The 55,681-nt window shown below is 67.8% G+C and carries 54 protein-coding genes (2 of these 54 running past the window's edge); 36 read left to right on the top strand and 18 right to left on the bottom strand.

The features are described 5' to 3' along the window. From OIE13_RS35605 to OIE13_RS35630, 6 genes are all read left to right on the top strand, one after another. On the top strand, positions 1-924 hold the final stretch of the coding sequence (locus OIE13_RS35605; RefSeq protein WP_326829341.1) for a type IV secretion system protein. Its footprint begins 1,467 nt before the window's first position; the window shows 924 of its 2,391 coding nt (coding positions 1,468-2,391); the start codon falls outside the window, past its left edge; the stop codon is at positions 922-924. 2 nt (positions 925-926) lie between these two features. After that, a complete protein-coding gene (locus OIE13_RS35610) occupies positions 927-1,595 on the top strand; it encodes a hypothetical protein (protein WP_326829342.1) in 669 nt (222 codons plus the stop codon). Positions 1,596-1,608: 13 nt separating this feature from the next. Further along, entirely contained in the window at positions 1,609-2,706 is a 1,098-nt protein-coding gene (locus tag OIE13_RS35615; RefSeq protein WP_326644708.1) for a C40 family peptidase, read from the top strand. Positions 2,707-2,720: 14 nt separating this feature from the next. Beyond that, positions 2,721-3,134 carry a (deoxy)nucleoside triphosphate pyrophosphohydrolase gene (locus OIE13_RS35620; RefSeq protein ID WP_326644706.1) on the top strand — a complete coding sequence of 138 codons (414 nt, stop codon included), beginning with the start codon at positions 2,721-2,723 and terminating at the stop codon, positions 3,132-3,134. Between the two features lie 77 nt (positions 3,135-3,211). Further along, positions 3,212-5,671, top strand: a complete 2,460-nt coding sequence (locus tag OIE13_RS35625; RefSeq protein WP_326829343.1) for a hypothetical protein — start codon at positions 3,212-3,214, stop codon at positions 5,669-5,671. Between the two features lie 117 nt (positions 5,672-5,788). Next, positions 5,789-7,384 (top strand): hypothetical protein, encoded by a 1,596-nt coding sequence (locus tag OIE13_RS35630; protein ID WP_326829344.1) that lies wholly within the window; start codon positions 5,789-5,791, stop codon positions 7,382-7,384. Between the two features lie 289 nt (positions 7,385-7,673). Here OIE13_RS35630 and OIE13_RS35635 read toward each other — a convergent pair whose 3' ends face one another. From OIE13_RS35635 to OIE13_RS35650, 4 genes are all read right to left on the bottom strand, one after another. Further along, positions 7,674-8,435, bottom strand: coding sequence for a succinate dehydrogenase/fumarate reductase iron-sulfur subunit (locus OIE13_RS35635; RefSeq protein WP_326644700.1), 762 nt, complete (start codon positions 8,433-8,435; stop codon positions 7,674-7,676). A gap of 2 nt (positions 8,436-8,437) precedes the next feature. Beyond that, positions 8,438-10,330, bottom strand: coding sequence for a fumarate reductase/succinate dehydrogenase flavoprotein subunit (locus tag OIE13_RS35640; protein WP_326644698.1), 1,893 nt, complete (start codon positions 10,328-10,330; stop codon positions 8,438-8,440). Between the two features lie 9 nt (positions 10,331-10,339). Further along, positions 10,340-11,125 carry a hypothetical protein gene (locus OIE13_RS35645; RefSeq protein WP_326644696.1) on the bottom strand — a complete coding sequence of 262 codons (786 nt, stop codon included), beginning with the start codon at positions 11,123-11,125 and terminating at the stop codon, positions 10,340-10,342. A 338-nt stretch (positions 11,126-11,463) separates the two neighbouring features. Beyond that, entirely contained in the window at positions 11,464-12,396 is a 933-nt protein-coding gene (locus tag OIE13_RS35650; RefSeq protein ID WP_326644694.1) for a LysR family transcriptional regulator, read from the bottom strand. Positions 12,397-12,594: 198 nt separating this feature from the next. Here OIE13_RS35650 and OIE13_RS35655 point away from each other — a divergent pair, with 198 nt between their 5' ends. From OIE13_RS35655 to OIE13_RS35665, 3 genes are all read left to right on the top strand, one after another. Then, positions 12,595-13,365, top strand: coding sequence for a succinate dehydrogenase cytochrome b subunit (locus OIE13_RS35655; protein ID WP_326644692.1), 771 nt, complete (start codon positions 12,595-12,597; stop codon positions 13,363-13,365). Positions 13,366-13,421: 56 nt separating this feature from the next. Beyond that, complete coding sequence (locus tag OIE13_RS35660; protein WP_326644690.1) at positions 13,422-15,350, top strand: fumarate reductase/succinate dehydrogenase flavoprotein subunit; 1,929 nt, start codon at positions 13,422-13,424, stop codon at positions 15,348-15,350. Positions 15,351-15,443: 93 nt separating this feature from the next. Further along, positions 15,444-16,181, top strand: coding sequence for a succinate dehydrogenase/fumarate reductase iron-sulfur subunit (locus OIE13_RS35665; RefSeq protein ID WP_326646899.1), 738 nt, complete (start codon positions 15,444-15,446; stop codon positions 16,179-16,181). 266 nt (positions 16,182-16,447) lie between these two features. Here OIE13_RS35665 and OIE13_RS35670 read toward each other — a convergent pair whose 3' ends face one another. Then, the gene (locus OIE13_RS35670; RefSeq protein ID WP_326829345.1) at positions 16,448-17,026 is read right to left on the bottom strand and encodes a Clp protease N-terminal domain-containing protein; all 579 of its coding nucleotides are present in this window, start codon (positions 17,024-17,026) and stop codon (positions 16,448-16,450) included. A 2-nt stretch (positions 17,027-17,028) separates the two neighbouring features. Next, on the bottom strand, positions 17,029-17,262 hold the full coding sequence (locus OIE13_RS35675; RefSeq protein ID WP_326644686.1) for an RNA polymerase subunit sigma-70: 234 nt from the start codon (positions 17,260-17,262) through the stop codon (positions 17,029-17,031). 115 nt (positions 17,263-17,377) lie between these two features. Here OIE13_RS35675 and OIE13_RS35680 point away from each other — a divergent pair, with 115 nt between their 5' ends. Further along, on the top strand, positions 17,378-19,069 hold the full coding sequence (locus OIE13_RS35680) for an ABC transporter ATP-binding protein (RefSeq protein WP_326644684.1): 1,692 nt from the start codon (positions 17,378-17,380) through the stop codon (positions 19,067-19,069). Next, positions 19,066-20,811 carry an ABC transporter ATP-binding protein gene (locus OIE13_RS35685; protein WP_326644682.1) on the top strand — a complete coding sequence of 582 codons (1,746 nt, stop codon included), beginning with the start codon at positions 19,066-19,068 and terminating at the stop codon, positions 20,809-20,811. Before OIE13_RS35680 ends, OIE13_RS35685 begins: the two co-directional genes overlap by 4 nt. A gap of 79 nt (positions 20,812-20,890) precedes the next feature. Here the strand turns inward: OIE13_RS35685 and OIE13_RS35690 are convergent, their stop codons facing one another. Continuing rightward, a complete protein-coding gene (locus OIE13_RS35690; RefSeq protein ID WP_326644680.1) occupies positions 20,891-21,328 on the bottom strand; it encodes an ATP-binding protein in 438 nt (145 codons plus the stop codon). 201 nt (positions 21,329-21,529) lie between these two features. Between OIE13_RS35690 and OIE13_RS35695 the strand changes: the two genes are divergently transcribed. The 4 genes from OIE13_RS35695 to OIE13_RS35710 all read left to right on the top strand — a co-directional run bounded on the left by OIE13_RS35695 (position 21,530) and on the right by OIE13_RS35710 (position 24,493). Continuing rightward, positions 21,530-22,396 (top strand): helix-turn-helix domain-containing protein, encoded by an 867-nt coding sequence (locus OIE13_RS35695; RefSeq protein ID WP_326644678.1) that lies wholly within the window; start codon positions 21,530-21,532, stop codon positions 22,394-22,396. Positions 22,397-22,401: 5 nt separating this feature from the next. Continuing rightward, positions 22,402-22,851, top strand: coding sequence for a DUF397 domain-containing protein (locus tag OIE13_RS35700; RefSeq protein ID WP_326646898.1), 450 nt, complete (start codon positions 22,402-22,404; stop codon positions 22,849-22,851). Between the two features lie 298 nt (positions 22,852-23,149). Then, positions 23,150-23,422 carry a transposase family protein gene (locus OIE13_RS35705; RefSeq protein WP_326644676.1) on the top strand — a complete coding sequence of 91 codons (273 nt, stop codon included), beginning with the start codon at positions 23,150-23,152 and terminating at the stop codon, positions 23,420-23,422. Positions 23,423-23,446: 24 nt separating this feature from the next. After that, positions 23,447-24,493 (top strand): ISAs1 family transposase, encoded by a 1,047-nt coding sequence (locus OIE13_RS35710; RefSeq protein ID WP_326644674.1) that lies wholly within the window; start codon positions 23,447-23,449, stop codon positions 24,491-24,493. Here the strand turns inward: OIE13_RS35710 and OIE13_RS35715 are convergent. Further along, complete coding sequence (locus tag OIE13_RS35715; RefSeq protein WP_326829346.1) at positions 24,488-24,799, bottom strand: phosphotransferase family protein; 312 nt, start codon at positions 24,797-24,799, stop codon at positions 24,488-24,490. The genes OIE13_RS35710 and OIE13_RS35715 overlap by 6 nt on opposite strands. 323 nt (positions 24,800-25,122) lie before the next feature. On the opposite strand from OIE13_RS35715, the gene OIE13_RS35720 reads away from it, so the two are divergent. The 10 genes from OIE13_RS35720 to OIE13_RS35765 all read left to right on the top strand — a co-directional run bounded on the left by OIE13_RS35720 (position 25,123) and on the right by OIE13_RS35765 (position 32,493). Next, the gene (locus OIE13_RS35720; protein ID WP_326644670.1) at positions 25,123-25,578 is read left to right on the top strand and encodes an ATP-binding protein; all 456 of its coding nucleotides are present in this window, start codon (positions 25,123-25,125) and stop codon (positions 25,576-25,578) included. A 213-nt stretch (positions 25,579-25,791) separates the two neighbouring features. After that, positions 25,792-26,475 carry a 7-carboxy-7-deazaguanine synthase QueE gene (locus tag OIE13_RS35725; protein WP_326646896.1) on the top strand — a complete coding sequence of 228 codons (684 nt, stop codon included), beginning with the start codon at positions 25,792-25,794 and terminating at the stop codon, positions 26,473-26,475. 198 nt (positions 26,476-26,673) lie between these two features. Next, positions 26,674-27,084 (top strand): 6-pyruvoyl trahydropterin synthase family protein, encoded by a 411-nt coding sequence (locus tag OIE13_RS35730; protein WP_326644668.1) that lies wholly within the window; start codon positions 26,674-26,676, stop codon positions 27,082-27,084. Between the two features lie 20 nt (positions 27,085-27,104). After that, positions 27,105-27,293, top strand: coding sequence for a hypothetical protein (locus OIE13_RS35735; protein WP_326644665.1), 189 nt, complete (start codon positions 27,105-27,107; stop codon positions 27,291-27,293). Between the two features lie 147 nt (positions 27,294-27,440). After that, positions 27,441-28,040, top strand: coding sequence for a GTP cyclohydrolase I (folE, locus tag OIE13_RS35740; RefSeq protein WP_326644664.1), 600 nt, complete (start codon positions 27,441-27,443; stop codon positions 28,038-28,040). Then, complete coding sequence (locus tag OIE13_RS35745; RefSeq protein ID WP_326644662.1) at positions 28,040-28,852, top strand: hypothetical protein; 813 nt, start codon at positions 28,040-28,042, stop codon at positions 28,850-28,852. Before folE ends, OIE13_RS35745 begins: the two co-directional genes overlap by 1 nt. After that, entirely contained in the window at positions 28,849-29,916 is a 1,068-nt protein-coding gene (locus OIE13_RS35750; protein WP_326829347.1) for a hypothetical protein, read from the top strand. Before OIE13_RS35745 ends, OIE13_RS35750 begins: the two co-directional genes overlap by 4 nt. Before the next feature lie 22 nt (positions 29,917-29,938). Beyond that, positions 29,939-30,634 (top strand): dTMP kinase, encoded by a 696-nt coding sequence (locus OIE13_RS35755; protein WP_326644656.1) that lies wholly within the window; start codon positions 29,939-29,941, stop codon positions 30,632-30,634. Between the two features lie 26 nt (positions 30,635-30,660). Next, entirely contained in the window at positions 30,661-31,584 is a 924-nt protein-coding gene (locus OIE13_RS35760; protein ID WP_326644655.1) for a DUF2797 domain-containing protein, read from the top strand. Positions 31,585-31,653: 69 nt separating this feature from the next. Then, entirely contained in the window at positions 31,654-32,493 is an 840-nt protein-coding gene (locus OIE13_RS35765; RefSeq protein ID WP_326644653.1) for a class I SAM-dependent methyltransferase, read from the top strand. A 78-nt stretch (positions 32,494-32,571) separates the two neighbouring features. Here OIE13_RS35765 and OIE13_RS35770 read toward each other — a convergent pair whose 3' ends face one another. Next, entirely contained in the window at positions 32,572-33,078 is a 507-nt protein-coding gene (locus OIE13_RS35770; protein ID WP_326644651.1) for an NUDIX hydrolase, read from the bottom strand. 190 nt (positions 33,079-33,268) lie between these two features. On the opposite strand from OIE13_RS35770, the gene OIE13_RS35775 reads away from it, so the two are divergent. Next, positions 33,269-34,474, top strand: coding sequence for a hypothetical protein (locus tag OIE13_RS35775; protein WP_326644649.1), 1,206 nt, complete (start codon positions 33,269-33,271; stop codon positions 34,472-34,474). A 252-nt stretch (positions 34,475-34,726) separates the two neighbouring features. On the opposite strand, the gene OIE13_RS35780 is transcribed toward OIE13_RS35775, so the two are convergent. From OIE13_RS35780 to OIE13_RS35790, 3 genes are read right to left on the bottom strand one after another with little or no spacing between them, the layout of a single operon-like run. Further along, positions 34,727-35,194, bottom strand: a complete 468-nt coding sequence (locus OIE13_RS35780) for a PPC domain-containing DNA-binding protein (RefSeq protein ID WP_326644647.1) — start codon at positions 35,192-35,194, stop codon at positions 34,727-34,729. A 24-nt stretch (positions 35,195-35,218) separates the two neighbouring features. Next, positions 35,219-36,220: an asparaginase gene (locus OIE13_RS35785; protein WP_326644645.1), complete on the bottom strand. Its 1,002-nt coding sequence runs from the start codon at positions 36,218-36,220 to the stop codon at positions 35,219-35,221. A 57-nt stretch (positions 36,221-36,277) separates the two neighbouring features. Next, entirely contained in the window at positions 36,278-37,783 is a 1,506-nt protein-coding gene (locus OIE13_RS35790; RefSeq protein WP_326644643.1) for a hypothetical protein, read from the bottom strand. Positions 37,784-37,979: 196 nt separating this feature from the next. Here OIE13_RS35790 and OIE13_RS35795 point away from each other — a divergent pair, with 196 nt between their 5' ends. From OIE13_RS35795 to OIE13_RS35805, 3 genes are all read left to right on the top strand, one after another. Then, positions 37,980-38,888, top strand: coding sequence for a helix-turn-helix domain-containing protein (locus OIE13_RS35795; RefSeq protein WP_326644641.1), 909 nt, complete (start codon positions 37,980-37,982; stop codon positions 38,886-38,888). After that, entirely contained in the window at positions 38,885-39,121 is a 237-nt protein-coding gene (locus tag OIE13_RS35800; protein WP_326644639.1) for a DUF397 domain-containing protein, read from the top strand. The genes OIE13_RS35795 and OIE13_RS35800 overlap by 4 nt, the downstream gene beginning before the upstream one ends. A 293-nt stretch (positions 39,122-39,414) precedes the next feature. Continuing rightward, on the top strand, positions 39,415-39,909 hold the full coding sequence (locus OIE13_RS35805; RefSeq protein ID WP_326829348.1) for a hypothetical protein: 495 nt from the start codon (positions 39,415-39,417) through the stop codon (positions 39,907-39,909). Here the strand turns inward: OIE13_RS35805 and tnpC are convergent. Continuing rightward, positions 39,899-41,386 carry an IS66 family transposase gene (gene tnpC / locus OIE13_RS35810; RefSeq protein ID WP_326829349.1) on the bottom strand — a complete coding sequence of 496 codons (1,488 nt, stop codon included), beginning with the start codon at positions 41,384-41,386 and terminating at the stop codon, positions 39,899-39,901. The two genes, OIE13_RS35805 and tnpC, sit on opposite strands and share 11 nt — an antisense overlap. A 222-nt stretch (positions 41,387-41,608) precedes the next feature. Between tnpC and OIE13_RS35815 the strand changes: the two genes are divergently transcribed. Continuing rightward, positions 41,609-42,427: a zinc ribbon domain-containing protein gene (locus tag OIE13_RS35815; RefSeq protein WP_326829350.1), complete on the top strand. Its 819-nt coding sequence runs from the start codon at positions 41,609-41,611 to the stop codon at positions 42,425-42,427. Between the two features lie 717 nt (positions 42,428-43,144). Here the strand turns inward: OIE13_RS35815 and OIE13_RS35820 are convergent. Continuing rightward, a complete protein-coding gene (locus tag OIE13_RS35820; protein WP_326644636.1) occupies positions 43,145-43,408 on the bottom strand; it encodes a hypothetical protein in 264 nt (87 codons plus the stop codon). Between the two features lie 44 nt (positions 43,409-43,452). Here OIE13_RS35820 and OIE13_RS35825 point away from each other — a divergent pair, with 44 nt between their 5' ends. Then, on the top strand, positions 43,453-44,577 hold the full coding sequence (locus OIE13_RS35825) for a helix-turn-helix domain-containing protein (protein ID WP_326644634.1): 1,125 nt from the start codon (positions 43,453-43,455) through the stop codon (positions 44,575-44,577). Beyond that, a complete protein-coding gene (locus OIE13_RS35830; protein WP_326644633.1) occupies positions 44,574-45,107 on the top strand; it encodes a hypothetical protein in 534 nt (177 codons plus the stop codon). Before OIE13_RS35825 ends, OIE13_RS35830 begins: the two co-directional genes overlap by 4 nt. A gap of 108 nt (positions 45,108-45,215) precedes the next feature. On the opposite strand, the gene OIE13_RS35835 is transcribed toward OIE13_RS35830, so the two are convergent. From OIE13_RS35835 to OIE13_RS35845, 3 genes are all read right to left on the bottom strand, one after another. Then, positions 45,216-46,070, bottom strand: coding sequence for a L,D-transpeptidase family protein (locus OIE13_RS35835; RefSeq protein WP_326644631.1), 855 nt, complete (start codon positions 46,068-46,070; stop codon positions 45,216-45,218). A 133-nt stretch (positions 46,071-46,203) separates the two neighbouring features. Further along, complete coding sequence (locus tag OIE13_RS35840) at positions 46,204-47,307, bottom strand: FAD-dependent oxidoreductase (protein ID WP_326644629.1); 1,104 nt, start codon at positions 47,305-47,307, stop codon at positions 46,204-46,206. A 524-nt stretch (positions 47,308-47,831) separates the two neighbouring features. Next, positions 47,832-49,892, bottom strand: a complete 2,061-nt coding sequence (locus tag OIE13_RS35845; protein ID WP_326644626.1) for a S9 family peptidase — start codon at positions 49,890-49,892, stop codon at positions 47,832-47,834. 97 nt (positions 49,893-49,989) lie between these two features. Between OIE13_RS35845 and mshB the strand changes: the two genes are divergently transcribed. From mshB to OIE13_RS35865, 4 genes are all read left to right on the top strand, one after another. Continuing rightward, the gene (gene mshB / locus OIE13_RS35850) at positions 49,990-50,895 is read left to right on the top strand and encodes an N-acetyl-1-D-myo-inositol-2-amino-2-deoxy-alpha-D-glucopyranoside deacetylase (RefSeq protein ID WP_326644625.1); all 906 of its coding nucleotides are present in this window, start codon (positions 49,990-49,992) and stop codon (positions 50,893-50,895) included. A 62-nt stretch (positions 50,896-50,957) separates the two neighbouring features. Beyond that, positions 50,958-51,479: a DUF6113 family protein gene (locus OIE13_RS35855; protein WP_326829351.1), complete on the top strand. Its 522-nt coding sequence runs from the start codon at positions 50,958-50,960 to the stop codon at positions 51,477-51,479. A 44-nt stretch (positions 51,480-51,523) separates the two neighbouring features. Next, positions 51,524-51,949, top strand: coding sequence for a hypothetical protein (locus OIE13_RS35860; protein WP_326644622.1), 426 nt, complete (start codon positions 51,524-51,526; stop codon positions 51,947-51,949). Positions 51,950-52,017: 68 nt separating this feature from the next. Next, a complete protein-coding gene (locus OIE13_RS35865) occupies positions 52,018-53,283 on the top strand; it encodes an MBL fold metallo-hydrolase (protein WP_326829352.1) in 1,266 nt (421 codons plus the stop codon). Between the two features lie 159 nt (positions 53,284-53,442). Here OIE13_RS35865 and OIE13_RS35870 read toward each other — a convergent pair whose 3' ends face one another. After that, positions 53,443-55,681, bottom strand: partial view of a penicillin acylase family protein gene (locus OIE13_RS35870; protein ID WP_326646894.1) — the 3' portion only. 296 nt of this gene lie beyond the right edge of the window; 2,239 of the gene's 2,535 nt are visible here — the last part of the coding sequence; its start codon lies off the right edge, out of view; it ends in the stop codon at positions 53,443-53,445.

The following is a 55,681-nucleotide window of genomic DNA, read 5'->3' on the forward strand; positions in this document are numbered from 1 at the left end:
TTCGCCTCCATGGACGGGCACACGCTCACCACCCGGATGCTCGGCGACGCGGCCACCGCGCCGACCCTGCAGCGGGCCGCGTCCGCGCTGCCGCCGGTCGCGGCGGCCAGGGTGGGCCGCTGGGGCATGCGCAAGGCGGAGCCGATGCTCCAGGCTGCCGCGATGGCCGGCGGAGCCTCCGTCGGCGCTGCCGCCGCCGCGGTCGCCCAGGGCAGGGGCCGCGGTGAGGACGGTGGCGCCACGCCGGCCACCCCATCGGGCACTCGGGTCCCGGTCGGCGCGCAACCGGCGCCGCTCGACACCGACGCCCAGGCGGCGGGGCGGCGCAAGGGCGCCGGCCGCGTCACCGCGGCCCGCTCGGGCGCGGCGCCACCGCTCAACCTCTCCGGCGCCGGCACGGGAGGCGGCGCGCCCCCCACCAGGTCCGGAGGTTCCTCCGGACGCGGCTCCGGTGGCTGGTTCGGCGGCCCTTCCGGCGGCTGGGCGCCGCAGGGCGGCCCGGTCTCAGGCTCGGGCGGCAGGTCCTCCTCAGGAAACGGGTCGTCCTCGGCGGGCAGGTCGTCCGGCCCCTCGGCGGTCAGGCCCTCCGCGCCGTCCTCGGGTTCCTCGGGTGGCGGCCGGTCGGGTGGGAGCATCTTCGGCGGCTCCTCGCGAGGCGGCTCCGGCTCCGGCTCGGGGGCGCGTAACGGCGGCTCCTCCCGTGGCTCTTCGGGGTCCAAGGGCTCCGGGTCGGGCGGTTCGAGGTCGGGCGAGAGCATCTTCGGCGGCTCACGGAACTCCTCCGGTGGTTCGCGGAACCGGGACGCCTCGGGCAGGTCGTCCGAGGCGCCCCCACTCTGGATCACCAGGCGCGCGGAGCGCGGCGGGGACGCCGGTGAGCCGCCACCGTTCTGGCTCCGCCCGTCCAACCCGGACAGGGACTGACGTTGATCGAGGGAGGCAACCGGCGGGGAGCCGTCTTCGCGGTGCTGGTCGTGGTGCTCGCCGTGGTCGGCATCTACCTGACCATGTGGCCGGAGAGCGATGACGAGGTGGGGGACCAGACAGAGCCGGCGAGCGTCACCCGTACCGTGGCGTCAGGACAGGAGCCGGCCGTGGAGCCGGCGCGCCCGGCGGCGACGGCCAGCAACGCGCCCTTCGACGTCTACGCCTACCTGCCGATGACCAAGCAGGAGCTGGCGGCCGCCGCCGACTACGCGCAGCGCTTCACCGCCGAGTACGGCACGTTCAGCTACGACGAGGACCCGGCGGTCTACGGCGACCGCCTCAGGGGTTACACCACGGCGGAGTTCTCCGGGGCGCTGCTGCGTACGGTCACCTCGCCGGGCACCGTCGAGGCGAACAGGGCCGACGAGATCGTCTCGGTCGGCGCGGCGAGGGTGAAGGGGATCCGGCAGATCGACAGCGCCTCGGTGGTGTTCGTGGTCGTCGGCACCCAGAACGTCACGGCCAAGAGCGGGGTGAACGAGCGGACCGCGGAGTACGCCGTCACGCTCATCCAGGTCGGCGCCGAATGGCGGGTCCACGACCTCCAGCCGGCGGATTCCGGCCAGGAGGGAGACGACCAGCCTTCCGAGACCGGTGCGACCGGATGAACGGCGGAACCCCATGAGGGACAACAGACACCTCCGCCTCGCGCTGGTCCTCGGAGTCGCCGCGCTCTGCATGATCACGCTGGTCATGGCGCCGATGATGATGATCAGCGGGTTTCCCTCATTCCCCTCCATCACCGGGCAGGCGCAACCCGACTGCGGGGAGAACGCTCAGACGGTGGGTGACGAGTCGGAGACCGCGACGTCCGACATCCCCGAGGAGTATCTGAAGCTCTATCGCGAGCACGGGCAGAAGGTCGGCGTGCAGTGGAACGTGCTCGCCGGGGTCGGCAAGCGCGAGACCGACCACGGCCGCTCCACCCTCCCCGGCGTGCGCGGCGGCGTCAACTACGCCGGCGCCGCCGGGCCGATGCAGTTCCTCATCAGCACCTGGGGCGGCAAGGCCAAGATCAAGATTCCGTCCACGTTCAACGGCTATGCCTCCGACGGCGACGGAGACGGCTGGGCCGACGTGTACAACCCGGCTGACGCCATCCTAGGTGCGGCGAAGATGCTGAAGCGGAACGGCGCGCCGGAGGACGTACGGCGTTCGCTGTTCGTCTACAACCGTGCCTGGTGGTACGTCGACCAGGTCATGGAGATCGCCAAGAAGTACGCCAAGGACGGCGAGGTCACCACCCCGCCCGAGGCGGACGACAGCTGCGACGAACCCATGCTGGAGGCGGCGCCGACAGGCACGGTGGCCGGGATCCTCCAGTACGCGCTGGCCCAGCGCGGTAAGCCCTACATCTGGGGCGGCACGGGGCCCGCCGGCTACGACTGCTCGGGGATCATCTACATGGCCTACCGGAGCGTCGGCCTGAGCATCCCGCGGACCACGTTCGTCCAGTGGCCGTTCGGCGTGAAGATCTCCGCGGGGCAGGAGCAGGCGGGTGATCTCGTCTTCTTCAACGCCGGTCCCGGCACCGGCCCGAACCGTCCGGGGCATGTGGGCATGGTGGTGTCACCGGGCAAGATGATCGAGGCGAGATGCCGGCTGTGCGGGCCGATCAAGGTCACCACCTACCGGGAACGCACCAACATCATGGGATACACCCGCCCGCTGCAACACCCCCAGGTACTCGCGCAACTCAAGTTGAGGGAGCAAGGCTGACAGAATCGGATGCCATGGAAAAGGTCGTTGTGGGCGCCGCGATCATTGACGGCCAGGGCAGGCTGCTCGCCGCCCAGCGCGCCGACCCTCCCGAGCTGGCCGGTGGCTGGGAACTGCCGGGAGGCAAGGTCGATCCCGGTGAGGACGAGCACACGGCGCTGGTCAGGGAGTGCCAGGAGGAGCTTGGCGTACTGATCGAGGTGGGCGAGCGGGTCGGCGGCGACTGGGCGCTCGCCGGCGGCTACGTGCTGCGGATCTGGCTCGCGGTGATCGCCGAGGGCAGGCCGGAGGCCAGGGAGCACCTGGAGCTGCGCTGGCTGAAGGTGGACGAGTTCTACGACGTGGCGTGGCTTCCCGCGGACCTTCCAATCGTGCGGGCGGTACAAGGTCGCCTCAACGATGGGCAAGGTCGGTTCAATAAGGATTGATCGACTCCGCACCGTGACATAACTGCTACTGGACGTGGCGATGTTGCGTGTCCGTACCCGGGGAACGGAGATATGCGGTGACCGTATGGTGGCGTGGTACTCGGATCGTTTCGGCAGTCGGGGCGGGGGTGCTCATCCTCGGCGGGGCCTCAGGGGTGTACGCCGCCCAGATGGCCGAGCCGGCCGAGCTGCCCCTCGATCTGGCCGCCGCCGACCCCGGTACGTGGTCGCGGTGGAGCCACGCCGACGAGGCGATCCGTTTCCGCATCCGCCTGCGAGGGCCGGGCGCCGGCGCGCGGCTGGCGGTTGTGACGACCCCCGCCGATGCCCTCAGGAGCATCGAGTGCCCGGCGGCGACCAGGCCCGCGACACCGCTCCCCAAGGGGACGGCGGTCTGCGCGGTCGGTGACCTGCCCGCCGAAGGCGGGCTCGTCGACGTGCTGCTCGCCGTGCCGGAGCGCCCGCGGGACGTCACACTGACCGCCATGGCCCGGATGCGCGGACCCGGTGGCGAGACGGTGCAGCAGGGGCAGGGCACGCTCAGGGGCTCGGATGTGGTGACGCGGCAGGTGCGGGGCGCGGTCGAGAGCCCGGACGTGGTGACGCGGCAGTTCCGGGGCGCGGTCGGAAGCCCGGATGTGGTGACGCGGCAGGTCCTGGGCGCCGTCGAGAGCCCGGAGACGCCGGAGCTCGCCCGCGCAGAGAGGGAGGTCGGACCGGCTCTACCCGGCTCCGCCCTGTCCGGGCCCGTCTCCGGTGTGAACACCGGGACGTCACACGGCGCCTCCGGTGCTCCGGGTGCTCCGGGAGTGCCGGGAGTGCCGGGAGTGTCCGGCCCTTCCAGGATCTACCTGGCTGATGCTCCGCTGTCCCTGCCCGCGGATCCGCACCCGGGAGTGGAGACGCTCGGTGCCGCCGACCTGGTTCTCGACGCCCCCCGGACGATCGGGGAGAGGGGCTGGGTTCCGAAGGTCGCCCCCGGCGCCTCGAAGGTGGAGAAGGTCGAGCAGCGCACGCTGGCGTTCCTTTTTGATGTGCTGGAAAGGTCGTCCGTCCCGGAGGCGCCGAGGTCGGTCGTGGCAGGCACGGGTACGGGCGCCGGTACGGGTGGCGGCTCCGGTGCGAGCGCGGGTGCGGGCGTGGACGGGAGCGCGGCCGTGCCCTCGGCCCCGGTGGCTCCCGCTGTCCCGGTTCGGCCGGGAACGAGGCTTCCCGCCGACGCTGCCGCCTCGGGCGTTGTGCCGGGAACGCGGCCTTCCGCCGACGCTGCCGCCTCGGGCGTTGTGCCGGGAACGCGGCCTTCCGCCGACGCTGCCGTCCCGGGCGTTGTGCCGGGAACGCGGCCTTCCGCCGACGCTGCCGTCCCGGGCGTTGTGCCGGGAACGCGGTCTCCCGCCGGTGCTGCCGCCTCGGGCGTTGTGCCGGGAACGCGGCCTTCCGCCGACGCTGCCGTCCCGGACGTCGTGCCGGAGACGAGTGGCGGTGTGTCCGGCCATGACCCGGCCGCCGCCGTACCGAAGCCGGCGAGAATACCTGGGGAGCATGTTCTTCAGGGGCAGAACGGCAGGAACCGTCCGGTCATGGGTTCTCACACGGGACGCGGGGCAGCCGGACGGAAGGTGTCCGGGAAGCAGCGGGCGGCCTGCCGGTCCGGCGCGCGCCGCCAGGGAGCGGGCAGGTCGACGCTCGGGCCCATGGGACCCGGCTATCCGGGAGGCGGCCAGCAGGTGATCGGCAAGTCCGGAGCACGCCGCCCGATGGTGGTGCCCATGGGGCCGGGCTATCCGGGAGCCGCTCAGTGGCCGGCCGGACAACTCGTCCAGCCCGGGCAGGGCGTGCCCGGTCGGCTCGTTCAGCCTGGTCAGGGTGTGCCCGGTCGGCTCGCCCAGCCCGGTCAGCTCGGCGCGCGGCCACGGGGAATGGGGCAGCCGATGCTTCCGGGCTATCCGGGAGCAGGCCCGCAGGGAATGCCCGGTGGGCCTGGCGGGCCGCAGCGGGGAGCGGGCCGCCCGGCGGGCGGGCCTGTCGGTCCCGGCTACCCGGGGACCGGTTTCCCGGGGGCGGGACAACAGGTGCCTGTGGGGCAGCTGCCGGGCGGTCAGGCGCCCATGGTGCCGCCGCAGGTGCCGCCGCCCATGGGGCAGGTGCCGGGCGGTCAGGTGCCGCAGGTGCCGCCGCCCATGGGGCAGGTGCCGGGCGGTCAGGTGCCGCAGGTGCCGCCGACCTCCATGGGGATGGCGGGGGCGGGTCAGCTGCCCGGTCTCGGGAACGGCCTCCAGTTCCAGTTGCCGTCGGCGGGATCCTTCCCCGCCGCCGCGCAGGTTCCCGTGCCGCAGGACCCACGCCCGCAGGGGGCACCCCTCCCGCAGGATCTCGACGGTCCGAACACTCAGGTCCAGCCGGTCGCCGAGTCAAGCCCGCTGCTGACAGAGGTACGAGGCCTACCGGCGGTGGGAGCAGGGGTGGGGGCACTACTCGGTCTCCTCTGGCTGCAGAGGAGAATCCAGCGCCGCCGTCGTTCGCGACACGTTTTGTAAAAGGCGGTTTACTGTTACTTTTGCCCAACTAGTATTTCTTTGACGTGTTCATGGTTGACTGCGCGGAGGGCATCGGTGACGCGAGCACGGCTCGGGGCAGCTGTCTCCGCCGTTGTGATGTCTTTGGGGATCAGCGGTGCCTTCCTGCTCGCCGTGGCGCCGCTGACCGGTTCCTCCGCGGCCGGCGCGACGGTCAGGACGATGGTCGTCGACCCGTCGTCGATCCCAGGATGTGACGTCGATCCGGCGGGGCCCTGCGAGGAACCCACGCCGGTCGTCACGGTCACGGTCACCGAGGATCCCGGGGGCGGCACCTCGGAGACCCCGGTTCCGCAGCAGACCGTGACCACCACGGTGACCGTCCCACCGACGACGAAGCCTCCGAAGACCACGGCTCCGCCGCCCCCGCCGGAGACGACCGCTCCGCCGGCCCAGGAGAGCACGGCCCCGATCGCTCCGCCGGAGACCGAGGCCACCCCTCCGGCCTCCGAGGAGTCGGAGGTCCAGTTCCCGGTGAGCACCCCGTCGGCCACGCTTCCCTCCGCCGGGCCCTCACCGGGAGAGACCGGCACCATCGACGAGGGCGCCTCCAACTCCTCCGTGGCCGAGATCCGCAACGCGGGCTCCGAGTTCGACGGGGCCACGCTGAGCCGCCAACTCGGTATCCCGGCGCTGATCCTGGTGCTGCTGGTGCTGTTCGCCGTCCTGATCTTCGAGGGCAGGTTGCGCCGCCTGGCCCACGCCGCGGCCATCCGCCGGGCCGGTCCCCGGGGGATGGCCCCCCGCGTCGACTCGATGGACCCGCTGGCCTACCACGGGGGTCCCGGCTACGCCGCCGGACCCGGTTTCGTCCCCGGCCCCTACCAGAGCGGTACGGCCTACGCGCCGATCATCAGCCTCGTGCCCATGCAGATGTACTCTCCGGTCTACCCCGAGGGCTACGTCCCCGGGCAGTACCCCTACGGCTACGAGCAGACGACGGCGTACATGCCCGCGCCCGGCTACGAGCAGCAGGTCACCGGCCACGGTGACCCGTACGGCCAGCAGGCCCCCCAGGGACAGGCGCCCTACGGCCCGGTGGACCAGGGCGGCCCGGCGGCGTTCCACGACACTCCGCCCTTCGGCCAGGGACCGCAGGGTGACCGGAGCCGGTCGGACCACCCCCAGGGCGACTTCCAGCCCTTCGGGCCCGAGTCGCAGGGTGCTCCGGGGCAAAACGCTCCGGGGCAGGGCGGCCCCGGTCAGGACGCCCCCGAGCAGGGTGGGTCGGGCGATCGTACGCAGCCGGGCTGGCAGGAGAACCCCGGAGCCCTCGGCCCCGAGCCTCGTGAAGGACGTTTCCCGCAGGGGAATGCCGAGTTTTCCGGGGCGCCGTTCCCGAAGGAGCCCGGCCGAGGCGGTTCGGGAGCTCACGGGGGTCCCTTCGGCGGGGTTCCCGGCGGTCCCGACGGCCTCGGTGGCGATCCGGCGACTCTGATCGGTCCCGGTGGTTCCGGGGCTTACGGTGGTTCGGGTGGTCCTGGGGCTCACGGTGGTTCCGGGGCTTACGGTGGTCCCGGTGGTCCCGGTGGTCCCGGCGCTTACGGTGGCCCCGGTAGCCGGCCGGATGCGGGCGAGCAGCCTCCCACGGAGCCGGCCTCGACGGCGGTCTACCCGCTCCCCGGTCAGGAGGTCGGCAAGAAGAAGCGCGGTCTCTTCCGCCGCTCCAGCTGACTGCCGCTCCAGTTGACCTCCGCTCCAGTTGACCTCCGCTCCAGTTGACCTCCGCTCCAGTTGACCTCCGCTCCAGCTGACCTCCGCTCCACCGACCTCTACCGGCCCGATGGCCGGTGGAGACGCTCCCGAGCCTCTGAAAGGATCCTCGCGATCATGTCGCCGGGCTGGGAGGCCGGTGAAGGCCGCGGGTTTGAGACTGTGAGGATGAAGGGGGCCGCCCGGCGCCCGGGGAAACACGACGGCGCCGCCCGGGGAGAGCCCGTGGGCGGCGCCGCTGTGAAGGGGGTCAGCTCTTCGAGCTGGAACGCTTGAAGATCTTGTTGCCCAGCCAGACCAGCGGATCGTACTTCCGGTCGATGACACGCTCCTTCATGGGAATCAGCGCGTTGTCAGTGATCTTGATGTGCTCGGGGCAGACCTCGGTGCAGCACTTGGTGATGTTGCAGTAGCCCAGACCGTGCTCCTCCTGGGCGGAGTCCTTGCGGTCGGCCACATCGTACGGATGCATGTCCAGCTCGGCGATCCGCATCAGAAAGCGCGGACCGGCGAAGTCGGGCTTGTTCTCCTCGTGGTCACGGATGACGTGACAGACGTTGTTGCACATGAAGCACTCGATGCACTTGCGGAACTCCTGGGACCGCTCGACGTCGATCTGCTGCATGCGGTATTCGCCCGGCTCCACGTCGGCCGGAGGAGTGAAGGACGGGATCTCCCTGGCCTTCTGGTAGTTGTACGACACGTCGGTGACCAGGTCCTTGATCACCGGGAACGTCCGCATGGGCGTCACGGTGATCGTCTCCTCCTCGGTGAAGGTGGACATCCGGGTCATGCAGCCGAGCTTCGGCCTACCGTTGATCTCCATGGAGCACGAGCCGCACTTGCCGGCCTTGCAGTTCCAGCGGACGGCGAGGTCGGGGGCCTGGGTCGCCTGGAGCCTGTGGATGATGTCGAGGACGACCTCGCCCTCGTTCACCTCGACGGTGAAGTCCTCAAGCTTGCCCTCGCCGCCCTCGCCCCGCCAGACGCGGAACTTCGCCTTGTAACTCATGGTTACTCCTTGGCCAGCGCGTCAAAGGCGGCCAGCTCTTCCTCGGTGATGTACTTCTTCAGCTCGTCGCGGTCGAACAGCGTGATGAGGTCGTCCCGCATCGCGGTCTGGACCTGCTCCTCGACCGTGATGCCGGAGCCGTCCGGGGTGAGGCCGCAACTCAGGATCCTGGTCCGCCACTCGGCGGACATGCCCGGGAAGTCGTCACGCGTGTGGCCGCCTCGGCTCTCCTCCCGCAGCAGAGCGGCCTTCGCCACGCACTCCGAGACCAGGAGCATGTTGCGCAGGTCGAGGGCGAGGTGCCAGCCCGGGTTGTAGATCCGGCTGCCGGCCGCGCCGACGTTCTGGACGCGCTCCTTGAGCTTCTTCACCGCCTCCAGTGCCTCGGAGACCTCCTCGGACTTGCGGATGATGCCGACCAGCTCGTTCATCGTCCGCTGCAGCTCGTGGTGGACCTCGTAAGGGTTCTCACCCGAGCGCTCCAGCGGGGCCAGCGCCTCCGCGCCCGCCTCGGCCACGGACTCCTCGGAGATCTTCGGCCGGGCCACCAGGCCGTTCACGTACGAGGCCGCTCCCAGGCCCGCGCGGCGGCCGAACACCAGCAGGTCCGACAGCGAGTTGCCGCCCAGCCGGTTGGAGCCGTGCATGCCGCCGGAGACCTCACCGGCGGCGAACAGGCCGGGCACGGCCGCCGCGCCGGTGTCGGCGTCGACCTCGACGCCACCCATGATGTAGTGGCAGGTCGGGCCGACCTGCATGGCCTCCTTGGTGATGTCGACGTCGGCCAGCTCCTTGAACTGGTGGTGCATCGACGGCAGCCGCTTGATGATCTCGGCGGCCGGGAGGCGGGTGGAGACGTCGAGGTAGACGCCGCCCTGGGGCGATCCACGGCCTGCCTTCACCTCGGAGTTGATGGCCCGCGCCACCTCGTCGCGGGGGAGCAGCTCCGGAGGGCGGCGGTTGTTTGCCTGGTCGGCGTACCAGCGGTCGCCCTCCTCCTCCGAGGTGGCGTACTTGTCCTTGAACACGTCCGGTATGTAGTCGAACATGAAGCGCTTGCCCTCGGAGTTCGTCAGCACCCCGCCGTCGCCGCGGACGGACTCGGTGACGAGGATGCCCCGGACCGAGGGCGGCCAGACCATCCCGGTGGGATGGAACTGGATGAACTCCATGTTGATCAGCTTCGCCCCGGCCAGCAGGGCCAGCGCGTGGCCGTCGCCGGTGTACTCCCAGGAGTTGGACGTGACCACGTACGACTTGCCGATGCCGCCGGTGGCCAGCACGATCGCGGGCGCGTCGAACAGGATGAGCCTGCCGTTCTCCCGCCAGTAGCCGAAGGCGCCGGAGATGGCGTCCCCGTCCTTGAGCAGGCGGGTCACCGTGCATTCCTGGAAGACCTTGATGTACGCCTCGGCGTCGCCGTGGAGCTTCTCGTCCTCCTGCTGGAGCGCGACCACCCGCTGCTGCAGGGTGCGGATCAACTCCAGGCCCGTGCGGTCGCCGACATGGGCCAGCCGCGGGTACTCGTGCCCGCCGAAGTTACGCTGGCTGATCTTGCCGTCCTTGGTGCGGTCGAACAGCGCGCCCCATGCCTCCAGCTCCCAGACCCGGTCGGGTGCCTCCTTGGCGTGCAGTTCGGCCATCCTCCAGTTGTTGAGGAACTTGCCGCCGCGCATGGTGTCGCGGAAGTGCACCATCCAGTTGTCGTCGCTGTTGACGTTGCCCATGGCCGCGGCGGCGCCGCCCTCGGCCATGACCGTGTGCGCCTTGCCGAACAGGGACTTGCAGACGATGGCCGTCCGCTTCCCCTGCTGGCGGGCCTCGATGGCCGCCCGCAGCCCCGCTCCGCCGGCGCCGATGACGACGACGTCGTATTCGTGACGCTCGATTTCCACAGGTGATCCTTATGCGAACGGGAAGGGAATGAGGTTCTTGGCGACCAGGCGAACGTAGATGTCGGCGCCCATGACGCTGAACATGGAGATCAGTGCGAGCTCCTGGTGCTTGGCGTTGAGCTTTGACACGATGCCCCACGCCCGGTAGCGGACCGGGTGCTTGGAGAAGTGGTTCAGGCGCCCGGCCGTGATGTGCCGGCAGGAGTGGCACGACAGCGTGTACAGGTTGATGAGGATCGCGTTCACGATCAGGATCCACGTGCCCAGGCCGGTCGGCTTGGCGATCAGCGCCTTCACCGCGTCGTACGCCAGGATGATGCCGATGACGATCGCCGCGTAGAAGAAGTAGCGGTGAATGTTCTGAAGAATCAGCGGGAAGCGAGACTCGCCAGTGTACTTCTTGTGCGGCTCGGACACTCCGCACGCCGGGGGCGAGAGCCAGAACCCCCGGTAGTAGGCCTTGCGGTAGTAGTAGCAGGTGAAGCGGAACCCCGCGGGAAGACCGAGGATCAGCAGTCCCGGCGGCAGGGCGTACCAGTCGCCGAACGGGGCGAGGCCGAACAGCCGTGCCTCCTCAGGGCAGCTCGTCGCGAGACAGGGCGACGCGAACGGCGCGTGATATGGGGACACGAAGTAGCTCGCGTCGAAGATCGCCCACGTGGCGTAGACGAGGAATGCCGTGAAGATGATGAATGTGACCAGTGGATAGCGCCACCACGGGTCGGTTCGCAGGGTGCGCTCCTTGATCTGCGCACGTTGCCTTCTGGCCGGGTTCTCGGCCGTTGTCTGGGTCATCGAGACCTCTCCACCTCCCGCGAACCCCGCTCGCCTTGGGGTCCGGGTCGTTTCAGTTGTGCCGCGCGCCGGGCCATGGTCGCGCCGGCTCACACGTGCGCGCGCATGTTGGTGGGGGATACGTTACGACGGAGCCCGGGGGTTGTGTGAGAGAGGTCACTCACAATTTCACTGACCAGGTGTGATTCCTGTCACGTTGACTGAAGAGGCGCCCTGCCTGCGCCGTCTCAGGAGGTGGACGATCACGGGGACGTCTCAGGAGGTGGACGATCACGGGGACGTCTTGGAGTGGACGATCACGGGGACGTCTTGGAGTGGACGATCATGGGGGTCGGGAATCAATCCTGGGTGATCAGGTCCACTCCTTGAGGGAGGCTGCCCTCGCGGGCGGCCTCGGCGAGGAAGAGGAGCAGGGTCGCGCGGAAGGCCTGGGCCGCGCGGGTGGGCTCGACGTCCTTGCGGTGCGCGATGGCGATGGTACGGCGCAGCCCGGGAGGCGCCAGGGGCGTTCCGGCCAGTCCCGGACGGCCGTCCAGGACCATCGAGGGGACCAGCGCGACCCCCAGCCCGGCTTCCACAAAACGCAGCACGGCGTCCATCTCGCCGCCCTCCACCGCGAACCTGGGCTCGAACCCGGCCTGCCGGCAGGCGCTGAGCGTGGCCTCCCGCAGGTCGTATCCGCGTCTGAACATCACCATCGGCTGCCGGCGCAGCTCTTCGATGCGCACGTACGGCTTGCGGGCGCGAGTGGTCGAGGGGGAGGCGACGACGAGGTTCTCCCGCAGGATCTCCTCGGTGAGGAGGGCGGGGTCGTCGCTGTGCAGCGGCAGGATGATCAGTGCCAGGTCGAGCTGGCCTCGGGCGAGGGTGCGGACCAGGTCGCGGGAGCCACCCTCCTCCACGAACAGTTCGATGCCGGGGTAGGTGTGGTGGAACCTGGCCAGCGCGTCGGCGAGCAGCCCCGCGCAGAGCGAGGGCGTGGCGCCCAGCCGGACCCGTCCACGGCGCAGCCCGGCCAGCTCGCCGACCTCGCTCCTGGCGGTCTCGGCGTCGGCCAGCATGCGGCGGGCCAATGGCAGCAGCGCCTCGCCCGCGGGGGTGAGCGTGACGTTCCCCCGGGCACGGCTGAACAGCGGTGCGCCCAGCTCGGCCTCCAGGCTCTTGATCTGCTTGCTCAGCGAGGGCTGGGCTACGCGCATCCGCTCAGCGGCCTGGGTGAAGTGCCGAGCCTCGGCGACCGCCACGAAATAGGCGAGTTGCTGGAGCTGCACGGTTCCCTAGCGTACGGACTCCTCGACCGCGGATTCGGGGCGGGTGGTGGTGGGGGGGACAATGTGAGATTGCTCGCATCGCGCCGGGAGGCGCGACGCCGGAAGCGACAGGGACGCAGAGGTGATAGCCGCAGGCTATGGAAACCACATCCACGATGACTTGGACTTGGATAAACCCCCCTACCTAGCGTCACATGTGTGACTGCCACGATTGAGCGCGGATCCGCCACCGCGTCTGTGAACCCCCCCGCGGATACCGCGAAGACCGCGAAGACCGCGAAGCCCGGGCGAAAAGGCGGCTTCCTGGGCTCCTCCAACGGCAAGAAGGCCGTGATGGCCATCACGGGCGCCGTGATGGTGCTCTTCCTCATCGGCCACATGGCCGGGAACCTCAAGAGCTTCGCCGGTGCCGAGTCCTTCAACGCCTACGCGGCCTTCCTACGGACCATGGGCGAGCCGATCCTCCCGTACCGGGCCCTGCTGACCGTCGTCGAGGTCGTGCTGGTCGTCGCGGTCGCCCTGCACATGTGGTCGGCGATCTCCCTGGCCCGGCGGGCGAGCAAGGCCCGCCCGGTGAAGTACGCGGCCAAGCGCAAGTCCAGGGCGAACGGCTACGCGGTCCACACCATGCGATACGGCGGCATCGTCATCGTGCTGTTCGTGATCTACCACCTGCTGGACCTGACCTTCGGCGCGGTCAACCCGGCCGGTGGCGGCGCCACCCCCTACGACCGCCTGGTCGAGGGCTTCGCGCCGTCGCGCTGGTGGGTCACCCTGTTCTACGTGCTCGCCCTCGTCATGGTCGGCCTGCACCTGCGCCACGGCCTGTGGAGCGCCTTCCAGACGCTCGGCCTGGCGGGCAGCCGCAACTACCGCCCGCTGAAGGCCGTCGCCGCGGGTCTGTCGGCGCTGCTGGTCATCGGCTTCCTCGCGGTCCCGGTGGCGGTCGCGATCGGAGTGATCAAGTGAGTATGAGCGCGAACCCGGCGGGTCACCCGAACGGCGAACAAGGAGTGAGGACCACGATGAGCACGGGGTACACCGAAGGTGAGCCGATCCGTGACACCAAGGCCCCCGAAGGCCCGATCGAGGACCGCTGGGAGAAGCGCAAGTTCTCCGCGAAGCTGGTCAACCCGGCCAACAAGCGCAAGCTCAGCGTCATCGTCGTGGGCACCGGGCTGGCGGGCGGCTCGGCCGCCGCGACCCTCGGTGAGCTCGGCTACAACGTCACGTCGTTCTGCTACCAGGACACGCCCCGCCGCGCGCACTCCATCGCGGCCCAGGGCGGCATCAACGCCGCCAAGAACTACCGCGGCGACGGCGACTCGATCTACCGGCTGTTCTACGACACGGTCAAGGGCGGCGACTTCCGCGCCCGCGAGTCCAACGTCTACCGGCTTGCCCAGGTCAGTGTGAACATCATCGACCAGGCCGTGGCCCAGGGCGTACCGTTCGCCCGCGAGTACGGCGGCCTGCTCGACACCCGCTCCTTCGGCGGCGCGCAGGTCTCCCGTACCTTCTACGCCCGAGGCCAGACGGGGCAGCAGCTCCTGCTCGGCGCGTACCAGGCGCTGGAGCGCCAGATCGCGGCGGGCACCGTCAAGATGCACACCCGCCACGAGATGCTCGACCTGATCGTCTCCGACGGCCGGGCACGCGGCGTCATCGTCCGTGACATGGTCACCGGCGAGATCGAGCGGCACGTCGCCGACGCGGTCGTGCTGGCCAGCGGCGGGTACGGCAACGTCTTCTTCCTGTCGACGAACGCCAAGGGCTGCAACACCACGGCGATCTGGCGGGCGCACCGGCGCGGCGCGATGTTCGCCAACCCCTGCTACACCCAGATCCACCCGACCTGCATCCCGGTCAGCGGCGATCACCAGTCGAAGCTGACCCTGATGTCGGAGTCGCTGCGCAACGACGGCCGCGTGTGGGTGCCGATGAAGGCGGGCGACACCCGTCCGGCCTCGGCGATCCCCGAGGAGGAGCGCGACTACTACCTGGAGCGCATCTACCCGGCGTTCGGCAACCTGGTCCCGCGTGACATCGCCTCCCGCGCCGCCAAGAACGTCTGCGACGAGGGGCGCGGCGTCGGCCCCGGCGGCCTGGGCGTCTACCTCGACTTCGCCGACGCGATCCGCCGTCTGGGCCGCGACGCGGTGGAGAAGAAGTACGGCAACCTCTTCGAGATGTACGAGCGCATCACCGGCGAGGACCCGTACGCCCAGCCGATGCGCATCTACCCGGCCGTCCACTACACGATGGGCGGCCTGTGGGTGGACTACGACCTGCAGTCCACGATCCCGGGCCTGTTCGTGATCGGCGAGGCCAACTTCTCCGACCACGGCGCCAACCGTCTCGGCGCGTCCGCGCTGATGCAGGGCCTGTCCGACGGCTACTTCGTGCTGCCGACCACGATCGGCGACTACCTCGCGAACGGCCCCTACGACGAGGTCGACGAGGATGACGTGGCCGAGGCCGAGGCCGAGGTGCGCCAGAAGATCGACAAGCTGCTGAAGAACAACGGCACCCGCACCGCCGACTCCTACCATCGTGAACTCGGCAAGATCATGTGGGAGTACTGCGGTATGGAGCGCACCGAGGAGTCGCTCCGCAAGGCGCTGGAGCGGATTCCCGAGCTTCGCGAGGAGTTCTGGCAGAACGTGAAGGTGTCCGGTGAGGCCGACGAGCTGAACCAGGCTCTGGAGCGGGCCGGACGGGTCGGGGACTTCTTCGACCTGGCCGAGCTGATGTGCGTCGACGCGCTGCACCGCACCGAGTCGTGCGGCGGTCACTTCCGCGCCGAGTCGCAGGACGCCGACGGCGAGGCCCTGCGCGACGACGAGAACTTCTCCTACGTCGCGGCCTGGGAGTACGGCGAGCAGGGTCCGATCCTGCACAAGGAAGACCTCGACTACGAGTACGTCAAGATGAGCCAGCGGAGCTACAAGTGAGCGCGGCGGCACACGAGGAACGACACATCGTGCCCCGGACGCGTCCGGCCGGCTCGTGCGCAGCGAACGAGGAGTGGTAGGAAAACCATGGGTATGAACCTCACGCTCAAGGTCTGGCGGCAGAAGGGCCCCAACGACGAGGGCCGGATGGTCAACTACCGGGTCGAGGACGTGTCGCCGGACATGTCCTTCCTGGAGATGCTCGACGTCCTCAACGAGCGGCTCATCCTGGAGGGCGACGACCCGATCGCCTTCGACCACGACTGTCGCGAGGGTATCTGCGGCATGTGCGGCATGGTCATCAACGGAGTCGCGCACGGCGAGCAGGTGGCCACCACCACCTGCCAGCTGCACATGCGGCACTTCAAGGACAACGCGGTCATCACCATCGAGCCGTGGCGCGCCGCGCCCTTCCCGGTGGTGAAGGACCTGGTCGTGGATCGCTCGGCGTTCGACCGGATCATCCAGGCGGGTGGCTTCATCTCCGTCCCCGCCGGGTCGGCCCCCGACGCGCACAGCGTCCCGGTGAAGAAGGTCGACGCCGACGCGGCGTTCGACGCGGCCACCTGCATCGGCTGCGGCGCCTGCGTCGCCGCCTGCCCGAACGGCTCGGCCTCGCTCTTCACCGCGGCCAAGATCACCCACCTGAGCCTCCTGCCGCAGGGCCAGCCCGAGCGCGACTCCCGCGCCGTCGCGATGGTCGAGCAGATGGACGCCGAGGGTTTCGGTGGCTGCACCAACACCGGTGAGTGCACGGCGGTCTGCCCCAAGGGCATCCCGCTGGACACCATCGCCCAGATGAACCGCGACTACCTGCGGGCCGCCAAGTAGGCCCTTCGGTGGTCCGCACGCCCCGGCGCCCGGCCACGACGGCCGGGCGCCGGGGCGGCCGCTTTTCCCGGCTGTGCGTATATGCCGTGCGGCCGCTTTTCCCGGCTGTGCGTATATGCCGTCCGGCCGGTTTTCCCGGTTGTGCGTATATGCCGTGCGGCTGGTTTCCCGGGCCCGGACCCGAGGTGGGTGTCCTTCATGTCCGGGGTTCCGGAGGGACATCCCAGCCGGGTGCCGGAGGGCCGCCCGCTCCGACCGTGCCCGCTCTACTCGGGTGTCCGCCGTGTCCCGAGTTCCCGGACGATCTCCCGGCGCAGCGTCTCCGTGTCGATGCCCGCGTCGGTGATGACGCGCGAGGCCACTCCCTCCCCCTCGCGGAGCAGCCCCAGCAGGATGTGGCCGTCGCCGATGTATTTGTGCTTGAGGGCGATGGCCTCCCGGAGGGACAGTTCCAGGGACTTCTTCGCGGCTGCAGAGAAGGGGATGTGACGACCGCTGAACAGGCCGCCACGGTGGTTTCGCTGCGGTGGCCGGTCCAGGGAGCCTGGGCCGAAGGCGGCCTCGACCTTCTCCCTGATGGCGGAGAGGTCGATGCCGATCGTCTCCAGCGCGTCCGCGTCGAGCGCGTCCTTCGGCGGGTGGGGGACGAGGCGCACCACGGCCAGGTTGGCCCGATCGTGGTCCAGGCCGTGCCGTCCGAGGATCCGGGCCGAGACGGTCTGCGGCTGGTCGAGCAGTCCCAGCAGGAGGTGCTCGGTGCCGATGGACGGGTGCTTCAGCCGGCGGGTGTTCTCCTGGGCGAGTTTCACCGTCTGCCGGGCCTGATCCGTGAACCGTTCGAACATGACTATCTCTCCCGTCTCAGCAGGCCCCGGCCGCCCGCGTACTTCTTGTGCACCGCCTGCCGGCTCACTTCCAGACAGTGCGCGATCTCCTGCCAGGACCAGCCCTGATCTCTGGCGTTCTCCACCTGAAGGGCCTCCAGCCGGTCGACCAGCGTCCGTAGCGCGCGTACGGCCCGCAGGCCGACGGCAGGATCGCGGCTACCGGCGTCGGATGCCAGTTGTGCCGTATCGCTCATGGATGTCAATTTAGGTTGACGCGGCCCGCCTGTCAACCCTGATTGACGACGCCACGCCGGGGAGGCCGAAAACCGTTTGCCTGGCCAGGTCGGAGTTTGTGACCCTTGCTGTGAGATGCGCTCCTTACCAGCCGCCGATCCCGGCATTCCCGACGCCCGCAGCCCGCTCGGCTACCTGCGGTGGGTGGCCCGCATGCAGCGAGGCCCGCTGCTCCTGGGCATCACCTACGCCACCCTGTGGTGGCTCGCGATGGCGCTCGTGCCGGCCGCCATGGGCAGGGGCATCGACGCGATCAGGGCCGAGGACGTGCCGGCCCTGGTCACCTGGGGCACCGTGGTGCTCGCCCTGGGGATCACGCAGGCCGTCACGGGCATCCTGCGGCACCGGATGGCCGTCTACAACTGGCTGAGCGCCGCCTACCGGACCGTCCAGGTCACCGCCAGGCAGTCGACCCGGCTGGGCGCGACCCTGCCCAAGCGCATGTCCACCGGCGAGGTGGTCAGCATCGGCAACTCCGACATCGCCCACATCGGCAACGCGATGGACATCCTGCTCCGCGGCGTCGGCGCCGTCGTCGCCATCGCCGTGGTGACCGTCATCCTGATCGGCGCCTCGCCGCCGCTGGGCCTGACGGTGCTGGTCGGCCTGCCCCTCGTGGCGGTCGCCGTCGCGCCCCTGCTCAAGCCGCTGCACCGCCGCCAGAACGACCACCGCGACCTGCAGGGCGACCTCGCCACCCGCGCCGCCGACATCGTCACGGGCCTGCGGGTGCTCCGCGGCATCGGCGGTGAGCGGGTCTTCGCCGACCGCTACGGCGCCGAGTCGCAGCGAGTGCGCCACGCCGGCGTGCGGGTGGCCTCCGTCGAGTCGATGCTGGAGGGCGCGCAGGTCCTGCTGCCCGGGCTGCTGATCGCCGGGGTGACCTGGCTCGGTGCGACCTTCGCGATACGCGGCGAGATCACCGTGGGCCAGCTCGTCGCCTTCTACGGCTACGCGGTCTTCCTGATCGCCCCGGTGCGCACCCTCACCGAGGCGGCCGACAAGCTGACCAAGGGGCACGTCGCCGCCCGCAGGGTGGTGCGCATCCTGGCGCTGAGGCCCGAGGTGGAGGGCGGCACCGGCCGCTCGGAGGGCGGCCTGCTGCGCGACGTGACCTCCGGGGTCGCGGTGCGTCCCGGGATGCTCACCGCCGTCGCGGCGGCCGACCCCGAGGAGGCCGTGACCATCGCCGACCGGCTCGGCCGCTACAGCGACGGCGACGTCGACTTCGGCGACGTGGCGCTCGACACCCTGCCGATCTCCGAGGTCCGCCGCCGCGTCCTCGTCGCCGGCAACGAGGCCCAGCTGTTCGCCGGGGTGCTCAGGGACGAACTGGACGTCGCCGGCCGTGCCTCCGACGAGGAGATCACCCGGGCGTTGCAGGCCGCGTGCGCCACCGACATCGTCGAGGCGCTGCCCGGCGGTCTGGAGGGGCACGTCGCCGAGGCCGGCCGGGAGTTCTCCGGCGGCCAGCAGCAGCGGCTCAGGCTCGCCAGGGCGCTGACCCTCGACCCGGAGGTGCTCATCCTCATCGAGCCCACCAGCGCGGTCGACGCGCACAGCGAGGCCCGCATCGCCGACCGGCTGGCCAAGGCCCGCGCGGGCAAGACCACGCTGGTCTGCACGACCAGTCCGCTGGTGCTCGACCGCACCGACCACGTCATCTACGTCGAGGGAGGTGTCGTGCGCGCCCAGGGCACGCACCGGGAGCTGCTGGCCACCCACCCGGGCTACACCGCCGTCGTGACCCGGGGTGAGGAGTCGTGAGCAGGCAGATCCTGCCCGTCGCCGACACCGCGCAGGTCCGGGCGTACGCCCGCAGGCTCACCCTGAAATACCCCGGAGAGCTCACCGCGGCGCTGGGCCTGCACGGCCTGGCCGCCGTCGCGGGCCTGGCGGTGCCGTGGCTGCTCGGCGGCCTCGTCCAGGGCGTCCAGGACGGCACCGGGGTCGACGTCACCGCGGTGTCGCTGGCCATCGGCGGCTTCCTGGTCGCCCAGGCCGTGCTGGTCAGGTTCGCCGTCTACGCCTCGGCCAGGCTGGGCGAGAAGGTCCTCGCCGAGCTGCGTGAGGAGTTCGTCGGGCGAGTGCTCGGCCTGCCGCTGTCCGTCGTCGAGCGGGCCGGATCCGGCGACCTGATCTCGCGGACCTCGCGTGACGTCGACTCGCTGTCGCGCACCGTGCGGCACGCCGTGCCCGAGACGCTGATCGCGCTGGTCACCTGCCTGATCACCGTTGGCGCGCTGGTACTGGTCGGGCCGCTGCTCGCGCTGCCCTCGCTGCTGGCCGTCCCCATCCTGTGGATCTCCACCCGCTGGTACCTCAACCGGGCCAGGGACGGCTACCTGCGCGAGAGCGCCGCGTACGCCGACATGACCGACGGGCTGGCCGAGACGGTCGGCGGCGCCCGCGCGGTGGAGGCCCTGGGCCTGCAGGAGCGGCGGCACCGCCGCACCGACACCGACATCGCCCGCTCGTGGGCGGCCGAGCGCTACACGCTGGGGTTGCGCACCGTCTGGTTCCCCTCGGTCGAGCTCGGCTATGTGATCCCGATCGTGGCGACGCTGGTCGTCGGCGGCCTGTTCTACGTCCAGGGCTGGGTCTCGCTGGCCCAGGTCACCGCCGCCACGCTCTACGTTCAGCAGCTCATCGACCCGCTCGACCGGCTGCTGATGTGGATCGACGAGCTCCAGGTCGGCGGCGCCTCCATGGCCCGGCTGCTCGGCGTCGCCGAGGTGCCCGACGACCGCGAGGCCACCTCCACCGCCCCCACCGGCAGTGAGCTGGCGGCCGACGACGTCCGCTACGCCTACCGCGAGGGCCACGACGTGCTGCACGGCATCGATCTGCTGGTCAAGCCGGGCGAACGGCTGGCCATGGTCGGCCCGTCGGGGGCGGGCAAGTCCACGCTGGGCCGCCTGCTCGCGGGCATCCACGGCCCCCGCACCGGCTCGGTCACCGTGGGCGGTGTCCCGCTGGTCGAGCTACCCCTGAACGACCTGCGCGGCCAGGTCGCCCTGGTGACCCAGGAGCATCACATCTTCCGGGGCACGGTGCGCGACAACGTGCTGATCGCCAGGCCCGACGCGGACGACGCGCGGGTCCGCGAGGTGCTGGAGGCCGTGGACGCCTGGGACTGGGTCGAGGCCCTGCCCGAGGGGCTCGACACGGCGGTCGGCTCCGGTGGCGAGCACGTTCCCCCCGCCCAGGCCCAGCAGCTGGCCCTGGCCCGGCTGGTGCTGGCCGACCCGCACACCCTGGTCCTCGACGAGGCCACCTCGCTGATCGACCCCCGCGTGGCCCGACGCCTGGAACGCTCGCTGGCGGCCGTCCTCGAAGGCCGTACGGTGATCGCCATCGCCCACCGCCTCTACACGGCCCACGACGCCGACCGCGTCGCGGTCGTGGAGGACGGCCGTATCGGCGAGCTCGGCTCCCACGAGGAACTGGTCGCCGCGGAAGGCTCCTACGCGGCCCTGTGGCGCAGCTGGCACGGCACCTCCAGGTGAGAGCAGGTTTCTGTGGCTCTCACCTGGACGCGCGGGTACAGATCCGCGCCACACTTTCGGAAACGGTGGAATGCGACCGTCAGGCCGTTCCCGACGTGCCGGTAGACGTGATCTCCGCCCAGATGACCTTTCCGTCCATCAGGGGAACCATGCCGAACTCGTCGGCATAGCGTGCCGCGAGAAACAGGCCGCGCCCGTCGCACGCTTCGAAATCCGGTGCTTCCTGGGGAACGACCGGTAGTGCGGCGGAGAAGTCACGTACGCTCAGACGCACGTTGGAGCCGAGGGCGCTCACCGTGAGTTCGAACCGCTCGTCATCGGTATGTCTGACGTTGCTGCACAGCTCGGTGAGGATCATCATGCAGCGGTCCACGATGACCTCTTGCATTTTCCAGAGGATCAACTGGATCGTCACGATGCGCCGGATCGGCTCCATTGTCTCCGGGCTGTATTGCTGGGCCCGGGAGAGCCGCCGGTGTGAAGCCCGGGCCTTCTCCGTTGTCATGGCATCGTTCATTGCCCCTCCGGGGGTGGGCAGGTGTGTGCATGGGGCGATCGCATCACGTTTCGAGGTTGTTCGGATACGATCCGTGTTCTTGAAAGATGATGCTGTGAGATCCAGTGTCAGCGCAACCTCAATTTGGAGAAAGTTGCTCCAGCGAAAATCCGAGCGCGGCAAGATGCTGGGTTAGACCAGGTTTGTCCCAGAGAGGTGCTCATGCCAGAGGTCAGGGCTACGGTCCGCCGCCGACGCCTGGGGCGCGAGCTGGAGATGCTGCGCCACGCTCGCAAGCTCACGCTGGAGGATGCCGCTATCCTCCTTATGCGTCCCAAGACGTCTCTCAGCAAGATCGAGAACGGTAAGCAGCAACTTCGCGTCAGAGACGTGCCCTTCATCCTCGATAAATACGAACTCGACGATCCGGCTCGCCGTGAAGAGATCATGGCGTTGGCGAGCAAGGCCGCCGAACGTGACTGGTGGCAGAAGTTCCAGGGAGTCGTACGCGATCCCTTCGCCGATTACCTCAGCCTTGAGGAGTCGGCAACATTGATCTTCAAATGGTCACCGCTTCTCATCCCGGGATGGCTGCAGACCGAGGCTTACGCCCGTCACGTGGTGGCGGCCAGTCGCATGTGGCAGACCAAAGAGGAGATCGACAAGTTCGTGGCCCTGCGCATGAAGCGCAAGACCACGGTTCTGGACCGAGAGGAGCCCCCGCAGGTTTGGGTGGTGCTGTCAGAGATGGCCGTCCGTCAGCACGTCGGTGCTCCAGACATGCGGGTCATGAAAGAGCAACTGGAGCACCTGAAAGATGTGGCCGCCGACCGCGGTCGCCCTCACGTTCAGATCGTGCTTCTGCCCTATCTGGCGGGTGAGCACGCAGGGCTTGAGGGCGCTTTTACCTGGATGCGCTTCGACTCCGGCCCAGAGGTCATCTGTCTGGAGGCGCTGACCTCGGCGCAGTATCTTGAGGACGAAGATGAAGTGGCTCGATATGCGATGGCCGCTGACCACCTTCGGTCGGCTGCTCAGCCACCTCGCGACACGATCGCGACGCTGAGTAAAATGATCAAGGAATTGTGAGTAAAATGAGCGTTTGCCCTACCCCCGAGTCCCTGGCCTGGGTTACGAGCAGCTTCAGTGACGGCGGAGCCAACTGTGTCATGGTCGGCAGGGGAACTGCCGATGTCGTAGCGGTGCGCGATTCCAAGGCTGCTGACATACCGGCCATCATGTTTTCCGTCATGGCCTGGTCGCAGTTCCTTGATGTCGTGAAGGCCGAGGCCGCAGATCACGAGCTTGTGGCATCTCCGCAGAATAAAACGGAACTGTACGACCTCGATCTTTCTGACGTGGCATGGCTGAGTGCTGCCGGGAGCAGTCCCGCCGACCGGGTTGAGATGGCTCACTTGCCTAAAGGAGCGATTGCACTGCGCCATCCGATGGCAAAGACGACCCTGCGTTACACCTGTACGGAATGGATTGCTTTCAAGCATGGCGTTCAGGTCGGCGAGTTCGCTGTATCAACAGCTGCGTGACAGCAGACGCCGTACTCGCTCTCGCTGCGCGGTGAGCTCTTGTTCGCGAGTGAAGCGCTGGCGCCACAAAACGGCCAGCCAGCGCAGTGCGCAGGTGCGCTGTGCGGCTCGGAAGCGCGGCGTCAGCGCTGTGGTGACCCCCACGGCCCCGGCATCTCGAAGTTTTGACCGGGTTTGATTCCTTGCGCGCGAATGGCTGCGCCTCTGCCGCTGGTAATAACTGACCCAATTCGGGCATGGAAACGGGCACGACTCCCGAAGATCGAGGTTCTCACACCAATCGATCCGGGAGGAAGCCGTGCCCGTGCCCCTATCATCGCTGATCAGCCCGATCGAGAGCGGCAACACAACGGGATCGGTGCCCGATCGGGTGGCCCGCGAAGGACTGCTGGCCCGCTTCCGCCGGATTTCCGACCACCGCTCCACCCGAAACGTCCGGCATCCGCCGGCCTCGATCCTGGCACTGGCCGCGTGCGGGGTGACCGTGGTCGGCGGAGACTCGATCATCGCGGTCTGGCACTGGGCCTCCGACGCGTACCCGCAGGAAGTACTGGCCGAACTGGAGGTGTGACGTGATCCGTTCACCGGGCTGCATGTGCCGCCCGGCGAACGGACCTTCCGCCGGGTCCTGGGCGAGGTCGACGGCGACCAACTGGATCGCGAGGTGTGCGCTTACCTGGCCGGGCAGGAGCCCCGCCCAGCCGACGCACCCGGCCATCCCGATACCCCCGGTGCGGCTCGACCGGACACCGCCGAGCCGGCGGAGCCGGCATGGTCGAACGAGCGCGAAGCCCGGCGGGTCCGCCGACGCAACCGGGAACATCCCGCCATGGTGGGGTTGCTGCCCGCGGCTGCAGCCGACGGCAAGGCCGTCCGCGGAGCCCGCCGCCCCGACGGCCGCCGTCTCCAACTGCTGTCGCTGTTCTGCCACACCCGGCATGCGACGCTCGCTCAGCGGGCCATCGACGCCAAGACCAGCGAGGTGCCCGAACTCAAGCCACTGATAGCCGAAGTGGATCTGGCAGGCACAGTCCTGACCGCCGACGCGCTGCACGCCGTCCGCGAGACCGCCCGACATCTGACCGAGGACCTCGGCGCGTACTATGTCCTGATTTTGAAGCACAATCAGCCCGTGCTCCTGGCCACGGCGATGACCGTCCTGGCCGAGGGGACCGACGCCGAGCACGAGCGGGCCGGTACCGGGCATACAGAGATCGACCGGGGCCACGGCCGCAGCGAGCGCCGCACCATCCGTACCGCCCCCGCAGACGGCGTCGACTTCCCCGGCGCGGTTCAGGTCATGCGGATCGTACGGCACGTCGCCGATCTGCACGGCGCGGGCAGTAGTAAAGAGGTGGCCTACGCCATCACGAACCTGCCCGCCGACCTGGCCGGACCCGCCCATCTGGGCACCTACGTCCGCCGGCACTGGGGGGTGGAAAACCGCGAGCACTACGTCCGGGACGTCACCTTCCGTGAGGACGCCGGCCAGATCCGTACCGGCAGCCTGCCCCAGGTGATGGCGACCTGCAGAAACCTCGCGATCGGCGCGTTCCGCCACGTCGGCCACGTCAACATGGCCTACGCCCGGCGGCACTACCGAAACGACGCTCGCCGCCTGCTCACCCTGTTCGACCTATGAGCTCAAATCACCCACGAGAGAGCACACCTTCAACATGCCGGGGCCGTGTGGTGACCCCAGATCGGCATGCAGACTTTCCCAGACCTCGTCGTCAATATCGCGGGCGCTGATGTGCTCACAGAGGTCGGCGGCGTCGAACGCGGTATCGGAGTAACCGGAGAACTCGAAGTCGACGCAGCGAATTTCGCCTCCGTCCCACAGCCAGTTCAGCAGGTTGGAATCTCCGCGGCAGAACACCGCGGGCGCCGGCCCCGGTAGGAGCTCTCGGTCGCCTGATTCTTCCCACGGGTGGAGCAGGGTGAGCATGTCGGCGGTGAGTGGCTTTGAGGCCAGCTGAGGATGGGCCAACCGTCCGACTGGTGACGCGGAGGCGAGGCCAGAGCTATGGGGCTTTGCCACCGAGGATTACCGTCACCACCAGCGCGCTTCTCGCTGGGGGCCAGCCGTCGGAGTAGGAGTGCGCGTGCGCTAGCCCTGTGATCGCCTCTCGCACGTTGAATGATCTTCCCTCGCAGAAATGGCCGCGAAGTGGCAACGGTTTGGCGTACTGGTGCCACGAAGCGTGCGTCATGGTGGGCTCGGGCTGATATCGGCCCGCGCCGAAAAGCATCAGTGCGAGGAGATGAGGAGTGCCCCCGACGACCGCCGAGTTGATCCGCGACTACGGCCTGGGAGAACTGGTCGACCATGCCGACGTTGCCCTCAGCAGGGTCGCCGCTCCTCAGTCGGTCGCCCGACAGCGGGTGCGCACGGCACTAACCCGTCATGCCAGCACAGAGCAGATCGACGACGCGGTACTCGTAACCAACGAACTGGTCGGCAACGCCATTCAGCACGGCAACGGAGTCGTCTCGATGACCTTGGACGTCTACGAGAAGGGCGCCGCGGTGAGCGTCGTGGACCGTGGAGCCAATATCAGTGCTATCCCCACGGCTTCGACGGTGGACCTGGTTGGCGACGCCGACAGTGAAAGCGGCCGCGGCCTGTACCTGGTCGCGCAGTTCTCGACCGCCTGGACGGTCCAGGCGGTCGAAGGAGGAAAAGCCGTTGTGGCTGTGTTCGATCTGACCGGTGGTGCCCTGTGACACAGGCATTCAACCTGGTGCCGCAGCACCTGTGCTGCGGCGTGTGTGACAACCCCACCCGCCGGGTTCCCCGAGAACCTCAGACCCAATGTCCCCACCGACCCAAGGTGATCCGTCTGAGCGAGACGGCCGCCGCCTCGGTCCAATGCGACCTGGAGAACAATGAACACGCACACCAGAGCCGCCATCCCAACGAGGGAAACCAACTTGATCGTGGCGGAACTGTTCGGCCCCACCTTCCAGGGCGAAGGACCCAGCCTCGGCACACGTGCGGCCTTCCTGCGCCTGTCTCGATGCAACCTGGCCTGCAGCGGACGGATGCCGTGCGACACCCCCTACACCTGGGACACCACCCGGTATGACCTGCGCAGAGAGTCGTCCCGGCGCAGCGTCACTGAGGTGGGAGACGAGTTACTGCTCCTGGACACCGCCCTCGTGGTAATCACTGGCGGGGAGCCCTTGATCCAGCAGCAGCAACTCGTTCCGCTGGTGCTCCGCCTGGTTGACGCCAACCGCCGAGTGGAGTTCGAGACCAACGGCACGTTCGGACCGCTACCCGAACTGCTCATAGACGGTGTCCGGTTCAACGTTTCGCCCAAGCTGTCCAACGCTGGCATGGCCGAGAGCATGCGCATTGTCCCCGAGGCGCTGACCGCCCTCGTGGGCAGCGGTAAGGCAGTCTTCAAGTTCGTCGCCACCGAGAGGTCGGACCTGGACGAGATCGATGATCTCGTCCAGCGCTACGGGCTCTCCCCGGTGTACGTGATGCCGGAGGGCAGGACCCCGGATGCCGTGATCACCCGAGCCCGCGAACTGGCCGACGACGTAATCGCCCGCGGCTGGTCCATGACCCAGCGCCTCCACGTCCTGCTGTGGGGCGACGAGCGCGGCCGCTGACCCGCAAACCCGTTCATCACGCTCCTGCCGAAGAGTCACGTGGACCCACCCTCGCCGGTTATCCACCCGCCCAGGGTTCCTGCCGTTCCTCACCGCCTTAGGAATCCACAGCACCACAGATGAAGCGTGGGACTACATGACTGTCTTGCGGCCTCCTGCCGCCCGCATTTCCAAAACCCCGTCGCACAGGAGGAGTCCATGGACTTCAGCACGGTGCCGCTCCCACCCGGCAAGCACACCATCGGCAAGCTGTTCGATTTCGAGGCCGGGCACCGGCTACCCAGCCTCGCGCCCGAGCATAAGTGCTCGCGGCAGCACGGGCACAACTACATGGTCGAGGTGATCCTGACCGCCCCCGTCCTGGAAGAGCCGGGCTTCGTCACCGACTTCGGAGACCTCGCGCCGTTCAAGAAGTTCCTGGACACCGAATTCGATCACCACAATCTGCACGAGATCATGCCCTGCGAGCCGACCTCTGAGCGCTTGGCCCAGTTCCTGGCCGGTTGGTTCATCCAGAACGTTGAGCCGGTCATCCCCAGCCAACTGGTCGCCATCCGGGTTCGCGAGACAGAGCGCAGTTGGGCTCGCTTCGACGTAGAAGAGCGATAACCCCCTCCTCAGCTCAAAAGATGCCCGGATGGAGCGCCACCGAGTTCTGGCTGATCATCGCCGAGCGCATCCGCGTCTCCAGCCGATCTTCAGTACGGATGGGTTCGGTGGCCGTGATGCTGGAGGGCCCCACGGCGAAGGGCGGGCATCGAGGCCACCCGAGTGTTCGCGGCTCGGAGCCCGACCGGCCACTGACCAATGGCGCATAGCTAGGCATCTGCACCCCCTGGCGTTCGCACCTCTCGGACGCTGACCGCACACCCCGTAGCTCAGCCCTCCATCCTCAGCACTTGGAAGCGAGGCAAAATCTCATGACGAACGCCGTCTACAGTCCGGTGTCCGGCCAGAGTGCCGCCGTGCCAGCACAATCCGACCCGGTTGCTCCAGTGTCGGTCGACACCGAGCGCGTCACCGAGCTGATCGGCCAGCTCTTGGCCGCGCTCGGCGAGGACCCCAGGCGGGAGGGGCTGGCGGACACGCCGGCTCGGGTCGCGTCCTGGTGGAACTCGTTCCTGTCGCCGGAGCCGTCTGCGAAGGTCATGTCTTTCACCGAGACCCACCTGAGCGACCAGCTCGTCGTGGTCGGCGGCATGAGCGTGTGGTCTCTCTGTGAGCATCACCTTCTGCCCATGAACCTGGAGGTCGCGGTCGGCTACCTGCCTGACGGTGAGGTGGTCGGGCTGTCGAAGTTCGGGCGGATCGCTCTGCGTTACGCCGGACGGCTCCAGGTGCAGGAGCGGTTCACCCGGCAGGTCGCCGAGGAGATCGCTAGCGTGATCGGCAGCAAGGACGTAGCGGTCGCTGTCCGTGGCACCCACCTATGCATGAGCATGCGTGGAGTGCGCTTGGAGGCCGCCCGTACCACCACGTTGCAGGTCGGCGGCCGGTTCCAGGACGATCCGGCGCTCTCCCAGCAGTTCCTCACCCTCGCCATAGGCCAGTGGGGGGCGGCGTGATGGCCATCGATTTCTCCGTGATCGCCCCGCCCGGCTACCTGGAGGTGTTCGTCGCCCAGGAGCCTGCCCGCGTGCACCACGTGGCCGCCCAGCGTGTCCTGTCCGACTCCGCCTACCGGGAATTCTTCCGTCGTGAGGCCAAACGCGGTGCGGAGATCGTCGTCGACAACGGCGTCTTCGACCTCGGCCATGCCCTGCCACCCGTCGATCTGGTCGCGGCTGCTCGTGCGGTTGACGCTCGCGAGATCATCCTCCCAGACGTCTTGTCGGACGGCGCCGCGACGATCAAGGCCAGCGACGAAGCCGCACGTGAGATCCGCGAGCTGAGCGATGAGTTCCGCCTGTGCGCCGTGCTGCACGCAGCGGACGACCAGGAGTGGCTGCGCTGCTACGACCACTTCGTCTCCAGCGACTACGCGGGCGCGATCGCACTGCCCGCCTCCCGGCGTCCCGCCCCGGAGGAGTGGTTGTGCCGTACTCGGTGGACAGCCACCCGCTACCTGGAGGACCACGGCATGCTCGAGGAGCGGATCGTCTACCGGCTGCTGGGCCTCGGCCGGACCGGGCACCTGGAACTGGCCGAGCAGTGCGAGCATGAGTGGATCGCCTCTGCCGACGGCGCCGCCCCGGTCATCCTCGGCGCGATGGGCATCGCGATGCTGCCTGACGGGCCGTACGACAAGCCCAAGACCCCTCGCATCGAACATCTCGGCCCGATCCCCGAGAAGCGGTTCGACCTGATCCGGCAGAACATCGCCGTCGTCCGGTCGGCGGCGGGCAGCAATGTGCGGATCCCGGAGGGTCGTTCATGAGCATCCTGCCCGACCCCCTGCTCGCGCGCAGTGCCGGTGCCGTGGTGCCCGCGCCGCCGATCGAGGTGGACAGGCACACGATGAGCCCGGACAGCCTGCTGCGTTATCTGCGGATCAAGGTCCATCACCTCATCCAGGAGCAGCCCTGGGACAGCATCCGCATCGTCGGCGACTACGACCGCCTGGCCGTGATCTCCCAGTACGAGAAGAATGGCAAGTTGTTCAACTGGGAGCGCCCCACCGCAGAAGTCCATGGCCGAGATCTGGTGGTCAAGGCGTTCCCCGGTGCCGACTATGTTCACCACTACGGCCTGATCATCGCCACGTACCTCGCGATGACCGGCCGCCCCGCCGACAACGTCACCTATCAGCTGCCCGATCCCGACCTCTGCCGTAGGGCCGTCGAGCAACTCGACCTCGCGCTCGACGGTGACCTGGTGATCGTCGGCTGGGCACTGGAGCACCTGGCACCCGCTGGCGCGGTCTGGACGCATGGGCCGGGCTACGCCTGGCACCTCGCCAGACTGCATGGCCACCGGGTGGTCTACCTCGGCTTCCGGCACAGCATCTGGGGCGACGTCGCCGGCCGAGTCGTCGGCCGACTGGCCGAGCTCGGCGCCCGTGCTGTCGTCTACGTCGGCAAGGTGGGCGCTCTGATGCCCCAGATGGAGCCCAACATGATGCTCGCGACCGGCAAGGAGAGCCTCGTCGACGGCTCCCTGATTACGTGGAACGACTTCTTCGGTGACTTCGCCGCTGCCCAGCTCGATGTGCAAACGGGCGTCCACGTGACCTCGCCGTCGATCCTCTTGGAGAACCGTGACTGGCTGGCCAGGTACGCCGGACACGCCTTCGTCGATCCCGAGATCGGCCCCATGGGGGCGGCCGCGCGCCGCGCGGGGATCAGCTTCGGCTACCTCCACGTCATTTCCAACAATCTCGCCCGCCACTACCCAGCGGACCTATCCAATGAGCGTCACGGCGATGTCGTCCGGCGGCGCGCCGTCCTGGTCAGCCGGATCCGCGACACCATCGCCAACCGCCTGGCAGTCCGCCCCAGCTGAGCCTCCATGGAGGAACACGACCATGACAGTCGCAGCACAGCCCGCCAGCCCTGTGCGCGGGCGGGAGATCACGGTCACCGGTATCGACGGCGCAGGCAAGTCCACCCTCGCCGCCCGCCTGCATCAGGCATTGGTCGACGCCGGCCACCCGGCCATCCTGGTCGGCAAGCACACCACCGACGTCCCCATGGACCCTGACCTGTCCGCCTACCTGGACCGGCTCAACGAGCTCATCTACCGTCGCGACACCCGCGTCGCCCAGGCCTGCGGCGACCACTACTGGCTGCTGGCGCTGGCTGCCTGGTACTCCCTTCAGGACGAACTGGTGATCCAGCCTGTCCTCGCCGCCGGTACCCACGTCATCCTCGACAACGCGCACCACAAGATCCTCGCTCGCTACGCGGTCAACCCCGAGGTCTCCACCCGCCTCGCCGAACGGGTCTTCGCCCACCTCACCGAACCCGACCTGGTGATCTTCCTGCGCATCGGCGCCCGCGAAGCCCTGCGCCGTAAGGGCGAGTTCACTTCCCTGGAGACTGGCCACTCCGGTCGCAGCGAGGAGAACTTCATCCGCTACCAGGACACCGTCCTAGCCCAGCTGAGCCAACAGGAGCAGCGCGGCGGCTGGCTGTCACTGGACGTCACCGGCATGGACCGCGACGCCGTGTTCAAGAACGCCGCCGACGCCCTTGCCGAGCGCCTCCAGCTCACGCTCTGACTCATCCCTACGACAAGGAGTCCGCCATGCCAGTGCCTCTGCCCGAAGAAGGTGAGTACGTGTGCCACGGCATCACCTGGGCGACCGGGGACCCCCGGCTGCTGCTCGCTCCGCTACCCGGCGGGCCACTGGCGTACGCCGAGATCATGCACCAACGACTTGGCTTCCAGGTGACTGGTACCGGCCGATGGTGCACTGGCCGGTACCGGTTCGCCGACACCGTCCGCGTCGAGGCCCTCGCCTGTCCCGACCGTGCGCCCGCCGAGCAGAGCGGCCAGTGCACCCGATGCGCCGGACGCGACGACTTCCGTTCCGCCCACCAGTTCCACCAGGGCAGCCATGCTCCCGAGGCCCTTGTCAGGTATATGGACCAGCCGCACTGGCTGTACCTGGCGACCTTCGCTGACGGAACGACCAAGGTCGGCACCGCAGCCGAGCCGCGCAAACGCTCCCGTCTCGACGAACAAGGAGCGCTGTTCGCCACCTACCTGACCAAAAGCCCCGACGGCCGGGCCGTACGCCATCTCGAAGACGCCCTCACCCACCGCCTTCAGCTACCCCAGACCGTACGGGCCGCGGCTAAACTCCAAGCCCTGGTCGGCCTGACTGACCTGTCTACTCCCCGCGCTGCCCACGAGCAGCACGTCGCCCGCGCCTCCGACACGCTCGCCGACATGAGCACCCCCTCGGTGCTGGAGGCATGGACCCCGCCAGCAGAGGGCGACCGCCTCCGCACCGCCAGCCGGGAGCGGGCCCTCTACCCGCACGACCTGCGAGAAGGCAAGCACGGATTCACCCCCGTCTCCTGCGTCGGCTCCCAGGTTCTCGCCGTCCTGGACCACAACGACGCGATGGGCTACCTCCTCGATCTCGGCGCGCTCAAGGGCCGCCGCATCACCCTTGGCCCGTTCTCCTCTCCAAGCGCCGCAATCCAGACCTCCCTGTTCTGAACCCCAGCCCCGCTCTTCAGCGCCACATCCGCCCACGGGCAGGGGCTCTCACCGGGAAATGAGGCATACATGGCACCCCACGACGCCCTTACCGGCTGGAACGAGGACACCACGGCCGAGGCATACGCCGCCTTCACGCGCGATTTCCCCATGTACGGCGCCACCAGCCGCGACCTTGCCCGCCGCGCCCACCTCGCCGGCAGCCGACTGGTGGTCGATCTATGCGGCGGGGCTGGCGCGACCGCCGAGGCGATCCTCGCCCTGGTCCCGGCCGAGGCCCGAGTCATATCTCTGGACAGCGCCGCCGCCATGCAGCGGGTCGGTCGCGGTAGCGTGACCGATCCGCGTCTGCTCTGGGTCACTGCCCGGGCCGAGGATTTGGCCGAGCACGTCTCTGGCATGGCCGACGCTGTGGTCTGCAACTCTGCGATCTGGAAAACGGATGTCCCGGCCGTGTTCGCTGCGGTTCGCAGCGCACTGCGGCCCGGCGGCCGGTTCGTGTTCAACATCGGCGGCGGCTTCGCCGGGATCGCCCACCCCGACGAACAGACGGTCCGCACCAGCCCGTCGCTCAACATGCTGATCCGCCAGGTCGCCGCCCGCGAATATGGCCACACGCCATCCCTGGCGACAAGCGCAGGCCCCAAGCTGCCGCTGGAGGTGGTCACTGAGCATCTGGCCGCGGCTGGGCTGACCCTTCTGGACACCCAGGTCACCGCTCAGCACGGCACCATGGCGGAGAAGAAGGCGTGGTTGTCTGTCCCCGTGTTCGCCCGTCCCCATGGTGACTTCACCCATGAGCAGCGCATGGCGATCCTGGACGAGGCATACGCCCTGACGACGCCCGAAACCCCGACCGTGACCAGCTGGCTCGTTGCCGTCGCCGAACGGCCCGCGGAGGAGCCCTGATCGCCCTACTGTCCTGCCACTGGCGGAGACGCTCTCCGCGAGCGCACCAGAGCGAGTCGCTCACCTCGCAGGCGTGGCTCAGCGCATCCCGTCCGAGCGCTCGGCCGCCAGCCGACGTATGTGTGCTCGGATTCGGCCGTGGTCCTCTGGGAAGACGCTCTCCCACTCCTCGCCGAGGCCAAACCACTTCGGCAGCTGGTCGCTTTGCCCGCCGAGCGGGACATCAGGGCTGGTGATCGCGCTGTAGGACAGGCCAAGCGTCGGCGACCAGTCGGCACGGTAGGAGCGGACGGACACCGCCGCCGGAGCAGGCAACAGCTCCGCTCGCACGCCGGTCTCCTCGGCAAGCTCCCGGGACGCGGCGGCTCGCGGTGTCTCACCCGGCTCGACCTTGCCCCCGGGCGGCACCCACCCACGCCAGCGATGCCTCACCAGCAGGACGCACTTGAAGGCAGGATCAGTCACCCAGACCTCGGCTGCGAATGGCTCCATTGGCCTGTGACGGGCCTGCTCCAGCCAGGTCCGGGCGTCATCGAACTCCAACTCCGCGAGACGGGCGTCCGTGACCGCCGCGTCCAAGGTCACTTGGTCAACCACACCGTGAATCACCCGCCACACCTTATGTCGCTGCAAGGTGTGGCGGGTGGAGGCGACCCGCCGACGCCCGCGCGTGCGCACTCTAGTCGGCGGCGAGCCGAGAGCGACAGGGCGATGACATCGACGCAGCCAACGTTAGGCGCCATGCGAGTGTTCACTCCAGGAAGGGTAATCAGCGATGGACTCTGACACGCCGCCGCGAGGCGCCTGGGTCGTCCTGGGAAAGATCCACCTGCTCAATCGGGCCGCGCCTCGCCGCCCGGACGAACCGATCATTTTGGTACGGGTGCCCCCGCAGGAGGTGTGCATCCCCAGCACCACCGTAGTCATGCGGTGGGACGCACTTGGGATGTGCCAGGTCACCGCTCTGACCGCGGAAGGCACTCCACTCGCAAACGGCCAAATCCAGGGCAGCGCGCTGTTGCCCGACGCCATGCCTGGCCTCGCGTTACGCGAGATGATCGGCGATGCCGCCGCTTCCAGTCTGGTACCGCTGTGTTACCTGGCCGGACATCCCAACGGCTACCACGCGTACGCGCAGATCCGGTTCTACCCAGAGGACGCGTGCTTCGTCCGCATCACCCAGGAGCCGGTAGGCGAGGGCCCGGTCGAGGCGCTGATCTGGCTTGACCCGGTGCTGATCGCCCACGAGGCGTCGGCACTGCGGCTCAACAACCACCTGAGGTACTTCCACAGCCACTTCGCCGGAACCGAACTGGAGTACAAGTACAACCTGACGCCGGGCACGGACATCTGGGCGGCCTCCATGGAACTACTGAAGGTTCTGCGCCATGGTGAACTGGCCGACTGCAGGCCGGAGTACCGGGACGAATTCCAGATCTACTTCTTCGACAACCACCTCTTCGACGTCACAGGGCCTGACAACGAGCGCGGCTACGCCTCCTTTATTCCCACGGTCGACGGCAAGCACGTGCTGAAACGCAAGTGGTATGCCAAGGACACCTTCGCCCGTCGTGAACAGCTCTACACCGACATCGAAGTCGACGCCGACGGCTTCGGAGAGTACCTGCGCTCAGAGCTGGGTCTCCAGGTACGCGCAATGCCGCCCTTCCGGCGCGTCCGCTACGACATCCAGTGCGAGTCGATGCGCACCGGCCACATCTTCGGAATCTTCCTTGACCACTGTTCACTCCTGGCCGCACCGGAGGTAGTTCTGTCGCAGTGCGAACTGGAGTACCGCCGTTCCCGCAGCGTCCTGAACCACGACGAAGACGAGGTGCTTCGGGAGATGGAACGTATCGACCACTGGCTCTTGGACTACCTTGCCACGAAGGGCCTGACGAAACAGCGCACGTTCTATTCCAAACGCAGTTTCCTGCGTGACATCGTCATCGCCCGGCCTGACCTGGCCTTGGATCACTGACGAAATAGGTAGCAAGATCCCTCCGTCCGAGCCCGGCGACCGCAAAGGCGCGAACGGTTGCAGCACCTTGTAGAACAAGATCAAATCCAAGCCTTGGGGGCTGGCCCGCCTCTGCTCGCAGGTCAGTTGGGCGAGTTCCACGTGGCCTTGCCGACGTGGCTGCCAGCGGTCCCGTCCTCACGCCGTCACCGCTTCGACCAGCTGATGAAGCACCATCTTTTGGGCCTGGCTCTCCGATCTTTCCCGACCCGGTCAACGCTGTTCATCAAAAGTGAGCAGTGGAACGTCGAACAGGCTCGGCTGCCGAGGCCGTGTGAGGCTGGGACCCGTGATCTCCACGATGATGAGCTCCGCGATGAACTGCACCTGGGCAGCGAGCAAATGGCTGGTCCGCCCGTCGGCGGAATCGGCCTTCAGACCGGTTGAGACATGAATGTGGGGGGCCAGGCAGTCCCGATCAGGATCCCAGGCCAAGGTTCCGCCGCCGAGCGCCTCAAGCGTTTTCACCTCAATGTGGTCCCACAAGGGGGCCTCGGGATTCTCCAGCGGCCCACAGGTTCCCACCAGCTTGGCGGAGCTGAACCCTCCGACAAAGGCGGGAAGATAGCCTGCACGGATCGCATGCTCTGCGCAGAATTTCTCGAGCGAGGTGAAGAAGTCCTCCCCATGGTCGAAGGCGACGACGAACTCCCGGCCTCGGGTGAACTGTGTGGCGCGCATTCGGATCTCCTGCTCGTAGTGCGATTATCGACGTTCGGTGAAGGCGGCCTCGACCCTCGCGCGATCGGCCCCCGCACGCAACTGGGCCAGGAGCAGGAGCCGCGCCTTGTAGGGATCCAGCGAGCCGGCGCTGATCAGCCCGCGAGCCAGCAGGTCGCTTTCGGAGCCCGGGAAGGCATAGGTGGCGGCGAGGACGCTGCCGGCCCCGGTCCGGGAGGCCAGCACCACCGGGATGCGCTGCGCCAGCCTCTGCAGGGGTTCAACCCAGGTCTCCGGCACGTGACCGGCACCGAACGAGGCAACGACCAGCCCATCCGCGCGTAGGTCAAGGTCGTTGAGCACTGAGGTGTCGCCGCCCAGGGTCGTGTACACGATCTCGACGACGCCCGGCTGCAACGGCAGCGGCACCGCGCGGTGGCGTCGCAGCCCGAAGTGCAGCCGAGGAACCCCTTCGATCACGTGACCGATCGGACCGGCACCCGGTGAGGAGAAGGCCGCGATGCTGGTCGAGTGGACTTTCCGGACATGGCGTGCCGCATGGATCTCATCGGCGAAGACCACAAGCGCTCCCATGCCGCGAGCGTCAGTGCTGGCGGCCGTGCGCGCCGCCGCCAGCAGGTTCGCCGGGCCGTCGGCACCGGGCATTGCGGCGTTGCGCATCGCCCCGGTCAGCACCAAGGGCGCGTCCCCGTCGTAGAGCAGGTCCAAGAGGTAGGCGGTCTCCTCCAGCGTGTCGGTCCCCTGCGTTACGACGAAACCGTCCTTGTCAGTTACTGCGGCCTTGTGAAGCAGTCCGACGAGCTCGGACATGTCATCGACGGTGAGTGAGGCACCTGGGATCCGGCGGAAGTCCTCAACGATGATCGTGATCCCTCGGTCCAGACCGGGTACTGCGGCGACGAGGTCAGCGCCGGTCAGACGCGGCGACACCCCACCCGTCTCACCGGAGGCCCCGCTCATCGCGATGGTGCCGCCGAGGGTGACCACCAGGATTCGGCGGTTCTGTTCTGGGGTGTCAGGAGGCACGGGCTGGCCTTTCTGTAGGGACGGTTGGCTGCTTGTACAGGGATCAGCTTCGTCGGCCTACCGGTCGGCGGCAAGGCAGCCCAGGAAGCGCAGTACCTGGTCGAGGGCCTCGATGCTGATCAGTCTGCTACGCGGGCGCACCAGACTGGATACCCCGCAGTCGCCCAGGTCACGGCACCTACTGGTGATCCAACGCCAGTCGAGGTCGAGGTAGGCGGCCAGGGCGCGCAACCGCGTCTCGGGATCGGGCCCCATCATGAGGCCTTGATCGGTAGCCTCGCCGAGGGCCTCGTGATAGCTACGCAGGTCGGCCCGGGCGGTGGTGGTGTCCGCTCGCCAGAGCGCCTCGGTGCGCACCCATGTCGCCACGATCGCGCGCTGACCTGGCACCAGCACGAATCCGTCGACGGTGGAGTATTCAGGGCGTGCCGTCACCTGGACGCGGATGCCGTACATCTCCATCAGCGCAATGGCCAGGAAGAGGAGAACCCGCTCGTACCGACCGCTGCGGGCGACCTCGGCCTCAGGGATACAAAACGTCCGCGACAGCGGACTGGCCGCACCACCGAACCGCTGCCCCAGGGACTGCAGGTAGGCGATCTTGTGCCGGAAGAACAGCCAGGCGGCGGCCTCCTCACCGGTTTGCTCCCTGGTCCAGAACAGCGGCACCTCCGACGCTCCGTCGAGACGACGCTGAATGTGCTGCGCACAGAACGCCGACCCGAGCCACGCGGCACCGACCGCGGTGAGCATGGGAAGTGTCATCCGGCTGGGAGCCGAACGCGGAAGCTGGAGGTAGGTCTCAAGCACCTGCTGCTCGTCATCAAGGGTCTGGTCATCGGCCAGGAGCCCGTCATCGAGCTGTACCAATGACCACAGAATGCCGTACGTCAGGTCGTCCAGTTCGTGGGCACCTGGAACTGCGAATCCCTCATCGCGGGGTGTGAAGGCGGCCAGGTTCCTGCGGGTGTTCGCGGAGTCGATGACATAGAGGCGCAGGTCATCGACGTGCCCCTCTATCCCGACGAGCAGGCCGCGGCGGGCTGGCCGGAGGAACCTGCCCAGGGCCGCAGTGTCCGGAGGACGGAGACGGACCTCCTCACCACGTCTTGCCGCCGAGAGGAAGTGGACAGCCGAGGTGGTGCCGTCCAGGACGTTGCGTCCGATCAATTCCCAGGAGTCCGCAACGTCATCGGTCGCCGAGAGGAATAGTCGCGAAGTGGGCCATCGCTCACCGATGACGACGGACGCCTGTAAGCCGTCACGGTCGTGGACGGTCTTGCGGGCGTGGAGGACATCAGGGGCGGGAGAGAACAGGTCTGTCCAGGGGAAGCCCAGGAGGCGCTCCAGCACCCGAGAAGCATCGTTTTGTGGACGTCCGTACCAGTGTCCGGCGTACCAGCGGTCGAATGTGCGCCGAGCCACGGTCACGCTGGCAAGCCGAGGAGCCTCAGCCTCTTTGGCGAGCGTGCGTGCCGTCTCCTCGAAGTGACCGCAGAACACCACCCAGTTGTCCCAGTGACGCTCCTGGACCAGGAGGCGGAACAACGAGGGGCGAGGCATCGTGGCCCTCCTGAGGTTGAAGGTCGGGCGGGTGTCGATCAACGTAACCAGCGCATGTGCCACGAGAGGCAACGGGTTCTACCCTTCATGGCCCCCTGGCCAGGATGCTCTCCTCCGTAAGGTTTAGCAATATGACTGAGCAAATTGCTCGACATATTGGTTGTGTTAATTGGCGCGAGCTCTCACACTGACCATCATGTCGGAATTGAGGCAAGCGCCATGGTCGATGATCCTTGTTGAGGTCGGGCTACGCTTCGAAGACCTGCGCGAGCGTCGCAACCTGACGCAGAGCGATGTCGCCGGGCATACCGTGCTGCGCGACCGTGGCATCAGGATCGACAAGAGCGGACTCAGCAGGCTGGAACGAGGCCAACGCCGCCAGATCTCGAGCGCACTGGCTGAGGCCCTGCTGGACTGTTACCAGGCCGACGCCGCCGAACGCGCCGAGATCCTGCGACTCCTCAGCGTGGACACCACGCCCGCCGGGCGACCGCGTCCAGCGCTCTGGCGGCGGAACGCGGCGCTCCTCGGCTCTATGCATTTCGAAGGCTTCCTGAAAATGGAGCGGCGGGCCACCGAGCTCTTCAACTACGAGAGAGCTCTCATCCCCGGGCTCCTCCAGACTCCGGACTACGCCCGCACCGTGATCGCCGGCATGCGTCCCGAACTGAGTCGCTCCGAGGTCAAGGCCCTCGTCGACGTCCGCATGGACCGTCAGCAGCAGATGTCGGACGGAGTGCTTCAGGACTTCCGCGCCCTCATCGACGAGGGCGCGCTCCGCCGCGTCATCGGGGACCGGTCGATGACTCAGGCACAGTTGGAGCGGCTGCTCGCCGAATCCGAGCAGCCCCGGAACACAATCCGAGTCCTGCCGGACTCGATTGAATGCCACCCCGGCATGGCCGGCCCCTTCGTACTCATGCACTTTCACGAAGCCGCCCGTACCGTCGTATGGGTGGAAACCATGGTCAGTTCGGTGTACTTCGACGGAGAGGCAGACGTCGGGCGCTATACGGGGGCCTTTACCACTTTGTGGGAGCGGGCGCTGAGCCCCAGCGATACACTCGCACAGCTCAAGGAAATGATCAAGGAGCTCCAGCAGTGACCCCGCGCAAGCCTCACCCGTCTTCCTTCGACCTGACCGACGTCGAATGGACAATCTCCAAGCACAGCGGGGGTGGTGGAAACTGCGTTCGCGTTGCCGTGGTGAATGGCCATGTCCTGGTCGGCGACTCCCAGAACCCTGACCGATTGCCCCACGTGTTCACGCCTGCGGAGGCGAGGGCATGGCTGTTGGGGGCGAAGGACGGCGACTTCGACTTCCTGCTCAACCTCTAAGGAACCTCTACCCGGTACGCCTCCCGACAGCCTTCGGTCGATCCCTGAACGCCTAGACTTCACCGACGCCCACGCTTGACCACCCTTCGGTTCCGGCCAATACTGCTCTTTCAAGCTATTTGCTCGCATTTTGGCGAAATTTACCCGAGGCGTATCTTGAAATGCCTATAGGTGCGACAGATTGCATCCGATGACGCCTACATCGATTATCTGAATTGTCCGAAGCGTGCTCTCATTTGTTCTCGAAGACGTACTGTAGGAGGCCGATAGCCTTCCGAGAGGTGCGTCCACCGGTGAATGAGAACGCTGCCGACATCCTTCTTTCCCCGCTCCTCACCCTTGAGGAGATCGGGTCGCTCGCGGAGATCCCCGTCACCTACGAGATCAAACAGAATGGCCGTTCGCACAATCCGTCCTGCCGGCAACGAGGCAAGCGAACGACCGAACAGGTGACCACCAGCGTGAGGGAGTTCCGAGTCCAGGGCCACCATGAACGGGCCTGCCGGACGTGTGGCGGAGGAGATCTGCCCGAGCTGACTCACGAGCAGGAAGCTGGTGTGCGACGGCTGGCGCTCCTCCTGCCCGAACGCGAGGAAACAGCCCGACGCGAGCGGGAGGCCCAACGCGCGGCCGCCACCCGCGTACAAGCCGCGGAAGCTATTGACCAACGGGCGCGCGAGGTGCTCCACGGCTGGGATTCGCGGCTCGCCCATGAACGACGCCATCTCCAGGGACGCCCCGCACGCGTCCTGACCGCTACGACGGTGACTATTCAGGTCATCGCGTGAGTGCGGGCATCCAGGGATTGCCGAGCAGCGCGTCGTGCAGCGCGTGAGCGGCGCGGAGACCGTTCTTTCGGACGGTGGAGATGTAGCCGCGGATGGCCAGGAAAGTCTGGGCGCCCTTGAGCGTGCGAAAACCACCGCTGACCTTGGTCTTCGTCTTGATCATACGGATGGCCTGCTCCGCGACGTTGTTGGAGTACGCCACAGTGAAGTCGGTGGCGAACCGCAGCACCTCACTCTTTCGGGTTCGCAGGCGTAGCGCCAGGTTACGTGCAGGGCTCTGCTTGCCCGTTCCGCGTGGGGAATGCGCGGTCAACGCTCGTTCCACCAGGTCGTCGAAGCGCTGGGACAGGTCCTTCAGCTTGAAGTCCGGCAGGCGGTCATGCCCTTTGTCTCGCCAGGCGGCCACCCACCGGTATCCGTCACCGAGTAACAGCACCAGCGCCTCAGCCCAGCCATCGGCCCGCGCGCGAAGGTCGTACTCGCCGATCCCGGCGGCCTCCCGGACGATGTGCGCATTGCACAAGGCGTGCGTGCAGCCCTCGAATGCCTGGTAGGAGCGGTAGGCGTCGTGGACGGCCACGCCGGTGAAGCGGGGAAGGATCCCGAACGCGGTGATCGACTCGGTGCCGCGCCCGTGGGCGTCGATGTGGTAGGCGGTCAGCACAGGTGTGGCGGCCACGTGCAGCCAGTGGTTCCTGCCGCCCACGCGGGTGACGCTCTCATCGAAGTGCGCGACGCTCGCAGCGGCGATCGCGTCACGGATCCGTGCGTTGACCGGCGCCAGGACCTGGGCCACCTTCGTGACCGTGTCGCTGATCCACCCGGTCGACACCTCGATCCCGGCCAGATCGGCGAGGACCTCGGCGACCCGCCCAACCGGGATGTGGTGCTGGGCGGACAGGTAGGCGGCCAGCGCGCTCACCCGTGGCCCGTACACCGCCGGGGCCGTGGCGAACGCCGGAGCCGCAGCACGGGTCACCGTCCCGCAACCGCCACAGGCCAGGGCGTGCAACTCATGCGCGGTGACCTCGGCCTTGACCTCGGGGATGTCGAAAACCTGCCGAATCACCGCAACGCCCGCCGGGGTTGCATCGGTCAGGTCCCCGCCACACCCGCCACACGCAGATGGAAGGTGCGGCACCGTCCATGTCGGGCAGTCCACCTGCATCAACGCCGTCCCCGACGTGCCGGGCTGCTTACCGGGGCGACGTCCGCTCCTACCCCGCATCGACTTGGGCGGTGGCTTGGCCAGGCCATCGGCCGACGGAGGTTGCGAGGAATTACGCGAGTTTCGCCCTACCTGCCGCCGCAGCTCGGCATTCTCAGCCCGCAACTCCGCGTTCTCCGCTTTGAGCTGGGCGTTTTCCGCCTCCAACTCGACGACCCGCGCTTCCAGCACATCCAGCCGGGCGGTCAGCGTCACGACCAAAGCGGCAAGCTCGCCGTACGACGGACGTTCGCCCTCAGCCGGAATCACCCGAAGATCATCCCATGAGTCCGATCATGCCCATGCCACGCCCAACCTCACGAGGAAAGGGCACCTGAACAGTCACCTACGACGGTCTGTTCCGAAGGGGACGAATGCGGTGCCGGAGCCGAACTTTCCATCGACACGCGGACACTTGAGATGCGCTTCCGATGCCCCGTCGACCCAGGGCACGGCCGACGCGACCTGCGCGGCGAACCGGAGGAGTTCTGGATGTACGCCGCCCCCGCCGAGTACGATGCGCTCGCCCTCGTTGTTTCCGTGATCGCCGAGGATGCCAGCGCGTGGCACGAGGTATACGGCACTCGCGCCCACGACTACCGCATGACCACTGCTGCTCTTCAGGCTTTCGACGAGGCGAACCCACAGCCGTTGGACCTCGGCCTCAATATCCAGTGCGGGCTGTGCGAGCGGCGAATGTCCTTCCACGAAGGGGATCCGGATTCGAGGCTTCCGGCAGCGTACTCCTGCAATCACAAGCATGACGATGGCCGCTATCATCGCGTCAGCAGCGAGGATGTCGACGACGCGATCGACCGGCACCTTCGCTCTCGCCTGAGAGGGCGGCGCCATTGGGTTCTGGCCCCGGAATTGGCTCCAGAGCCGGAGCTTGTGGCAGCGTACGCCGACCATCTGAATGCGAAGATCAAGACATATGACGATCATATCGGTGCCGCCAAGTTGGACCGGTTCCTCGCGCGCGAACGCGCGCGGCTCACGAAGCAATTGGAGCAAGTTCGCGGGGTCCAGGAGCACGGCGTCTTCGTGGTTGCCGACTTAAACACGTTCGCGGATGATTATTGGCGCAGCACCTCGGCACCCGACCGGGCAACCGAACTGGGACGTGCGCTACTTGTCGAGAGCGTCGTGTGCTACCGATCCAGCATCCGAGTTGTCACCCGCTTCGACGACCACACCGCTCTCTACCGCAGGTTACGAACTGAAGAGCTCCGACACGAGATCGCCACTGCCCGTGCGCACCTGTCGGAGTTGGAGGAAGAACTGCACGAGTTGACCGATCCGGTGGCCTGATCTATTAGGAATTACGGTGTGAGTACAGGATATCCAAAGGCGGTCCTACGTAGCGATGCTGGTAGTCCTTACGAGCTGTTCCAAACTCTGGTACGGAAGGCGGCCTGCCATCCTTCACCGTGCTGTACGTGCGATCCTCACCGGCCTTCAAGGGCCGGCGCTGGGCTCCAGGTGCTCATCGCCTCGACGACGGCAAAACCCGGCCATCATGCCGCAACGCATGGAATAGACGCCGTTAGCATTAAGCTGAAAATCTCCATCTGAATTCCCGGTGGGTCAGGCATAACGTGGTGAACCGGCACTGGTCCGGCCTAAATTCGATGCCTCCGGTCGAGAGGACCGCAGCCCATTCTTCCGATACGCGATGAACAACAATCGCGAAGAGGTGGCGGTGTACCTCGATATCGCATGGGAGTTCACCGCCCATCCTCGGCGTTTCGCGATCCCCGTATGGGCATGGACGACGTGCTCGAAGGCTAGGTTGGAGCGACTTCGCAATTAGCCGATCCGCAGGCCCATACAGCAGTTGTGCGATCGGATACGGCAATCCGAGTCACGTTCCGGGTGGGTGACGATCGACCGGCAATTATCTATGATCGCGACTAGTTCAAGATCTCCAGGACCAGGAGTTGATTCACAATCTTCATCGTCTCCAAGCTGACCGTCACAATCCGCTTGAGAAGATTGATGATGTAACGCGGATCGTTGGACTGGGGGTCAGCCTCGGAGAGCCTTCGGCCGGTCCGTGTCCTGTTCCGGGCGCTTGGCGGCGTTGGGAGGCTCGGAGCGGCGGACGTAGACCGGGGTCCCTGTCGGGGTCATGTCGAACAGGGGCTTGGCGTCCTTCCACGCGGTGAGCAACTGGCGGCGCAGGTCGATCTCCACCCTTGTCGGCTCCCCGTAGGACACCAGCGGTCTGACGCGCGCCGGGTGGGCGAGTGCCTTCCAGGTCGACGGGTCGATCTCGTCCAGTGGCCGCATTGCGATTTCTTGCGATTTTCGCAACTCGGGCGTAGGGTCGATGCATGGCTGGAGAGATGGCAGTGGTGCGTGTCAGGCAACTGATCGCTGAGAGTGGTCTTACCCAAGCGGAATTCGCCGCGAAGGCGGGGCTTGACGCGCCCAAGATTTCCAAGTCGTTGTCAGGGGTTCGTCGATTCACATCTTTGGACCTTGCCCGCATCGCTAACGTGGGCGGAGTGACCGTCGACTGGCTGCTTGGTGCTGAGACCACTGCGCCATCCATGGCCACACGGATATCGGCGGCTCCACGGAGCCCTGCCGATATGGCCGTACAGGAAGCAGAGCGTTTTGCCCAAATCTGGGCAGATCTTGCATACCTTGGCTATGGCCAGAATCTATACAAAATACCGCCAGTGCCGAAATCTGGGCGCCCTGTCGATCAGGGGCGTCAGCTCGCCGCGCGGGCGCTCGATCATTTTCGGTCTGTGGGCGGCAGCCCCTACGAAAAGCGTGATCTGGCCGAGGCGGTTGAGGAAGTTTTCGGCATTGACGTGGCGATCGTACGGCTCCCCGACGGCTTCGACGGTCTCACCTGGGTGGATGACCAAGCGAGTCTTATCATCGCGGGAACATCCAGGTTTCCTGCCCGCCAACGATTCACCATCGCGCACGAACTGGGACACATCCTCGCGGGAGATGATCAGAAGCCGCACCTGGATGCGAACCTCAATGATGTGCTTCACAAGCAGCAGTCATCGGAGACGCGAGCGAATGCCTTCGCAGCCGAGTTCCTCCTTCCTGAAGAGGTGCTCCGCGAGGAAGCCGGTGAGGTCACCTGGTCCGACACCTCATTCGCGGAGCTGGCCTGCCGCCTGTGGGTATCTCCGAGCACACTCGCGTGGCGTCTGTTCAGCCTCGGGCTGATCGACCGGCAACTGTGTGATTCATTCAGGCGGTTGAATACCGCCGAGGCGGCACATCTGGCCGGTGCGGTGAATTCGCTGGCGGAGTGGATCGAGCTGGCGTCACGTCCACGGACGCCGGCTCCGCTTATACGCACCACATTTCAGGCATATGCCGATGGTAAGGCAACGTTAAGGCCATTCGCCAATCTGATCGGTGTCGAAAGCGCCACGCTCCGGCAGGCTCTCAACGAGGAGCGAGAGGAATCCCCACTCGCGTCATGACGTGGTACTGGTTTCCTGACAACACGGTGCTGTGCAACTTCGCATGTGTATCCGGCCTTCCTCTCCTGGAAGAGGTTCTGCGTGGCCGCGGGCGCTGGGTGGAGGCGATCGCATACGAAGCGGAGCGGTCATCACGCATTTACCCGGATCTGGCCACCATCGCCCGGGAACGTTGGTTGGGGGACCCGATCGAGGTTGACGATGCCGTGGAGATCGATCAGATCGAAAGAGTCCGCCGAGCAGTCTTCGGCGGATCGCCAAATGAACCGCTGAAACATCTTGGGGAAGCACAGACCTGTTACGTCATTCTGAACCGGATGGAGTTCGCCGGCTCATTCTGGATTACTGACGATCGTGACGCGCAGGAGTACGCGCACGCCCGAGGTATTACCACCCGTGACACGATGGATCTCGTCTCGGAGGCGGTTGCAGACGGTTGTTGCACGCGTGATGACGGGTTCAAACTACTTCAGCGGATGCGGCAAGAAGGGCGGTACCTGCGCGTACCACCGCACCCGTCACATCTTTAATGTCGCACCTCCTCTCAAGGCGGCCCCGGCTGCCGCCATGACCGTGGACGGGTCCCCGGCCTGTGCCATCGGCTCCCCCTCGTGGATCACAGTCGTTCGGTGGCGCCATCACGGCCGGTATCGCAGTGCCCCCGGCCGGGACGTGTCCTGTTCGGGACGTTCGGAGCGTTCGGGGCGCTTGGCGGCGTTGGGAGGCTCGGAGCGGCGGACGTAGACCGGGGTTCCGGTCGGGGTCATGTCGAACAGGGACTTGGCGTTGTGGAGTGGGACGCGGATGCAGCCGTGCGAGGCGGGGTGGAGCGGGACCCGTTCGGAGCCGTGGAAGCCGATGCCCCCGTTGAAATAGATGGTGTAGAACTGGTCGCCCAGTGGCCCGTGGGTCCATCCGGTGGTCCGCCACCAGGCGCGGAAGTCGCCGGTGGGCGTGACGGCGACCCCGCAGTGGCCGTTCTTGCAGTAGTGCTTGTCGTTACCGGTCGAGATATGGGAGACCAGGGCCGGCTTGCCGTCCTGCCAGGCGGTGAGCAGCTGGCGACGCAGGTCGATCTCCACCCTGGTGGGCCCCCCGTAGGGCACCAGCGGCCTGATGCGCGCCGGGTGGGAGAGCGCCTTCCAGGTCGACGGGTTGATCTCGTCGACGGCGGGCAGCTCGTTGGCCTTCTGGAAGGCCCACACGGCCGCGCGCAGCTCGGGGCCGTACTCCTGGCCGGGAGATCCCGTGTTGAACCCCAGCCGGTCGAGACGTTTTTTGAGCTCCTGGACCCGGGTTCCCCGGTCACCGGGGCGAAGGGCGGGGAAACGGGACACCGGGGTGTGCGCGGAACGGGGCGGGTGGTCATCGGCGACGGCGGGTCCGGAGCGTCTCGGTGACGCGACGCCGGTGTTCGCGATGCCGAACGGCAGGCACGAGGTGAGCGCGAGGGCGGTGTTCGCGATCAGAAGGCACTTGACGATTCTCTGCATTTTAGTGAGCCTTTTTTGGTCTGTCGTCGCGACCGATCAGGGTGATATGCGGCGATGGCGGCACCGGGCAACCTCGCCGTATTCAGGCCGTCTCGCGTCGACTCCGGGAAGGAAACTTGATGAAAGAGAATGTTCAGCAGGAGTAGGAGTACGTGCGGTCCTGCACGGCCGCGCGCACCAGACTGACGGCCTCCTGGGCGCAACCCCAGGAAAAGCTGAATCCGGCCCCGCCATGTGCGAAGTTGTAGATGATCCGTCCTTCCTCGTCCCACTCAAGGCAGACGTTTTCCTTCCGGAACGGCCGCAAGCCAGCCCGTACCGGCTCATCGGGATCCAGTGCGAAACTTCGCAGCGCGGGCATGAAGGCCAGGCAGCGCTCATACATGTCCCGTACCGGAGGGTGGTTCTCCAGGTTGATTCCGGTGTCCCACTCGTCTTTTTCCGCCAGCCCGCCGAGAACAAGGATCCGCGGACTGCGCGGCACGATGAAGACGATGTCCTGCTCGCCGTTGTTCGCCTCGTCGTGGGAGACGCAGTGGGCCTCGTCTATCCCGTCGTTGCGGACCCGTACCAACGCACCGCGGAGTGGATACATGCCGACACCGCGGAGCTCGGCGGTGCCGATTCCCGCGCAGCAGACGATCGCTTCGGCGTCGAACCGGTCGAGGAGCTCGGCCTTCCGCTCGGTCAGCGACCCCTCGATCCGATGCCGCCTGACCCGCACCCCGTGCATTTTGACCTGCCGCATCAGCCACAGCATGTACCGGTCTGTATCGATCATGGGCGCCATATGGGAGTAGGCGTCGACCACGCCGTAGCCGGGGTCGATGCCGTTCCGCTCGACGAGCGATCGGTCGTGGACGAAGCCGCGCACCTTCCCCGCGAGCTCCCGCATCTTGTGGAGATCGTGGGGATTCTCCTCGACGGGGTGCTTGAAATAGAAGTTGGACCTCCGCATGGCCACCCCGGGAACCCCGGTCCGGGCCAGCTCCTCGAATATCCGGTACGAGGTGACGCACCAGTTCTTGGAGCGAGCGAGCGAGACCTGGTCGTGGTGGTAACCGCAGACCGCGGGCGGCCACTCCCACAGCGCGCCCGCGACGACCGAGACGATGTCGGGTGCGAACCTGTCCGCGATGACGGTGACCCGGAACCCCTCCCTGGCCAGACACAGCGCGGTCGTCAACCCGCTCACACCGGCTCCGACGACAAGTATCTTCTCTGAATTCGCGCGCACCTGGGAACGCCTTCTTTCTGGATCCGTCCAGCTCGATCAATTTTCGGCGTGGCCGGCCGAGGAAGGTCGTCACGACGAGCGCTGAAACTTCTCCAGGGTAAATCGAGGCATCGGTGAACCCCGGAATGGCGGCGAATCCGGGATGGTGGAGGGGGGGCCACCGGCGAATGGGAAACAAGTACCGAACCGGGAAAAGCCATACCCGTGCCAAATCCCACGATGACGAGCGGTTGGCGGCGTGCTGGATTTTCATCGCCGATCCAGGGATCGGCCCGGGAGAATACCGGCGTATTCTTGGCCGTTCCCCGGCGGGCGCGGTGGGCCGATCGGGGGCACGGTGGGGCGGATTGCCTACGTTGCCCTGGGGACTCGCCTATATATCCTCGGTGGGACTGTTAGAGGTAGCTGGCCGGTCGAGTCGCACTTGTTCCAGAACGTGGCGACCGATGGGGGACGCCGGGCCGGTGAGCGGTTCTGTGCCGCACCGGCACGGCGTCATACCTGCTGCCGGGAATGGCCCCGGCTCAGACCAGGGCCTTCTTCAGGAAGTCGACCTGGAGCAGCAGCAGGTTCTCCGCCACGACCTCCTGCGGGGTCATGTGAGTCACCCCGGACAGCGGCAGCACGTTGTGCGGGCGGCCGGCGGCCAGGAGGGCGGAGGAGAGGCGGAGGGTGTGGGCGGCGACCACGTTGTCGTCGGCCAGGCCGTGGATCAGCAGGAGGGGGCGGTCCAGCTTCTCGGCGTCGGCGAACAGGGACGAGGAGTCGTAGTGCCCCTCGTCGGGCCGGCCGAGGTAGCGCTCGGTGTAGCAGGTGTCGTACAGGCGCCAGTCGGTCACCGGGGCTCCCGCGACGGCCGCGTGGAACACGTCGGGGCGGCGGAGTACGGCCAGGGCGGCCAGGTAGCCGCCGAAGGACCAGCCGCGGATGCCGACCCGTGTCAGGTCCAGATCGTCGGGGAACCGCGCGGCGGCGCCGTGCAGGGCGTCGATCTGGTCCTCCAGGACCGGGGTGGCCAGGTCGTGCAGGACGGCCCGCTCGAACTCGGGGCCCCGGCCGGGGGTGCCGCGGCCGTCGGCCACGACCACCGCGAAGCCCTGGTCGGCGAACCACTGGCTGGTCAGGTGCGCCCCGGCGGCGGCCAGGACGCGCTGGGCGTGCGGTCCGCCGTACGGGTCCATGAGGACCGGCAGCCTCGCCGAGCCCGGCACGTGCCCGGAGGGCAGGAGCACCGCGGTGGCCAGGTCGCGCTTGCCCGCCTTGATCAGGGAGACCCGCAGGTCCAGGCCGGGACGCTCGGCGTACGAGGTGATGTGGCCGCGGGGCGTGCCGTTGTGCAGGACGCGGGTGGCCGAGCCCTCGCTGTCGAGGGTCTGACCGGTGATCACGAGGGTGCCGCCCGCGGTGTGGCCGCTGTAGACGCCGCCCTCTGTCGGGCTGACGAGCGTGATCTGGCCCCTCCGGTACGCCCATACCGCGATCTCGGTGGGCTCCCCGCTCGCCCGGAAGAGCACGGTCTCGCCGTCGATGTCGAGGATCTCGCGGACCTGGAGGGTGGGCGGCGTGACGGGGCCGTCGCCGACGATCAGGCGGTGGCCGCCCTCGGAGGCGGCGGCCCAGACGAGGCTGCCGTCGGCCAGGTGGCCGGGAACGCCGGTGACGATGTCGACCCAGGCGGGGTCGGTGTCCTCGCGCACCAGGGTGGAGGTGCCGGTGGCCGGGTCGACGGCGAGCAGTCGCATGGTCCGCTGGTCGCGCGTCATGGTGACGATCAGCAGGCCGTGGGCGTCCCAGGCGGCGTTGACCAGGTATTCGTCGTCGAAGGGCACGGGGACCCGGGCTCCGGTGAGGGTCAGCACGAAGAGCTCGACCCCCGCGTTTGCGGTTCCAGCGGAGGGGTAGCGCTGCTCGGCGGCGGGCCGGCCCGGGTTGGCCGGGTCGGCGATGTGCCACCGCTGGACCGGCGACTCGTCGGCACGCTCGACCAGGATCGCGTCCCCTGACGGGGACCACCAGTAGCCCCGCATGCGGTCCATCTCCTCGGAGGCGATGAACTCGGCCAGGCCGTAGGTCACCTCCGGGGCCTCGGGGCGGGCCAGCGCGTGGTCGACCTCGTCCGCCAGGTCCTGGATGTGGAAGGCGCCGCCGGTCACGTAGCCGACGTGCTCTCCTGTAGGGGACATCCGGGGGTCGATCACCGGTCCGGGGGTCTTCGGTTTCCTTATGTACCCGGTCTTCAGGTCGACGACGTAGAGGCCGCCGGAGAGCGCGAACGCGGCGGTGGTCACCGCGGCGTCGGTGCTGTATCCGACGATGCCTCCGGCCTGTTCCCTGCTCCGCTCGCGGCGTGCCCGCTCCTCCGGCGGCAGGTTCTCGTCGTCCGCGGCCAGGACGCGCGGGTCGACGACGAGCCGTTCCGCGCCGCTGAGGACGTCGTACTCCCACAGGCAGGTCACCGGGTCGGAGCCGCCCCTGGTCCGCAGGAAGACGACGCGGTCACCGCTTGGCGCGATCGTGAAACCGCGGGGCACTCCGAGGGTGAATCGGCGGGTTCTGGCGTGCAGGCGAGGAAAGCTCTCACTCATACGAGCCATCTTGCCAGCTCCGCATCGGGTGTCTTGTTCTCCGAAGTGGCGAATTCGGAGGTTCTGGGCGATCCCTGGCATCGATACCCTCAACCGTATGACTGATCGGCGCCTGATGCTCGTGCACGCCCATCCGGACGACGAGACGATCGGCAGCGGGGCCACCATGGCCAGGTACGCGGCCCAGGGCGCGCACGTCACGCTGGTGACCTGCACCCTGGGGGAGGAGGGCGAGGTCATCCCGCCGGAGCTGGCCCACCTGACCGCCGATCGTGACGACACCCTGGGCGAGCACCGCGTCTCCGAGCTCGCCGCGGCCTGCGCCGCGCTCGGCGTCACCGACCACCGGTTCCTGGGCGGCCGGGGCCGCTGGCGCGACTCCGGCATGATGGGCGTCGTCTCCAACCACGCCGCGAACGCCTTCTGGCAGGCCGACCTGGACGAGGCGGCGGGCGAGCTCGTCAGGATCATCCGCGAGGTGCGGCCCCAGGTGCTCGTCACCTACGACGAGAACGGTTTCTACGGCCATCCCGACCACATCCAGGCCCACCGGGTCGCCTGGCGGGCCTTTGAGCTGGCGGCGGACCCGGCGTTCGGTGCGGGCGCCCCGTGGAGGGTCGCCAAGTTCTACCACACCGCCATGCCCAGGTCGGTGATGATCAGGGGCGAGGAGGCGATGCGTGAGAGCGGCGCCCCCTTCCTCATCGAGCCGGTCGCCGACCTGCCGTTCGGCTGCGCGGACGAGGACGTCACCACCGAGATCGACGCCCGCGCCCACATCGAGCGGAAGATCGACGCGATGCGGGCGCACGCCACCCAGATCAGCGTGAAGCCGCCCTGGTTCGCCCTGTCCAACGACGTCGGCCAGGAGCTGCTCGGGATCGAGCACTTCATTCTCCGCTCCGGCGCGCCGGGCCCCGCAGGTCCGGGAACGCCGATCGAGGTGGGAGGACTCGGCGAGCCTTACGGCCGCGAGGACGACCTCTTCGCCGGGATCCGTTAGCCTCGATGTTTGTGATGGAGCAGGTCCCAGCGACACGCGAACCCTCGGAGACGGTTGTCACCGTGGCGGTCAACGCTGTGCTCGTTATGCTCGGGCTGCTGATGGGCGTCCTCGGCGGGTTCGGGCACTCCTGGTACGTCGGGCCCGTCCCAGCCTCCGCCTTCGGCTGCGTCGCCCTGCTGTTCGTGATCGCCTACGGGGCGGGCCGGGTGACCCGAGGCAAGGCCGCGGCCCTGTCGTTCGCGATGGGCTGGGCAGCGATCACCATGATCTGGATCACCGGGCGGCCGGAGGGCGACCTGGTCATCGCCAACGACCTGTCCGGTTACGTCTACCTCTACGGGGGCCTCGCGGCGGTCGCGATGGCGGTACTGCTCGTGCCACCGGCCGCGAACAGCGGGTCGTGGCTGCTCACCCAGCACGGGTACGGCCCTCGCCCGCAGGCGTCACCCGCACCGCCGGGTCCGCAGGTCCCACCTGATCAGGCACCGCCGGGTCCGCAGGTCCCACCTGATCAGGCACCGCCGGGTCCGCAGGTCCCACCTGATCAGGCACCGCCGGGTCCGCAGGTCCCACCCGGCTAGCAGGTCCTATACCGCGAGTCGCCCGGATGACGCACAATCCCGGTATGCGGCGGTTGCATCGGGTACGGCGGAATCTCAACTACATCAACCTGTCCACGCCTCTGGGGCTGCTGCTGGCGCGCCTCGGCCGCGCCCGGGTGTCCGCCGGGCCCGACGGACTGATCCTGGCGTACGGCTACCGCTTCCGGTTCCCGATCGCCTCGGCGTTCACCGTGGGCAACGTGGTGCTGACCAAGCACGGGGAGGGTTTTCTCACCGGCGCCCTGCTCAGGCACGAGGACCGGCACGCCTCCCAGTACATGCTCTGCGTGGGCCTGCCGATGCTCCCGCTCTACGTCGTGGCGGTGGCCGTCTCCATATTGATCTGCGGCAATCAGGCCTCGTGGAACCTCTTCGAGCGGCTGGCGAACCTGGAGGACGGCAACTATGCTCGCAGGTCCCCCTGGTGGTTTCGTACTAAATCCTCTTGAAAAGGGATGAATCTCTCTGTGGGGGGATCAACAGAGGGTGAGCAGATGATGACCGAAGGGGGCCGCCCATGTCGCAGACGTCCCACCCCGAAGCCGCATCCCAGACTGCCGCGGAACCCGTGGGCCTTGCCGAAGAGCCACCCCGCCGTTCCGGGTGGTCCGCCCGCTTCGCCACGCGGCCGGCGCGCGCGCTGAGGCAACTGGGCCGGGCTTCCAGGCGGGTGGCCGCGGCCGAGGCGGTGACCTGCTCTCCCGCGCCTCCGGAGTCCTCCACCCGGCCGGAGTCCTCCACCCGGCCGGAGTCCTCCACCCGGCCGGAGTCCCCCACCCGGCCGGAGTCCCCCACCCGGCCGGAGCCTCCCCCACGACCGGTGCTCCCACCGGGCCGCCCGGCACCCGCGCCGCGGCGGTCGTGGCCGGGCGGTTTCAGGGACCGGCTGACCTCCCCGGTCCCGACCTTCCAGGAGTTGCTGGCGGTCACCTGGCACGGCATGCTCCGTCCAGGGATCGGGGACGCGGACCGCATACCGGTTCACCGGAACGGGCTTGCCCACGTTACGGGGACCGCCGCGGTCGTCACCTGGGTGGGCCACGCGACGTACGTGGTGCAGATCGGCGGGCTGACCGTCCTCACCGACCCGGTCTGGGCGAGGAAGATCCCCGGCAGCCGGCCCCGCCTCACCCCGCCCGGCGTCGCGTGGGCGGACCTGCCCCGGATCGACGCCGTGGTGATCAGCCACAACCACTACGACCACCTGGACGCGCAGACCGTGCGGAGGCTGCCGCGGAGCACGCCCGTCCTGGTCCCCGCCGGGCTCAGGTCCTGGTTCACCAGGCGCGGGTTCCGCCACGTCACCGAGCTCGACTGGTGGGAGAGCACCTGGGTGGGCGGTGTCCGCTTCGACTTCGTACCCGCCCACCACTGGAGCCGCAGGTCGGTGTGGGACACCTGCAAGACCCTCTGGGGCGGCTGGGTGATCGCCTCCGAGGACCAGACGATCTACTTCGCCGGGGACACCGGCTACGGCGAGCGCTTCGCCCAGATCGGGGCACGCTATCCGGGCGGCATCGACCTGGCCCTGATGCCGGTGGGCGCGTTCGAGCCCCGCTGGTTCATGAAGGCCGTGCACGTCGACCCCGCGCAGGCAGTACGGGCGTGCCAGGATGTCGGGGCGCGCCGGATGGCGACCATGCACTGGGGCACGTTCGTGCTGTCAGGAGAGTCGCTCCTCGCGCCGGTGGAGGAGGCCAGGGCGGCCTGGGCGGAGGCGGGACGGGACCGCGTCGACCTGTGGGACCTCGCCGTCGGCGAGTCCCGCGTCCTGAAGACCTGACGCCCGTGATCTGACGGTCATGATCTGACGCCCAGGTCTGACGGTCATGACCGACCGGCCCACGACTCGACGACCCGGCGTTCCGACAGCCCGGCACCCTCGCGTACCGGCGGTCTGACAGCCGGGGCGGGCACCGGGAGGCGGCACCCGCCCCGGCTGTCAGGGGTTGAGCGTCAGGACGTTGGTGGCCGCCTTCTTGATGGACTCCTCATGGGCGAGCATGGGGACGGTCTTGCCACGCGCCCAGAGTGACGCCTGGTCCCAGTAGTTGTCGTGGAACGCGTGGCCGGAGGCGCCGGTCAGGTTGATCCATTGGGATTCGTCCAGGTTGCCCAGGTCCACCACCATTCGCATGGACGGCAGCCAGCCCACCGTGTAGTCGAACTGGACGTCCCAGCCGGCGGCGTTGACCGCGTCGTCGCTGCCCGCCACCGGGAACGGGCCCCGGTTGAACAGCCACTCGATCGGGCCGATCCCCGAGGTTCCGAAGGTCTGGTGGACGAGTTTCAGCGAGTGCAGGTCCCCCCAGCGCCAGTCCTTGACGTCCGGGCCGAGCTGGGTGTTCAGCTCGTCGTAGGCCAGGGCCATGGCCCGTCGCAGCATGTCGTCGCGGGTCTCGGTGCGTGGTGTGCCGCTGTCGTCCCAGAACGCGTCGTTCGGCTTGTCGAGCATGACCCGTACGACCTCGAACCAGCGGTCGCCGCCGCCGGGCCAGGCTCCCTCGGGCAGGTCGTCGTTGAAGGTCTCGATGAGCAGGCGCCGCCAGACGGCGTTGAAGTACATCGCGGGGGCCGAGTCCTCGCCCTGCGAGCGGTCCCACTTCCGCAGCAGCTCGCGGGCGTCCTCGGCGGGGCCGGCGATCTTGATGTCCATCAGCTTGGGCACCAGGAAGTCGGCGAAGCCGTTGTCGGTGTCCTGCTGCAGCGCGCTCATCGCCGCCACGTCCACCTTGCCGTCCTTCACCGCCTCACGGAGGCGGTCCAGGATGCGCTGGGAGCGGTATCCGTACGCCCAGTCCTTGGTCAGGATGTACGGGTAGCGGGTGGGGTCGATGACCGCGTTGTTGGCGGTCACGATGTAGCCCTCCGGCGGGTTGTAGACGCTGGGCAGCTCATTGAAGGGGATCGTCGACTGCCAGGCGTACTCGCCGGTCCAGCCCGGCACCGGCCAGGTGCCGTCGCCGTGGCTCCGCACCGGGATCCGCCCGGGGGCCTGGTACCCGATGTTGCCGGCGGTGTCGGCGTAGATCAGGTTCTGCGCGGGCACCTCGAACTTGCTCGCCGCCGCCCGGAACTGCTGCCAGTCCTGCGCGGTGTTCAGCGCGAAGATCGCGTCAGCGGTCCTGCCCGGCTCCAGGGCCGTCCACTTGAGCGCGACCGCTTCGGCCTTCTCCCCGAAGGCCGCGTCCATGCCGGGCAGCGTGTCCTTCGTGCTCTCCAGGGCGTCGGAGATGATCGGCCCGTGCATGGTGTCGCGCACCTTGAGTTGTACGTCGGCGCCCCCGGCCACCTTGATCGTCTCAGTCCTGGTGGTCAGCGGCTTCCAGTCGCCCATGAACAGGTACGAATCATCCTTGATTCGTTCCAGATAGAGGTCGGCGACGTCCGGGCCGAGGTTGGTGAGGCCCCAGGAGATCCTGTCGTTGTGGCCGATGATCACGCCGGGCACGCCGGAGAAGGTGAATCCGGTGACGTCGAACGGGCACTCGGGACTCTTGGCGCGGCAGTGCAGCCCGGCCTGATACCAGACCGAGGGCATGCTCGGGGACAGGTGAGGGTCGTTGGAGAGCAGGGGTTTGCCCGACTTGGTGTGCTTGCCGCCGACCACCCACGAGTTCGAGCCGATGCCGCTGCCGCCCGCGGGATCGCCCATTAGGCTCGGCACCGCGCGGATGGCCTCCGCCGCCCGGATCAGCGCCCCCGCGGCCGGTGTCCCCGGCGGCTCGGTGACGCTCTTCTTCGGCTCCTCGGCCTGGTCGAACCCGCGTTCGCCGACCGAGCCCCGGGTGACGATCGGCTGGTTGGTGTCGTACGGATAGGTGGGCCAGAGCTGCTCCACCCGCCCGCGCGGCAGCTTGCTCGCGGCGAGGGCCCGGCCGATCTCGTCGGTCATGTTGGAACGCAGGTCCCAGGCCATGGCCTTGAGCCAGGTCAGCGAGTCGACCGGGGTCCACGGCTCGGGCCTGTAGTCGGGGCTGGTCGCCCGCAGGAGCACGTACTCCAGGCTCCGGGCGGCGAAGCCGTCGTGTTGCTCCATCCAGGCGTTCACCCCGCCGGCGTAGGCGTCCAGGTAGCGTCGGGTCTGCTCGTCGAGCAGGGGCAGCTCCTTCTCCGCCACCTTCCGCCAGCCCATGGTCCGGATGACCCTGTCCTCGGTCAGCGTCGCCGAGCCGAACATC

It is taken from the genome of Streptosporangium sp. NBC_01810, assembly GCF_035917355.1.
Taxonomy (GTDB): domain Bacteria; phylum Actinomycetota; class Actinomycetes; order Streptosporangiales; family Streptosporangiaceae; genus Streptosporangium.

What these genes read in the sequence shown, in the direction of transcription:
- OIE13_RS35700 (WP_326646898.1), top strand. Translation starts at nt 22,402, where the DNA reads ATGAGCGTTTGCCCTACCCCCGAGTCCCTGGCCTGGGTTACGAGCAGC.
- OIE13_RS35835 (WP_326644631.1), bottom strand. Translation starts at nt 46,070, where the DNA reads ATGCAGAGAATCGTCAAGTGCCTTCTGATCGCGAACACCGCCCTCGCG.
- OIE13_RS35660 (WP_326644690.1), top strand. Translation starts at nt 13,422, where the DNA reads ATGAGCACGGGGTACACCGAAGGTGAGCCGATCCGTGACACCAAGGCC.
- OIE13_RS35665 (WP_326646899.1), top strand. Translation starts at nt 15,444, where the DNA reads ATGAACCTCACGCTCAAGGTCTGGCGGCAGAAGGGCCCCAACGACGAG.
- OIE13_RS35765 (WP_326644653.1), top strand. Translation starts at nt 31,654, where the DNA reads ATGGCACCCCACGACGCCCTTACCGGCTGGAACGAGGACACCACGGCC.
- OIE13_RS35815 (WP_326829350.1), top strand. Translation starts at nt 41,609, where the DNA reads ATGTACGCCGCCCCCGCCGAGTACGATGCGCTCGCCCTCGTTGTTTCC.
- mshB (WP_326644625.1), top strand. Translation starts at nt 49,990, where the DNA reads ATGACTGATCGGCGCCTGATGCTCGTGCACGCCCATCCGGACGACGAG.
- OIE13_RS35645 (WP_326644696.1), bottom strand. Translation starts at nt 11,125, where the DNA reads ATGACCCAGACAACGGCCGAGAACCCGGCCAGAAGGCAACGTGCGCAG.
- OIE13_RS35730 (WP_326644668.1), top strand. Translation starts at nt 26,674, where the DNA reads ATGGACTTCAGCACGGTGCCGCTCCCACCCGGCAAGCACACCATCGGC.
- OIE13_RS35615 (WP_326644708.1), top strand. Translation starts at nt 1,609, where the DNA reads ATGAGGGACAACAGACACCTCCGCCTCGCGCTGGTCCTCGGAGTCGCC.
- OIE13_RS35690 (WP_326644680.1), bottom strand. Translation starts at nt 21,328, where the DNA reads ATGAACGATGCCATGACAACGGAGAAGGCCCGGGCTTCACACCGGCGG.
- OIE13_RS35760 (WP_326644655.1), top strand. Translation starts at nt 30,661, where the DNA reads ATGCCAGTGCCTCTGCCCGAAGAAGGTGAGTACGTGTGCCACGGCATC.
- OIE13_RS35820 (WP_326644636.1), bottom strand. Translation starts at nt 43,408, where the DNA reads ATGCGGCCACTGGACGAGATCGACCCGTCGACCTGGAAGGCACTCGCC.
- OIE13_RS35825 (WP_326644634.1), top strand. Translation starts at nt 43,453, where the DNA reads ATGGCTGGAGAGATGGCAGTGGTGCGTGTCAGGCAACTGATCGCTGAG.
- OIE13_RS35675 (WP_326644686.1), bottom strand. Translation starts at nt 17,262, where the DNA reads ATGAGCGATACGGCACAACTGGCATCCGACGCCGGTAGCCGCGATCCT.
- OIE13_RS35735 (WP_326644665.1), top strand. Translation starts at nt 27,105, where the DNA reads ATGCCCGGATGGAGCGCCACCGAGTTCTGGCTGATCATCGCCGAGCGC.
- OIE13_RS35775 (WP_326644649.1), top strand. Translation starts at nt 33,269, where the DNA reads ATGGACTCTGACACGCCGCCGCGAGGCGCCTGGGTCGTCCTGGGAAAG.
- OIE13_RS35780 (WP_326644647.1), bottom strand. Translation starts at nt 35,194, where the DNA reads ATGCGCGCCACACAGTTCACCCGAGGCCGGGAGTTCGTCGTCGCCTTC.
- OIE13_RS35795 (WP_326644641.1), top strand. Translation starts at nt 37,980, where the DNA reads ATGTCGGAATTGAGGCAAGCGCCATGGTCGATGATCCTTGTTGAGGTC.
- OIE13_RS35620 (WP_326644706.1), top strand. Translation starts at nt 2,721, where the DNA reads ATGGAAAAGGTCGTTGTGGGCGCCGCGATCATTGACGGCCAGGGCAGG.
- OIE13_RS35695 (WP_326644678.1), top strand. Translation starts at nt 21,530, where the DNA reads ATGCCAGAGGTCAGGGCTACGGTCCGCCGCCGACGCCTGGGGCGCGAG.
- OIE13_RS35830 (WP_326644633.1), top strand. Translation starts at nt 44,574, where the DNA reads ATGACGTGGTACTGGTTTCCTGACAACACGGTGCTGTGCAACTTCGCA.
- OIE13_RS35750 (WP_326829347.1), top strand. Translation starts at nt 28,849, where the DNA reads ATGAGCATCCTGCCCGACCCCCTGCTCGCGCGCAGTGCCGGTGCCGTG.
- OIE13_RS35715 (WP_326829346.1), bottom strand. Translation starts at nt 24,799, where the DNA reads ATGCTCACCCTGCTCCACCCGTGGGAAGAATCAGGCGACCGAGAGCTC.
- OIE13_RS35860 (WP_326644622.1), top strand. Translation starts at nt 51,524, where the DNA reads ATGCGGCGGTTGCATCGGGTACGGCGGAATCTCAACTACATCAACCTG.
- OIE13_RS35635 (WP_326644700.1), bottom strand. Translation starts at nt 8,435, where the DNA reads ATGAGTTACAAGGCGAAGTTCCGCGTCTGGCGGGGCGAGGGCGGCGAG.
- OIE13_RS35630 (WP_326829344.1), top strand. Translation starts at nt 5,789, where the DNA reads ATGTCTTTGGGGATCAGCGGTGCCTTCCTGCTCGCCGTGGCGCCGCTG.
- OIE13_RS35845 (WP_326644626.1), bottom strand. Translation starts at nt 49,892, where the DNA reads ATGAGTGAGAGCTTTCCTCGCCTGCACGCCAGAACCCGCCGATTCACC.
- OIE13_RS35670 (WP_326829345.1), bottom strand. Translation starts at nt 17,026, where the DNA reads ATGTTCGAACGGTTCACGGATCAGGCCCGGCAGACGGTGAAACTCGCC.
- OIE13_RS35790 (WP_326644643.1), bottom strand. Translation starts at nt 37,783, where the DNA reads ATGCCTCGCCCCTCGTTGTTCCGCCTCCTGGTCCAGGAGCGTCACTGG.
- OIE13_RS35755 (WP_326644656.1), top strand. Translation starts at nt 29,939, where the DNA reads ATGACAGTCGCAGCACAGCCCGCCAGCCCTGTGCGCGGGCGGGAGATC.
- OIE13_RS35865 (WP_326829352.1), top strand. Translation starts at nt 52,018, where the DNA reads ATGTCGCAGACGTCCCACCCCGAAGCCGCATCCCAGACTGCCGCGGAA.
- OIE13_RS35680 (WP_326644684.1), top strand. Translation starts at nt 17,378, where the DNA reads ATGCGCTCCTTACCAGCCGCCGATCCCGGCATTCCCGACGCCCGCAGC.
- OIE13_RS35745 (WP_326644662.1), top strand. Translation starts at nt 28,040, where the DNA reads ATGGCCATCGATTTCTCCGTGATCGCCCCGCCCGGCTACCTGGAGGTG.